Source organism: Tatumella sp. JGM130, from assembly GCF_018257525.1.
Taxonomy (GTDB): domain Bacteria; phylum Pseudomonadota; class Gammaproteobacteria; order Enterobacterales; family Enterobacteriaceae; genus Tatumella; species Tatumella punctata.
Window position 1 is genome coordinate 1 of sequence record NZ_JAERJS010000018.1, and the last position, 57,671, is coordinate 57,671.

The following is a 57,671-nucleotide window of genomic DNA, read 5'->3' on the forward strand; positions in this document are numbered from 1 at the left end:
TTAGTGTTTTGGCGAATACAAAACTAACCACTTTTACCGCCGTTTTCTATTAATTCACGCTAAGGTGCGATGAACCTAAAAAATAACCGCCATTATCAGCATATATCTTCGCCTGTGCCGGTAAAGCCCGTTTCAAAGCCTCAACGGCCAGCTTTTTACGCTGAGCAAGCTGCCGGCGTAAGCGTTTGAGGTGAAGATCATAATGCTGGCTTTGCAGAAAATCGGCTAATGCCAGCTGTATCGGTGTACTGACAGATAAAGTGCTCATCAGCTGTAACTGCTGAATGCGGATCCCATGACCACGACTGACTACCCAGCCGATACGGAATCCGGCGGCCAGATCTTTGGAAAAAGATCCACAATGCAGTACCGTCCCCTGCCGATCCCACGCCAGTGCCGGCAGAGGAGCCTGCTCTCCCTGCCATAAATTGGTGTACACATCATCTTCAATCAGGGCTACCTGGTTTTGTTCCAGTAATCTGACCAGTTGCTGTTTGCGCTCTGCAGTCAGAGTGTACCCCAGCGGATTCTGACAGTTTGTCATCAGCCAGCAGGCTTTTATCGGCCAGCGTTTTAATGCCTGCTGAAGTTTTTGTAAATCAATACCTTCACCGGGCAGCGCCGGAATTGCCAGCGCCTTTAGTCTGAGTCTCTCTATTGCCTGTAATGCACCATAAAAAGCCGGGCTTTCAATAATCACCCAGTCACCGGGTTCGGTCACCGCCTGCAGGCTGAGATTCAGCGCATCCATCGCGCCATTAGTGATCACAATATCATCAGGGGAGACAATAATGCCCTGGCGGGTATAACGTCTCGCCAGTACTTTCCGCAAATCGACATTACCCGGAGGCAGATTATCGACGGCATCCCCTGCCGATAAACGCCGGGAGACACTGGTCAGTGAACGCATCAGTTGCTGTAAGGGGAACAGGTCAGGGTCAGGGTCAGGAAAAGCGGAACCAAAAGGAACGACCTGCGGATCCCTGCTGGCCTGTAATACATCAAACACAAAACGGTTTGTCTCAGTCTGTTCACTCTGGACCACCGCCGCTGCCCCGTCAGACACCTGCGGAGCCACATAGTAACCGGACTGCGGACGGGAGATAATCCAGCCCTGACTTTCCAGCAACGCATAAGCATTCATCACTGTCATCAGGCTGACTTGTTGCTGTTCCGCCTGATGCCTTAATGACGGCAGTTTATCACCCGACTGCCAGATCCCTGCATTAATTTGCTGCTGTAATTGCTGTGCAATTTGCTGAAATTTACTCACATTACCCCGGGGATAATCGGTCTGACGTGTACCTGTATAACAGGTCTGCCGCCAGAGAAAACAGGTCAGGCACTGACTTTTTGTGAACCCGTTTACGGGCAGGCTGGCGACATCGCTGATGCATTACAATGCAGCGGAATATCAGCGAATGTCAGCTGTTCAGGTGGAACAGGACGACTGAAATAGAACCCCTGCAGAGTATCACATCCCAGCCGGGTTAACTGCTGCTGCTGCTGTTCGGTCTCCACACCTTCTGCCACAATATTCAGGTTCATACTTTTGGCTAATTCAATCATCATCGCCAGTAACCGGGTATCAGCCGCAGGCTTATTCATTTCCCGGACAAAAGTGCGGTCAATTTTAAGTTCACTGGCCGGCATACTTTGCAGGTATAACAGACTTGAGTAGCCGCTACCAAAGTCATCAATCGACACCTTAATCCCGTGCTCTTTCAGTGCTGCCAGGATACGAATAGTTTCTGCGGGCGAGCGCATCGCTGTGGTCTCACTAATTTCCAGGAGCAGTTTATCCGCAGGAATATTATTGACTGCCAGCGCATTCAGCACCACCGACAGCAGCGTTTGCTGTTCAAATTGTAAAGCTGAGAGATTCACCGACACAGAGAGTGCCGTTTTCCCCTGAGCATGCCAGCACCCGAGCTGGCGACAGGCTTCATTGATCACCCACTCTCCCAGCGGGATAATCAGCCCGCTGGTTTCGGCGACCGGCAGAAATTTCTCCGGAGGAAGTAACCCGCGGGCCGGATGCTGCCAGCGTATCAGCGCTTCATAACCGACAGTATGACCATGACGGGCATCGTTTTTTGGCTGGTAGAACAGGCGCAGCTCATTATGATGCAGCGCCCGCCATAGCTCGTTTTTCAGTTCCAGACGGGTTTTGCCGGGCGGCGTCATATTTGCCCGGTAGATACTGTAGCCATTACGGCCATTATTTTTGGTATGGTACATCGCAACATCTGCGTTAAAGATCATCTCCCGGCCTTGTGTTCCATGTTGCGGATACCGGGCAATACCAATACTGAGAGAAACCATCAGTTCATATTCACATATCAGAAACGGCTGGCCGATTGCCCTGACCATCAGGGCAGCAATATTCCCGTCATCACGGGTCGTCGTTGCCGGGGCCAGTAAAATAAACTCATCTCCCCCCACCCGCGCCAGTACATGCTCTGGCCCGATAATATTTTTCAGGCGTCCGGCGACCGCCTTTAACAAGCGGTCCCCCGTATGATGCCCGTAAGCATCATTCACCATTTTAAAACCATCCAGATCAAGGAACATCAGTGAAAATTCCGCCCCTCCGGCAGAGGTTTTCGCAATACACAGCTCCAGTTGCTCTTCAAGAAAAGCCCGGTTAGGTAATAAGGTCAGGGGATCATGCATCGCCAGTTTCTGCAACTCCTGGTTAGCAACACACAGTTTTCTCGCCAGCCGGGTAGTTTTGATTTGCGAGTCAACCATGCAGAGCAACAAACTGCTTCCCGGCACAATGAGTGCAGACAGGAATACCCACACGGCCAGAGCGGTCTGCTTAATCCCCCCGCCAGTAACGTAGCTTCCCTGCGGGAAACTGGCCGCCTGCATGCCAATACAGTGCACCACGGTAATTGCCGTACCCATGACCAGTGCAGCCTGCAACCGGCGGATCAACAGGCCATTTTCGATATTTTGCAGGCGAAATGCCAGCCACAGTGCCACACCAGACGCAATATAGGCCACCAGTACCGATACCATGACCAGCCCGTAATGCCATTCAATTCCCGGTTGTACCAGCAGGCTATACATGCCGATATAATGCATTCCCGCGATACCGCTCCCCAGCCAGACAGCCCCGCGGATGATATCCAGCCATCCCGGCTGACGGCGACCAATAACCCGGGATAGTCCGGCAATAGAAGCGGCAATCACAATAAAGAGTGACACCACGATGTAGCCGGGTCTGTAGTGCATAGACATGGGAAAAATCATCGCCAGCACCCCGGTAAAGTGCATTGACCAGACACCAACCCCCATCGCAATACCGGCTACCGCCAGCCATAATTTAGGTTTCCATCCGCGGGAACTGGTCACTCGCCCCGCCGCATCCAGGGCAGTAAACGAAGAGATCAGGGCAATAATCAGAGAAGTTAACAGCAGCCATTTATTCCAGGATACATCCAGCATAGTGACTCCCGTTGCCTTGGATGAATAAGTGAAGGTGAAAATAACAGGGACAAAAAGATGCTGTCATTTTCATTTACGGCATACCGGCCATCACGCGGATATAAGTAGCGTAATTTATTGATTAACCTGCTCAGGCACTGTCAGGTAATATTGTGATGGTGGAAATACACTTATGGCGTGCGATAACGAATGTTGCACATTGAAAACTGCCAGATAAATTTCTGTCGGCACATATATTACGACAGATAATCCTGCCCTAACAAACTTTAATCAATCTTATATGATAAATATCCATCAGGATAAGAACAGGCAGCTGACCGGCCGCCGTAACGCCTGCAACCCTGTATCAGTGAGAAATAGCCACTCATCCATGAATGGCCCGGCTCTACAGATGGCGCAGTACTCCGGTATTTTTTTTCTGCTGATAACGACGGAGCAGATAACCAATACATAAGGTGCCGGCTAATCCGCAACACCCGGCAAACGTCAGCCAGGCACCCGGCATCGATTTATCCCCGCTGATATGAATAAGATAACTGGAGACCGCCGGGGTAAAGCCACCGAATAACGCCGTTGCCAGGCTGTATGCCAGAGAAAAACCGGCGGCACGGACCTCTGCAGGCATAACCTCAGCCAGGTACACCACCATCGACCCGTTATAGCTGGCATATAAAAATGACAGCCACAGCTCAGCTGTCAGTAAATGGCTGAATGAAGGGGCTGCAACCATCCATTTCAGTACCGGCCAGGCAGTTAGCATCGTCAGTAGTGTAAAGATAATCAGTAACGGACGACGTCCGACACGATCCGATACCGTTCCCATGACCGGTAACCAGAACAGATTAGAAATACCGATCAGCAAGGTAACCACAAAACTCTGAGGGTCCGTCATCATCAAGGCGGTTTTACCAAAGGTCGGGGTAAATGCGGTGATCATATAAAACATCACGGTAGTGGTGACAACCATCAGCATACCCGCCACAACCAGGGCCCAGTTACTGGCCACCGAACGCATAATATCGATCATCCCCGGACGATGTTTACGCTGTTTAAAACTCTCCGTTTCTTCAAGCATACGGCGAATATAAAAAAGGAAGGGCACAATCAGGCATCCGACCACAAACGGTATACGCCACCCCCAGTCCGTCACTTGTCCCTTATCCAGCCATTGATTGAGCATCAGTCCCAGTAATGCTGCAAAAATCACTGATAACTGCTGACTCGCCGATTGCCAGCTGACATAAAATCCCTTACGGCCTGGCGGTGCAATTTCTGATAAATAGACCGAAACACCGCCCAGTTCCACCCCGGCGGAAAAGCCCTGCAATAAACGCCCGGCCAGAATAATCAGGGGAGCCGCGGCCCCCAGGGTCTGGTATCCGGGCGTCAGAGCGATAGTCAGTGTGCCCATAGCCATCAATATCAGCGTCAGTAACAGCCCTTTACGACGCCCGTGATGATCAATGTAAGCCCCGAGAATAATCGCGCCCAGCGGGCGCATTAAGAAACCGGCGCCGAAGGTCATCAGTGTCAGCATCAGCGAAGAATAAGGGTCAGAACCGGGGAAAAAGGTTTTGGCGATAGCCGTCGCGTAATAGCCAAATACCATAAAGTCATACATTTCCAGGAAGTTACCGCTGGTTACCCGGAAAATAGTTTTAGCCGCGTGTTTTTTTACTGCCGGAGAAGGGGTTACAGATAGATTCATTGCTGTTGCCTGCCTTTATTATTTTAATCGGTCACACCGGTTTACCCCGAATATCAGAGGAAAGATGTGATAGCAGTCATCTTTATACTTTACATAAGAATACAAATAAGTAACAAAATAAAAACAAAAAGTGTACTGCGGCAGTAAAGTCTTCTGCTGAAAGTGCAAAAAAAAGGGCATATCCTGATGGATACACCCTTATGTGCGCTGAATATATCAGTGATCAGTGTGTGGTACTCTCCAGCCCCATCAGGCCGATTTTCAGGTACCCGGCAGCGCGCAGTTCATCCATGACACTCATCAGAGTGGCATAATCCACATCTTTATCGGCCTGGAAAAAGATAGTGGTTTCTTTATTACTGCCTGTCAGTCCGTCAATAGCCGAAATCAGTTGCTCTTTAGTCACCTCATCATTACCAACGTATAACTGTTTGTCAGCTTTAATGCTCAGGTAAACCGGTTTATCGGGACGAGGCTGCGGTGCACTGGTTGATGCCGGCAGGTTCACTTTTACATCGACGGTCGCCAAAGGCGCGGCCACCATAAAAATGATCAGCAGTACTAACATAACGTCAATAAATGGCGTCACGTTAATTTCACTCATTTCACCATCGCTTTCTAAATCATCGTTCAGACGCATAGCCATAACAATTAACTCACCCGCAGTTTATGGGCAGATGTGTGCGGCAGATCCTGTGAACCATTTTGCCTGGCCAGATCCAGATCACGGCTTTGCAGCAGCAGTACCTGAGCAGCTGTATCACCTAATGATGCTTTATAGCCGGCAATCATCCGTGCGAATACGTTATAAATCACAACCGCAGGGATCGCAGCAACCAGCCCGATGGCTGTTGCCAGCAGGGCTTCAGCAATCCCCGGTGCAACCACCGCCAGGTTAGTCGTTTGTGTTTTCGCAATACCGATAAAACTGTTCATAATGCCCCAGACGGTACCGAACAGACCGATAAACGGGGCGACAGAACCAATCGTTGCCAGAAAACCGTTACCCCGTGAGGCATAACGTCCGATGGCTGCAACTTTTCGTTCCAGACGAAAACCGGTCCGATCTTTAATGCCGTCTCTGTCTTCTGCACCCGCCGAGAGTTGGCGTTCATCCAGCGCTTCGGCAATCAGGTGGCGACAATGGCTGCTGGCAGTAAATTTTTCAGATACAGTTACTGCCTGCTGTAAGGTGCTGACGTCTTTCAGGGCTTTTTGCTCTGCTTTAAGCCGGCGTCTTGCTGAGCTGAGTTCAGTAAACTTGCCGAAAAAAATGGCCCAGGTAACCACGGAAGCCAGCAATAAGCCAATCATGACAATTTTTACTACGATATCAGCATGCTGGTACATGCCTAAAACGGACAGATCCGTTTGCATAAAATCATTAGTTACCACGTACGCCACCCCATCTTAACGAGTAATATCTTGCAATCCCGCGATGATACCAAACCACAGCTTTATTGATAGTAGTTATCATTAGTATTTACAAAATATTCCATTGACAGCAGAGAGATACTGCCCGTCTGAGGGAAGATCATCCCGCCAGAGTACTGTCATTTATTATGAGTCAATTTGTCATTCTGTGAAGGGTTTTTCAGTTCATACTCTGGCCTGAATGATATTTCATGTTAACTTGTCATGCAGGACTCTTTTGGCAGAGCAGGAACCAATGACAGATAAAAAAACAGATAAAAAACTGGAAACCAGTCTGATCAGTGCTGGCAGAAAAAAACGTTATACGGCGGGCGCAGTAAATAGTGTCATTCAGCGTGCTTCTTCACTGGTCTTTGATACGGTTGCCGAAAAAAAACGGGCGACCGCAGGACGCACCCGCGGAGAGCTGTTTTATGGACGGCGTGGTACCCTGACCCACTTTTCGTTACAGGATGCTATGACCGAACTGGAAAATGGTGCCGGTTGTGCGTTATACCCTTGCGGGGCCGCGGCGGTAACCAATGCCATTCTGGCGTTTGTCGAAAGCGGTGATCACGTGCTGATGAGCGGTTCAGTTTATGAACCTACCCGCGATTTTTGCAATGTCATACTGCGCAAGCTCAATGTATCAACAACTTTTTTCCCCCACACTTGTGGCAGTGAAATAACCCAATGGGTCCGTCCGGATACCCGTATCGTATTTCTGGAATCCCCGGCGTCGATCACCATGGAAGTTCAGGATATCCCGGCAATAGTCGCCGCTATCCGGCAGCAGGCGCCCGATGCCATTATTATGATGGATAATACCTGGGCTGCCGGAGTGCTTTTCAATGCGCTCGATTTCGGTATTGATATTTCTATTCAGGCGGGCACGAAATACCTGATAGGCCACTCAGATGCGATGGTGGGGACCGCGGTCGCTAATGCCCGTTGCTGGGATACTCTGCGGGAAAACTCATATCTGATGGGGCAAATGGTGGATGCCGATACTGCCTATATGACATCGCGCGGCTTACGGACTCTGGCAGTGAGGCTCCGCCAGCATGAAGAAAGCAGTATTAAAGTTGCCGAATGGCTGGCAGGACGCGAAGAGGTCTGGCGGGTTAATCATCCGGCATTGCCCCAGTCACCGGGCCACCATTTCTGGAAACGTGATTTTTCCGGCAGCAGCGGCCTGTTTTCATTTATTTTGCGTCGCCAGCTGTCGCGTGAAGCTCTGGCTGATTTCCTGGATAACTTCCGGCATTTCAGTATGGCGTACTCCTGGGGCGGTTATGAATCGCTGATTCTGGCGAATCAGCCACAGGAAATTGCCGCAATCCGTCCGCAGGGAGAACCCCTGTTACCCGGTACGCTGGTACGTCTGCATATAGGTCTGGAAAATGTGGATGATTTAATCGGTGATTTAACTGATGGCTTTGACCGGCTGGCACGCCATCCGGAATAATACTGATAGGGTTATGCTGTCTTCCGGGACTGTATTGCATTACGGCCTGACCACAGTCAGGTAACAGGATAATAAATGAGTGTTCTACATGAGATAATCCGGGCGTTATGGCACCAGGATTTCGCTGTACTGGCGGATCCACAGGTGATCTGGGTTGTCTACGCGGTTATGTTCTGCATGCTATTTCTGGAAAATGGGTTATTACCGGCGGCATTTTTACCCGGCGACAGCCTGCTACTGCTGGCCGGGGCAATGATTGCCAAAGGCGTTATGAGTTTTATCCCTGCCCTGCTGATACTGACCTGTGCCGCCAGCCTCGGATTCTGGGCTGGCTATTTACAAGGGCGCTGGCTGGGGAACACCCGGCTGGTTCAGGGGTGGCTGAAACACCTTCCGGAAAAATACCATCAGCGGGCCTGGCAGATGTTTAACCGCCATGGGCTGGTCGCTCTGCTGGCCGGCAGGTTTCTGGCATTTATACGCACTATTCTGCCAACGATGGCCGGGATTTCCGGATTAGGCCACCTCCGCTTTCAGTTGTTTAACTGGTTAAGTGGCCTGCTGTGGGTTTTGTTGCTGGTCGCGCTGGGATATGGCATCAGCCATGTTCCTTTTATTAAACAGCATGAAGATCAGATGATGGCAGTATTAATGCTGCTGCCATTGCTGCTGCTGGCCGGTGGTTTATGCGGCAGCCTGATTTTCCTGTGGAAAAAAAAGCGCCACACCTCAGCCTGACCCCTGCACATCAGGCCGTTTTCGGCCTGATGTGCCCTCCCTCACTCCGGCCAGACGGCGGCTATCCTTTCCCGGTGCCCGCCACCAAGATCAGTACTACACTTACCCTTATTTAGCATAACCTGACGAATTTTTTGCTACGGAGGAAACTAATATGTCCGGACAACCTTTCATCAAATTACACGATGGCCGGCTGATGCCACAACTGGGACTGGGTGTATGGCAGGCAACGGTCGATCAAACCCGCCAGGCCGTGAGCTATGCACTGAAAACCGGCTATCGCTCTATTGATACTGCCGCTATTTATCAAAATGAAGCAGGGGTCGGCCAGGCCATTCAGGACTCTGATATTCCCCGTGAAGAACTGTTTATTACCACCAAACTCTGGAATACAGACCAACTCCATGCCGCGGAAGCCCTGCAAACCAGCCTGCAAAAACTACAGCTTGATTATATTGACCTGTATCTTCTTCACTGGCCCTGCCCGCAAAATAATCACTATATTGCCGCCTGGCAGCAGCTAATTGAATTACAGCAGCAGGGACTGATCAAAAGTATCGGGGTATGTAATTTTCAGCAGCAACATCTGCAGGCCATTATCCGTGAGACAGGCGTAACCCCTGTTATTAACCAGATTGAACTGCATCCGCTGTTTCAGCAACGCCCGCTGCATGCCTGGAACGGGTTGCACCATATTCAGACTGAGTCCTGGAGCCCGCTGGCACAAGGCGGAAAAGGGGTTTTCGACCAGCCGCAGATCCGCGCGCTGGCAGAAAAATATGCAAAGACTCCCGCACAAATCGTTATCCGCTGGCATATTGATAACGGCCTGGTAGTGATACCAAAATCTGTCACTGATACACGTATCGCAGAAAACTTTGCGGTATTTGATTTCAGACTGGAAAAAGAAGAGTTAACGGCTCTGGCAGCGCTTGATGCCGGCCAGCGTCTCGGCCCGGATCCGGATAATTTTAATAAAGTCTGATAAACGCAGGCCAGGGAACGGCCTGCCGTGTCCACTACCGTCCCTGCGCCAGTACAGACAAATCATCACCAAAGAGACGATGATAATTCATCCCTTCGATGACCTGCCCGCCAGCAGCCTGATAAAAAGCCTGCACTTTTTTATCCGTTGCCGAAGATAACCAGTCCAGTCGGTAGCACTCTTGCTCGCAGGCTTGCCGGGCAATAAACTGCATCAGCAGTTTGCCGATCCCCTGCCGCCGGTATGCCGCCGAAACAAATAATTCCTTAATAAACATTTGTCCGCTAAAACGCGGGGCCGGATACATGACAGAGACACAGGCAAAAGCAACAACGTTCCTCTGTAACGTCACTTTATATACTGCGGTGCCGGAGCGAGGAGCCAACACCCGGGTAATGCCAGCAATTCATTTCAATAAAAATATCGGCCAGTTCCTGATATTCATCCGCCTGGCATACGGTGACCTGCGGTCGCGCTTCCGGTTGTGAAGGGGCTAACTGAACAGTTGTCATCGCTACTCCATCCGTTAATCAGGGCTATGTCCTTCCATAGGCGGTGTATCAGCATATTACTTTTTTCAGGGCTGATCATTTTCTCTGTCCCCCCGCTCACTGAGCCCGAATGTTTATACAGTGCGGACAGCGACTGACTATCTGTAAAAACGCCCGTCGATGCCCCCGGAGGTACAGCATTATCCCTGAGACAATTTCATCTTCCCGATAAACAGAGGCAAAGTACCGCTAATTTATCGCCTGCTGTACCATCAGCTGACCTGCGCAACCACCATCCGCCAGCTCAAGATTCTGGCTGTAGTAAACAAACGGAAAATGTTCCGACGAGCTGCAGGGGAACGTCACCAGTAACTCGACGCTGCCATCCACCCAGACGGTATCCTTCCAGCCCCGATCTTCGGCCATTGGCAGTGCACCATTCACACTGCGTATCAGAAACATGGCCCCCTGAATATGAAATGCCTGTGGCTTGTCGGCCTGTACCGTCCAGCGTTCAGTACTGCCCTGGCGCACCACCGTATCAATTCGCAGGGTATCCCGGGCGACGCCATTGATCCCCGCCGGAGAGTTTTCTAAGGTTATCTGACGGCTGGCAGTCACATTACCTGCTTGTGACATCGCTGCCAGAACGGTCGGCAAACCATCGGTGACCAGCGGTAATAAGCCGGTAGGACGCAGGGTCAGCACCAGAGTCGAGGTGAGTACGGAGGATGGCTGGAAAATACCCTTAATACGTTCCATAAAGGTCGCAGGGGTACCGGCGGTGATAGAAACATCATTTCCCTGGGATAAGTCGACCAGTACTTCACGGCGCTCGCCGGGGGCCAGAGACAACTGGCGGACGGTCACAGGCGCGGGTAAAAAACCCTGATCACCGGCAATCACGGTGAATGGACGATCATCGCTGAGTTGTAGCTGGTAACGACGGGCATTGGAAGCGTTTAGCAACCGTAACCGCACCCAGCCACGGGACACATTCACGTACGGACTGCGGATACCGTTGGTCAGCAGAATATCGCCGTAAAATCCCTGCTCAGCCCCGCTGTCATACACCGGGGAGCCGAAGTTATCCAGTCGCTTATCCTGAATAATCAGCGGAAAGTCATCAACACCATAGTGCTTAGGCAGTGCCAGTGACTTGCTGTTATCGTCTTCAATCAGCCACATTCCGGCCAGACCGTTATAGACATGAGGTGCCATATGGCGGGGGGTATCTGCATGATACCAGCAGGTCGCAGCGGGCTGACGCACCGGCAGGACAGGCGCCCAGTCAACATTCGGTGAAATCTGCCGCGGTGCGCCACCATTTAATGCACCCTGTACCTGCAAGCCACTGACGGTCATTGATACCGGTTCCGGCAGACGGTTACTGTAAATCAGCTTAACATCATCACCGTTATGTACCCGCACGGTAGGGCCCAGGTAAATACCATTAAACCCCCATACGGGGGCTTTGGTTGTTCCGTTAAACGCCCAGTGACTGGCTTGCATAGTCAGAAACAGTGGCTGGCCACGACGTGACTCCAGCAGCGGTGGTACCGGCAGTGCATTTTCACCGGCATCAGCCGCCAGAGCTGCACGTGGCAGTACCGTGCTGCCGAGCGCTGCACCGGCAGATAACTGAAGAAACTGACGTCTGTTAAAAGACATATACTCCTGACCTTATACTGATAACACCACCGGTGTTAGTTCACGACAAACCATCAACGTTATCCGCCAGACCATACCGACTGCGGCGATACTGTTATTTTTCCTGCGTGCGGCGGGCCACTTCTTTATTCAGTTCATCAAGGCGCGCAGACATCAGTTCACGGCAGTGGGTCGCCAGCTTACGAGCCGACTGACCTTCAAACTGTTTGATATCTACCGGAGGTAACATTTCAACAATCACCAGCCCGTTGCGCCAGCGATTGAGTTTTATCTTATTATGGGTATCAGAGATCACAATTGGGATCACCGGAACACCGGCCGCCAGCGCAGCATGAAATGCACCGGTTTTAAACGGAAGCAGCCCGCGTCCGCGGCTGCGGGTACCTTCAGGAAACATCCAGAACGAGATCCGTTTCTTTTTAAACTGAGACACCACATCGTTGATCGTATCATGGGCCTTGGTCCGGTTATCGCGGTCGATCAGCAAATTCCCGGTCAGCCAGTATAACTGTCCGAAGAACGGGACCCAGGCCAGGCTTTTTTTCCCTACAGTGACCGTCGGTGGCTGCACCATATTTGCTGCCGTTACCATATCGTAATTGTTCTGATGGTTTGCGATATAAATGGCATTACCGAAGTTTTCCGCACCTTCGGGTTTACGCAGCTCAACACGGATACCAAATACTTTATTCAGGCGGCCAAAGGCATGCGCGAAAGTCGCGACATGGCGCGGGTTCCTTGGTGAGAAACAACACCATAAACAGCCAAACACACAGACAATAACCGAATAGATAATAACGATAAGAGCGCGCAAAATTAACAGCATAACAACCTCTTAATAGCAGCCTGCTTTACTTCTTTCGCTAAAAAGCAGACAGAACATTCACTGCCGGTGCTATCACACCGCAGTGATCATCAGAACAACAATAAACAGCCAGCAAGTATAACGGTTTTTTTAGCCGCCGCGTTACCTGCCGGCAGCGTTCTCAGTCCGTCGCTGCTGCGGTATTGTTATCCGCAGCAGGTGTTTCAATATCAACACGATCAATGCGCTGCAACCCGCGTGGTAACAAAGTACCGCGCCGTCCGCGCTCGGTTCTGAATTTTTGTAAATCATCTTCACGCAGTGTGAGTTTTCGCTTACCGACATGTAATGTCACCACACTCAGTGGCGGCAGTAATAACAGCCAGACGACTTTATCGGTGCCGGCAGCGGCTTCAGCGGCCGGAATGGAGATAATCTTGTTACCCTTACCTTTCGATAACTGAGGCAGGTCTTTCACCGGGAACATAAGCATTCGTCCGGCAGCCGTAATCACCATCAACCGATCTTCATCGTTATTAACCGCCAGTGGCGTCATGACTCTGGCATTTTTCGGTAACGAAAGCATAGCCTTACCGGCACGATTACGCGACTGTAAATCGTTAAAGGTACAGATAAAACCGTATCCGGCGTCAGAGGCCATCAGTAACCGTTGATCGTCCGCTTCCATCAGTACATGTTCGACGACTGCTCCCGGCGGCGGGGTCAGTTTCCCGGTCAGGGGTTCCCCCTGGCCACGGGCCGAAGGCAGACTGTTCGGATCTAAGGTATAACTGCGGCCGGCGGAGTCCAGAAACGACACCGGCAGATTGCTTTTGCCTTTGGCGGATGCAAGGTAGCTGTCACCGGCCTTATAACTGAGTCCGGCAGGATCAATATCATGCCCTTTGGCACTGCGTACCCAACCCATTTGTGATAACACCACGGTCACAGGTTCAGAAGGTACCAAATCTGTTTCGCTGATCGCTTTTGCTTCGCTACGTTCACGTAACGGTGAACGGCGATCATCACCATAGGTTTTACTGTCCGCCTGCAATTCTTTCTTCAGCAGAGTATCCATTTTCCGTCCGGAAGCCAGTAATGCCTGTAGCTCATCACGTTCTTTGGCCAGCGCATCCTGCTCGGTGCGGATTTTCATCTCTTCCAGTCTGGCAAGATGACGCAATTTCAGTTCAAGGATCGCTTCAGCCTGAGTATCGCTGATAGAAAAACGTGACATCAGCAATGCTTTTGGCTGGTCTTCGCTGCGAATAATTTCAATCACTTCATCTATATTCAGGAAAGCAGTCAGCAGCCCTTCAAGAATATGCAGACGGTTCAGCACCTTATCCAGCCGGAAGTTTAAACGTTTACGTACCGTATCACGACGATAGACCAGCCATTCACTGAGGATTTCCAGCAAATTTTTTACCGCAGGACGGTTATCCAGGCCGATCATATTCAGGTTAATACGATAACTTTTTTCCAGATCCGTGGTGGCAAACAGGTGATTCATCAGCGGTTCAGCGTCAACCCGGTTGGAACGCGGCACAATCACTAGCCGGGTCGGATTTTCGTGATCAGACTCATCACGCAGATCCTCTACCATAGGCAGTTTTTTATTACGCATCTGGGCGGCGATCTGTTCCATCACCCGCGCACCGGATACCTGATGAGGCAGCGCAGTGATAATCAGTTCACCGTCTTCTTTTTTCCATACGGCACGCTGCCGCACACTGCCACGCCCGCTGGCATAGATTTTTCGGATCTCACTGCGCGGGGTAATAATTTCCGCGTCTGTCGGGAAATCCGGGCCCTGAACAATATCCAGCAATTGATCCAGGGTGGTTGCTGGCTTATCAATCAGTGTTATGGCAGCATCGGCAACTTCACGTAAATTGTGTGGCGGAATATCCGTTGCCATCCCGACGGCAATTCCGGTCGTACCGTTTAACAGAATATTCGGTAAGCGGGCAGGCAGCATTTTCGGCTCCTGCAGCGTCCCGTCAAAGTTAGCGACATAATCGACAGTGCCCTGTCCCAGCTCACCAAGTAACAGCTCGGCATATTTTGATAAGCGGGATTCCGTATAACGCATGGCAGCAAAGGATTTCGGATCATCCGGCGCACCCCAGTTTCCCTGGCCATCCACCAGCGGATAACGGTAAGAGAAAGGCTGCGCCATTAATACCATCGCTTCATAGCAGGCACTGTCACCGTGCGGATGATATTTACCCAGAACATCACCGACCGTACGGGCCGATTTCTTAAATTTTGCGCTGGCATTTAATCCCAGCTCAGACATTGCATAAATAATACGCCGCTGAACCGGTTTTAAGCCGTCCCCGATATAGGGTAATGCCCTGTCCATGATCACGTACATGGAGTAGTTCAGATAGGCATTTTCGGTAAATTTGTGCAATGCAAGACGTTCTGCACCGTCCCGGGTCATGTCACTCATTGTTAATCAATCCTCACTTCGCGGCCAGCCAGACACTCGTCGGTGGCGGTTATCTGGCGGGGATAGTACCTTATTCGCCGTAGTTAGTCACAGGGGCGTTACGCGGCTACCAAGCCTTGTGCCGCGAATGAGGGTTAAAACATCAGTCGTACTCATCTCTGAATACCGGCCACAGGATCAGGCATTACTTTTTGTATTTTTTCCCGGCAGATCTTCAGGGGGTTACTGACCTGCGGATCTGTGACGGCATCCACCGATTATTGCAGTCTCTGCAAAAGTATTATGCTCAGCCAACCATTTTTTTTTATCTGCCGGCAGTTAACAATATACAGAGACCAGTTAAGAGGAAAAAACGATGAGTAACATCCTGATTATTGACGGAGGCACCACATTTGGTCATTCCGCCGGACGCCTGAACCACACGCTCAGTGAGCAGGGCGCCGCGGAACTACGTCGTCTGGGCCACGAGGTATCGGTTACCCGTGTCGATCAGCCGTACTATATTGAGGCCGAGATCGAGAAATTTGTCCGCAATGATGTGGTGATCCTGCAAATGCCCGGCTGGTGGATGGGAGAGCCCTGGACCGTGAAAAAATATATCGATGAAGTGTTCACCTATGGTCATGGCCGCTTATATGCCAGTGACGGCCGTACCCGTGCAGACAGTGAAAAGAAATATGGTTCCGGCGGATTACTGCAGGGGAAAAAATATATGCTGTCACTGACCTGGAATGCGCCGTTACAGGCCTTTACCGATCCACAGCAGTTCTTTGAGGGCAGTGGCGTGGACGGTGTCTATCTTCATACCCATAAAGCATTCCAGTTTCTGGGGATGAGTGGCCTGCCAACCTTTATCTGTAATGATGTAATTAAAGATCCTCAGGTGCCGCTGTATATTGAAAATTACCAACAGCACCTGCAGCAAATATTCGGTTAATGCTTACCGGGATATCCCGGTGCCAGTAACAGGCCGTGTTCTGTCACGGCCTGTTGCAGATAATCGAGGAAACAGCGAATACGAACCGCCAGTGCCGTGTTGCGGTAATACACCGCATGTACCGGCAATAACATACTCTGAATTTCCTGCCCGAGAATCGGTACCAGTTTGCCTTCGTTCACCGCTGCTGCCGATGCAAAGTCAGATAACCGGGCAATCCCCTGGCCGGCTATCGCCAGTTGTAAGATTGTCTCACCACTCGATGCCCGCAGCGTCGGGGTTATCTGCATAAATTCCTGGCGGGCATTAAACAGCGGCCAGTGGTTATGTACCAGAGGCTGAGTGAAACCCAGCGTACGATGGACGGAAAGCTGCTCACTGTGTTCAGGCGTTCCGTAACGCTGCAGATAGCCGGGGCTGGCAAACAAACGTAACGGACTGTAGCCCAGAATCCGGGCATGGATCCCGGAGTCGGGCAGGGTTCCCATGCGGATCGCAATATCTGTCTGTTGTTCCAGCAGATCAATCGGCAAATCATCGGTCGTCAGTTCCGGCTCAATCTGCGGATAGCGCCCGAGGAATTCTCCGAGTAAGGGGACGATAATATGCTGCATAAACGAAGGTGCCGTATTGATACGCAGCCGGCCTGAGGGCGTTTCCCGGCGTACAGCCAGCTCCTCTTCTGCTGAGGCCATTGCGGCCAGGATTTTCCTGGCTCGTTGTAAAAACAGGCTGCCCTCCGGGGTCAGGGCCATCCGCCGCGTGGTGCGCTGCATCAGTGTGGTATCCAGCTTATTTTCCAGCCGGCTGAGTGAACGACTGACCGAAGATACGGTCATCGTCAGTTGATCTGCCGCCGCGGTAATCGACCCGCTATCCACTACCGCTATCCAGATGCGCATATCTTCAAGTGTGACTTTCATTATTCTTTTCCGGCAACGCCTGAGCGTATCAGGTAATCACCGCCAGTGTGCCACCTGCCAGCAGCCTGATACCAGCAAGGCCGCACAAAATACCTGTTTATCATGGTCACTATAATAATTTGTAAAAAAACAGCGACAAAAAAGAAGCAAATTTTATTCTATCTTCTATACACTTCTGCTTTTCACTGAGTCTTATGCATCAGAATCCGCCGTTCCATTCTTAACACTCTTTAGGGGACTAATGAATACATCTCGTCAGGGAATTTATCTGGTATTACTCGCGGCAACCCTCTGGGGAAGCTCAGGTGTTGCTGCCCAATACTTATTCGAAAATTATCTGTTCAGTGCCGGTGGCATAACCATGATCCGCCTGATTGCCGCAGGGTTATTGCTCAGTATACTGGGTGTTCTGCAAGGGAATCACCCTTTAGCAATGTTCCGGCAACGCCAGGCCCTGTTGAAACTTATTATTTTCAGCCTGTTCGGAACCCTGATGGTACAGCTGTCTTTTCTGATGACTATCGAGAAAACTAACGCCGCAACTGCGACAGTTTTGCAATTTCTGGCACCGGTTGTGCTGGTGCTATACAACATGATAGCCAGAAAACGTTTACCCGGAGCCGTTATTTGTCTCGCAGTACTGACATCACTGGCCGGCACTCTGCTGATGGCAACCCACGGGCACCTGACGTCATTGCAACTTTCGGTCACAGGGCTGGTATGGGGGCTGATTTCTGCCTGTGCCGCGGCTTTTAACTCCTCCTACTCCTCGGGACTGATCCGCCAGTTTGGTACCCTGCCGGTGGTCGGGATAAGTATGTTAATTGCCGGATGTTCGTTAATGCCCTTTTATCTGCCGGGTCTGAATTTACACCAGCTGGATACTGCCGGCTGGTCGGCAATGGGTTTCCTGGTACTGATCGGCACCGCATTAACTTTTAGTTTATTTCTTAAAGGTGCCTTTCTGACCGGTAGCCAGAACGCCAGCGTACTGAGTTGCGCGGAACCTCTCAGCAGTGCCTTGCTGTCGGTATTACTGTTAGGAGTCTCTTTCGGGATAGCTGAATGGACAGGGTCGTTACTGATCATGCTGTCGGTGGTATTTATTACCCTGGCACCCGATCCTGAACGTTCCAAAAGGAAGTTAACTTCTTTGTAACTGTTATCACCGGCCAGTCGGTGCCGCTGAGCCGGCTGACCGGGTGCAACAAATATCCGGCAGGCTGTCTGCCGGAAAATAATCAGACCTCGATATCCACTTTATCGCCGCGTTCCTGCAGCCAGTTACGACGATCTTCAGCGCGTTTTTTTGCCAGCAGCATATCCATCACTTTCAGGGTTTCGTCAACATCGTCGTCATCGACTGTCAGTTGTACCAGACGGCGGGTATTGGGATCGAGAGTGGTTTCCCTTAACTGCATCGGGTTCATCTCACCCAGCCCTTTAAAGCGCTGCACATTAACTTTGCCGCGTTTACGTTGCAGTTGTTCTAAAACCCCGGCTTTTTCATCTTCATCCAGAGCGTAATAGACTTCTTTTCCGAGATCGATACGGTAAAGAGGCGGCATCGCGACATACACATGTCCCCCTTTCACCAGTGCACGGAAATGGCGGACAAACAGTGCACATAGCAGGGTCGCGATATGCAGTCCGTCGGAGTCTGCATCGGCCAGGATACAGATTTTACCGTAGCGCAACAGGCTAAGATCTTCACTGTCCGGATCGATACCAATAGCAACCGAAATATCATGTACTTCCTGAGAGGCAAGCACTTCATCAGAAGAGACTTCCCAGGTATTCAGTATCTTCCCTTTCAGCGGCATAATTGCCTGATACTCACGGTCACGGGCCTGTTTAGCCGAGCCACCCGCAGAGTCACCTTCCACCAGGAATAATTCGGTCCGGTTCAGATCCTGAGCGGTACAATCGGCCAGTTTTCCTGGCAGTGCCGGACCACTGGTAATTTTTTTACGTACTACTTTTTTTGCGGCTCGCATGCGCCGCTGAGCACTGGCGATGGCCATTTCAGCCAGCTGTTCAGCCAGCTGAACATTCTGGTTCAGCCACAGACTAAAAGCATCTTTTACCACGGCCGAGACAAAAGCCGCTGTCTGTCGCGAGGAGAGACGTTCTTTGGTCTGTCCGGCAAACTGAGGATCCTGCATTTTTACCGATAATACATAGGCACAACGATCCCAGATATCTTCTGCAGACAATTTGACGCCGCGGGGCAGAATATTGCGGTATTCACAGAAGGTGCGCATCGCATCCAGCAGGCCCTGACGCAGACCATTAACATGAGTCCCGCCCTGCATGGTCGGGATCAGGTTGACATAACTTTCAGTCAGTAACTCTCCCCCTTCCGGCAGCCACAACAGTGCCCAGTCTGCCGCTTCGGTCTCTCCGGAGAAGCTGCCGACGAATGGCTGTTCCGGTAAAGTTACCAGTCCGTCGACCGCTTCTTTCAGATAGTCGGTCAGTCCGTCCTGGTAGCACCAGCGCTGTTCAGTGTTGTTACTTTTATCACGGAAAATAATTTCCACGCCGGGACAGAGGACAGCTTTTGCTTTCAGCAGATGTGCCAGACGTGATACAGAAAAGCGCGGGCTGTCGAAAAATGAGGCATCGGGCCAGAAACGCACCCGGGTACCACTATTACGCCGGCCCACGGTACCGGTAACCCGTAAATCTTCTACTTTTTCACCGTTCTCAAAAGCCATTTCATAGACTTCACCACCACGGCGAACGGCAACATCCACCCGCGTTGACAGGGCGTTCACTACCGAAATCCCCACCCCGTGCAATCCGCCGGAGAACTGGTAGTTTTTGTTGGAAAACTTTCCTCCCGCATGCAGACGACAGAAAATCAGTTCGATAGCCGGAACCCCTTCTTCAGGGTGAATATCGACCGGCATTCCCCGTCCATCATCAATCACTTCCAGTGACTGATCGGCATGCAAAATTACTTCAACACGTTTGGCATGTCCGGCCAGTGCTTCATCGATACTGTTATCGATTACTTCCTGCCCAAGATGGTTAGGACGCGTGGTATCCGTATACATGCCGGGCCGCCGACGGACAGGCTCAAGCCCGGTCAGTACCTCAATAGCATCCGCGTTATAACTTGATTGAGTCATCGTTCTCTTTTCGTTTGTTCTTGAATTTGCTCAGACAGCAGTGAGACTAGTCGCCGGCGATAGCCAGGAAATCAATCAGCTGTTGAAAGTATCGGTTAAATCCGGTGAAGGCATGATCCCCGCCCGCTTCGACGGTTTGCCGGCAGGCGGCGTAGTATTGCAGGGCCTGACGATAGTCAAGAACCTCATCTCCGGTCTGTAATAACAACCAGATCAGGTCCGGTGATATCAGGGGATCAATATACATAGCCTTCAGATCATAGATATGGCGAGACTCTAACACATAATGCTGACCGGTGTACGGGTTCCGGTTTTCACCCAGAAAGTCTTCCAGTAGTTCAAAAGGCCGGGTCGCAGGATTTATCACAACGGCCGGCAGCGTAAAGCGTTGTGACAGCCAGGTGGCGTAATAGCCCCCGAGTGAAGAACCAACAATTCCCAACGGCTGGCCGGCATAATCTGTCACCAGCGTTTCCAGCATTGCTGCGGCCTGGTCCGGACAGTCAGGTAACTGCGGGATAATCATCGTTATATGTGGGTAATGCCGCTGCATCCACTGTAGCAACTGCGTGGCTTTTGCCGAGTGCGGAGAACTGTTAAAACCGTGCAAATAGAGCAGAGTGGACATTAATTAATACCCTTCAGATTCCAGATCAGGAAGAAACTCCGTGGTATCCAGCCGGCACACCGCTGTCTCAAGAGTGCCGTCCGGCATTAACGTCAGCCAGCGCCAGCCGGGCGCGAGTGCATCAATCGTAAACCCTGAGCAGTGCGGTTTAAACTGAACACAGGTGGAAGGCGTCGCCAGTACTCTGCGCCCCTGCCATAATTCATCCATTTCCTGATGAATATGACCACACAGCAAGGTCGCTGCCCGCGGGTACTTTTGCAGAATACTGTCCAGCTGATGAGAATTACGTAAGTTGTGTTGGTCGAGCCAGGCACAGCCAGAAGGCACAGGATGATGATGTAACAAGATAACCGTATCCCGTTCAGCAGCGGTTGCCAGCGCATTTTCCAGCCACTCCAGCTGAAACTCACTGAGCATACCGTGGGGGACACCATAAACCTGGCTGTCGAGTAACAATATCTGCCAGCGTTCCCCAAGCAGTACCCGTTTGGACTGACTGATACCGGCCTTTGCCAGAGTCTCATACATTGCCGGCTGGAAATCATGGTTTCCCGGCAGCCAGACACAGGGGGCCGGTAGACGCAGAATACCTTCGGCAAAGTGCTGATAGGCTTCTGCGGAGTGATCCTGCGACAAATCGCCGGTAGCAATAATCAGATCATATTGCTCCTGTCCTGCAATCACCGCATCCAGTACTGCCTGATAACCCGACCAGGTGTTCACACCAAGCAGTGATTCATCTTTTCCCTTAAACAAATGCGTATCGGTTATTTGCAGTACTTTAATCCGCGCGGTATCGGCAATCCCGGGTATTAACACACTATCCAAGGCAAATCCTTAGTGAGCACACCATTATTCTTTAATATACGGCTTCGGCCATTGCGCCATAAATAAGGCAATAACGCAGCCATTCGGCAAGAAACTGGTTTATCTGATGCTTTTCGTCACGCTGATGTAATTTTTTATTCGGATAATCATAGCGTGCTTTAAAACGATAGATCTGTTGCGTCGAACACACTTCCGCAACCATCGCATCATGATAAAGTCTGACAGACATCGCAGGCAGACTCCAGTAACTTACTGCAGGTGCTATCTGACTGATATTAACGACAGTGGTATAACGTGTTGATTCTTCTATTGTCAGACGATATCTGGCCCCCTTAATCTGGTAGGTGATAGTCTCGCCCTGTCGATCATTGCGGGGTAACAGACGCCGCAACTGAGCATAGTTAGTCTCATTAAGACGCATCATTTGCGGAAAATCGGGGGTATAACGTTGTTTCATGTGGTTTTCCATTGGTCTTTAAGTCGTTTGTGGTGCAGTTCAAGCCATTGCACAGCAATCACTGAAGCTGCATTATCAATAATCCCCTCTTCAACCCAGCGGTAAGCCTGCTCCCGGCTGACCACCCGGACAAGAATATCCTCATTCTCTTCCTCCAGCCCGTGACATCCTTTTGCCTGGCTGGCATCCACTTCCCCGACCATCACCGCAATACGTTCGCTGGTTCCCCCGGGACTCGACAGATAATTTAACACAGGTTCGATCCGGCCTACGGCTAATCCTGTTTCTTCCCGGGCTTCGCGCCGTGCAACCTCTTCATCTGACTCTCCCGGCTTGATCATACCCGCCACCATTTCCAGCAGCCATGGCGTTGCAGAGTTCTCATAGGCAGGGATACGTATCTGCTCGATCATAACCAGCTGGTCACGTGAAACATCATAGAGCATTAATACTACCGCATTGCCGCGTTCCAGCACTTCCCGTTCTACCACGCGGCTCATTTCACCGCTGAACAAACGATGGCGAAACCGGTACTTAATTAATGAAAAAAAACCTTTATAGACACTTTCCCTTGTAATAATTTCTACATCGCTGCGCCCGAAAATAACAGGTGATGATTTTTGACCCGGCATCGCTTCACTCCTGACAAGGTATAATGACAAGCTGACGTAAAGTTATATACTGCAATTGTGACATCAGATGGTGGAGAATTTCGGCTATTATTTCGCGTGTTCTGACGCAGATGGCACGTTCAGCCAACTTAACATGCCATCGTACTCTGATAGAATCGCTGATTATTTTTTGGCTCCCGACAGCACCATTTATGCAATTTCGCTGCAATACAAGGAATGCAAATGAAAAAATTGCTCCCAGTTATCATTAGCCTGAGTTTTGCCGGCTTTTCACAACTTAGCCAGGCCGAAGATTTGCTCCAGGTGTATCAACAGGCCCGTACTTCGAATCCGGACCTGCGCAGTGCTGCCGCCGATCGTGATGCCGCGTTTGAAAAAATCAATGAATCACGCAGCCCGCTGTTACCTCAGTTAGGTCTGGGCGGAGATTACGCTTTCAATAGCGGTTACCGGGATAACAGCGGTATTCATTCAAATACCACCAGCGCATCGTTACAGCTTACCCAGACAATCTTTGATATGTCTAAATGGCGCGCCCTGACATTACAGGAAAAAACAGCAGGTATTCAGGATGTTACCTATCAGGTAGCGCAACAGGAACTGATTCTGAATACTGCAACTGCCTATTTTAATGTACTGAATGCGATTGATACCCTGTCTTATACTGAAGCACAGAAACAGTCTATCTATCGTGAATTAGATCAGACCACCCAGCGTTTTAATGTCGGTCTGGTAGCGATTACTGACGTACAAAACGCCCGGGCGCAATACGATACGGTGCTGGCAAGTGAAGTCACAGCTCGTAATAATCTTGATAATATGGTCGAGAAATTACGTCAGGTGACAGGTAATGATTACAATGCACTGGCTTCCGTCAATACGGAACGCTTCAGAACCGAAAAACCGGAAAACGTTAATTCACTGCTGAAACAAGCCGACAATCATAACCTGTCATTGTTGTCTGCCCGTCTGTCGCAGGATTTAGCTCGCGAACAAATTAAATATGCTGAAACCGGACATATGCCAACCCTTGGTCTGACGGCATCGACCGGCTTATCCAACAGCAAATATGGCGGCAGCCGTGCTCATACTACCAGTTCTAACCAGGATTCCATTTCCGGGTCTAACCAGATTGGTCTGAGCTTGTCTATTCCGTTATATAGCGGTGGCTCTGTGACCTCTCAGGTCAAACAAGCGGAATTCAGCTTTGTCAGCGCCAGCGAGAAACTGGAAAGCGCACACCGTTCTGCGGTTCAGACTGTCCGGTCATCGTTTAACAACGTGAATGCATCAATCAGCAGCATCAATGCTTATAAACAGGCAGTGGTTTCGGCGAAAAGTTCCCTCGATGCCATGGAAGCCGGCTACCAGGTCGGCACCAGGACTATCGTTGATGTACTGGATGCAACCACCACCCTGTACAATGCACGCCAGCAATTGGCAGATGCACGTTATAGCTACCTGATTAATCAGCTGAATATTAAATATGCATTAGGTACCCTGAATGAGCAGGATCTCGGCGCCTTAAACGCTCAGCTCGGCCCGGAAGTACCAACCTCTCCGGATATTGTTGCTCCGGAAAATCCGCAGCAGGTTGCGGAAGCCGATGGCAATAACGCTCCGGTAACAGCAACACCGGCAGCAGAAAGGAAACCAGCCACCCCGCGTCACAGTGGTAACCCTTTCCGTCAGTAGTCTGTATTTGCCGGGGATCCTCGCCCCGGCAAACGTATAACAACGTAAAGATCCCCTCAGCATCAGCCTCCCAGCTTCATTTTTAACCGCCCTTCCCCTATCCTTAGGCCTGACCTTTGGGCTATGGAAAAATAAAATGAAACGGACAAAAAATATCCGCCATGCAGCATTCCGTAAAAGCTGGCAGGCGCGTCATCTGACGCCGGTCGCAGTCGCTATTTCGGCAGTTTTTATGCTTAGCGGCTGCGAACAAAAAGATGAAAATGTCTCTATGTATATGAATGCCGATCAATGCAGTAAAGCAAACCCCGGCCAGCAGGCACAGTGTGATTCGGCTTATAATAATGCGGTGAAAGAAGCAGCCCGCACAGCACCAAAGTATGCCAGCCGTGAAGACTGCGTGGCGGAGTTCGGCGAAAATCAGTGCCAGAAGGCACCGGCACAGGCATCAACCGCAGCAGAGCCTCAGCAAAGTGGCAGTTTCTGGATGCCACTGATGGCAGGTTATATGATGGGACGGATGATGGGCGGCGGTATGTCTCAGCCACTGTTTACACCGCGTAATGCCGCCAGCCCGGCCAACGGCCAATTTGTTGATGCCTCAGGAAAATCTTATGGGCCTGCCACCGGCGGCCGTACCGCGACAGTGCCAAAAAGTGCGATGGCCCCCAAACCGGCCACCACATCGACCATTACCCGTGGTGGTTTTGGTGAGTCGGTTGCCCGCCAGAATACAATGCAGCGTAATGCTGCCAGCCCGGCCAGCCGCAGCCCTGCCACAACGCGCAGTACCCGTTCTTTCGGAGGATAAACTGTATTATGCAACGCCTGCCCATAACTGAACGTCCGGACTGGCGCAGTAAAGCCGAAGAGTATGGTTTTAATTTTCACACCCTGTACGGAGAACCTTACTGGAGTGAAGATGCCTATTACCGCTTTACCCTGCCACAGGTCGAATATCTGGAAGACGTCACCGCTGAATTGCACCAGATGTGCTTACAGGCCGCAGAGCGCGTCATCGCCAGTGAACAGTTACTGGATAAGTTCCGGATCCCGAAACATGTCCGTGATTTTGTCCGCGAGTCCTGGCACAACCGGCAACCGTCACTTTACTCACGACTGGATCTCGCCTGGGGCGGCAGCGGTGATGCTAAGTTACTGGAAAATAACGCAGACACTCCCACTTCCTTATATGAAGCGGCTTTTTTTCAGTGGATCTGGCTGGAGGATCAAATGGCTGCCGGGCAGCTACCGGCAGGCAGTGATCAGTTTAACAGTCTTCAGGAAAAACTGATCGACCGATTCCGTCAGCTACAGCAACATTCTGGCTTCAATAGCCTGCATCTGAGTTGCTGCCAGCACAGCAGCGAAGATCGGGCCACAGTTCAGTATTTACAGGACTGTGCCAGTGAGGCCGGGCTGCCAAACGAATTTCTGTATATTGATGATATCGGCCTCGGTGAAAAAGGGCAGTTTACTGATCTTCAGGATCAGGTGATCAGTAATCTGTTCAAACTCTACCCCTGGGAATTTATGTTCAGGGAATCTTTCTCAATGAAACTGGCCGATGCCGGGGTTCGCTGGCTGGAACCGGCATGGAAAAGCATTATCTCAAATAAAGCCATCCTGCCATTACTCTGGGAAATGTTTCCCGGCCACCCTAATCTGTTGCCGGCATGGTTTTCCGAAGATAACCCGCCGTTGCCGGAGAAATATGTTATTAAACCGCTATTTTCCCGCGAAGGCTCGAATATCCGGATTATCGATCAGGGCCGTGAGATAGCCAGTGCCGACGGGCCTTACGGTGAAGAAGGCACCATTATCCAGCAATATCATCCGTTACCCGAGTTTGACGGTAATCATACGGTGATTGGCAGCTGGCTAATCGATGACCAGCCTGCCGGTATAGGACTGCGTGAAGATAAGCAACTGATTACCCAGGACCTGTCACGCTTCTATCCGCACTGTTTTACCGGCTGAAACAGCTATCAGGGGCGCGTTTGCTGCCCCTGGTTTTATCATTCATGAGTCAGCCAGCACCGACAACATACTCAGTGACCCCATTTCAATACCATCGACCGGTATTGAAATTTTATCGCCCGGTAATACCGCCCCCAGCACATACAACAAGGGCAGATAGTGTTCAGGGGAAGGATTAGACAACACCGCGCCCTCATGTTGCATAAAGTTAACTAACGGATGCTGTGCCCTGTCGCCCTGCCAGTGCAGATTTTCCCGCACAAAATTATTAAATGATTCAGCCCAGGGATAAGCCCCGGATCCGCCTTCCCAGCGTACTTTACGCAGGTTATGCACCATATTACCGCTGGCCACAATCATGACGCCCTGTTCACGCAGGGCGGCCAGTTTCTGACCGAGAGCAAAGTGATATTCGGCTGGCTGAGTCCCGTCAATACTGAGCTGCACAACCGGAATGGATGCGTCCGGATACATTTTTATCAGTACTCCCCATGACCCGTGGTCCAGTCCCCATTCCTGATCCAGCGTTACCGGCACCGGCGCTAATAATTCGGCAACCTGTGCCGCAAGGGCCGGTGAACCCGGCGCCGGGTAACGGGTATCAAATAATGCCTGAGGGAATCCACCGAAGTCATGGATCGTCCGTGGCTCCGCCATTGCAGTTACCGCCGTTCCACGGGTATACCAGTGAGCAGAAATGGCAACAATGGCGGTCGGTCGTGGTAATGCTTCCCCCAGCGCCTGCCAGCATTGAGTATAACGATTATCTTCCAGCACATTCATCGGGCTGCCATGGCCGAGGAATACAGCCGGCATACGTGAACCTGTCATAAATAAACTCCGCAAATCAGCTTTCTAATGCATACCAACATACGCTTTTTTATCAGGAACACACGCGGGGGATAATGATGATCATATTCAGAGAATTTGAATGAAATAATACGAAGAACAATCAATTGGTTATAATAAAAAAGCTGACACTCCGGTCAGCTTTTTTGATGGTATGCTACTGCAGTACAGGGTCTCAGACTGCCTGACGATTATCGTGTTGCTGCCGCCATGCAATCAGATCTTCGATAGTCACTACCGGCATATCATGCTGTTTCGCAAAAGCGATCGCTTCCGGTGCCCGCGCCATCGTACCGTCATCATTGGTCAGTTCACAAAGTACACCCATCGGTTTAAAACCGGCCAGACGCACCAGATCAATAGTTGCTTCTGTGTGTCCGCCACGGGTCAGTACACCGCCTTCACGGGCACGCAACGGGAAGACATGGCCGGGACGATTCAAATCGGAAGGCTGTGCATCGTCCGCAATGGCAGCACCTATAGTTGTGATACGATCCCTGGCCGATACACCGGTCGTTACGCCCTGAACCGCTTCAATGGTTACTGTAAAGCCGGTACCATAAGCACTGGTATTGTTTTCTACCATCATCGGCAGATCAAGCTGACGACGACGCTGTTCGGTCATGCACAGACATACAATGCCACTGCCATGACGGATGGTCAGCGCCATCTGCTCCACGGTCATGGTTTCGGCTGCGAAGATCATATCTGCTTCGTTTTCACGATCTTCATCGTCCAGCACCATCACCCCGCGTCGTTCACGCAGTGCGGAAAATGCACGTTCCACACGCTGTTCAGGCGTGCCAAATTCAGAAAGAAGTGTCTGATTCATGGTAAAAACCCTTTAGTTATAAATGTTACCAGAACCAGGGCAGCTTAGGAGGAATGTCAGCAAGACAAAAAATAACGGTAAGAACCGGTCAGGTCCGTCATATATCGTTACCCTCTCCCATCCGGACTATAACCGTCGGCCCCGGAATTACACCGGATCTGCTGACCTTCAGCCACAGGCTGAAGCGCTCGCGGGCTTTCAGTGAAAACTGATTTACCGCCGGTGGGGAGTTTCGCCCCGCCCTGAGAATAAGCAAATTCACTATATCCCCTATTGTAAAAAACGGCAATCACCGGACGGCTAAAAGTTATTAACCATTACTGCGGTTTAATTTATAGGTTTCCCGTTGACGGCTGAGGGATTACACTTGTCTTATTCAGGAGGCGGCCAGCGGCGGCGCCTCATTCGCTTCAGGGCGACCACCACAGGAATCTGTCATGATTGATGCTAAGAAAATTGAACAACTCGCCCGCCAGGTACAGGATGCGATGCCACAAGGGATCCGCAATTTAGGCGGTGACGTCGAGAAGAAAATCCGTCAGGTACTACAGGCCCAGCTTGGCCGTATGGATTTGGTTAACCGCGAAGAGTTTGATGTGCAGACTCAGGTATTGCTGCGCACCCGTGAAAAACTGGCAGCGCTGGAGCTCCGGCTGAATGCCCTGGAAGCAGCAGCTTCGGTACCGGCCACAGAACAAAAACCGTCAGAGACTGACGCCTAGTACAGAGATACGGGGACCTGTGGTCCCCGTATCTTGTTGCTGAACGATCAGGACTGACGGCTGGTAATGGTCCTGATGATATTGGTTGTCGAGATACCGTCTTCAAAATTAAGAATACGCACCTCTCCGCCGTTCGCCACAACCTCTTTTCCCCCGGCAACATCTTCCGGCTTATAGTCACCGCCTTTGACCAGCAAATCCGGTAAAATTTCGCCGATCAGACGCTGCGGAGTATCTTCTTCAAAGGAAACCACCCAGTCTACAGCTTCCAGTGCCCCCAGAACCGTCATGCGGTTAATCAGCGGATTCACCGGACGACTGCTTCCTTTCAGACGGCGGGTCGAAGCATCACTGTTCACCGCAACAATCAGCCGGTCGCCGAGGTTACGGGCATTTGCCAGATAAGAAACATGACCGGCATGCAGAATGTCGAATACGCCGTTCGTCATGACGACTTTTTCACCACGGGCACGGGCCTGTTCGACCACAGACTTCAGTTGCTGCTCATTCATCACACCAAAGCCGCTGTCCGGACGGGCATGAATTGCATTTTCCAGCTCAACAGGACTGACTGTCGAAGTACCCAGTTTTCCGACGACCACGCCGGCACCGGCATTCGCCAGGAAACAGGCATCTTCCAGAGAGCAACCGGCTGCCAGCGATGCTGCCAGCACCCCTATCACCGTATCTCCGGCTCCGGTAACATCATAAACTTCCTGTGCCAGGGTCGGTAAATGCACAGGATCTTTCCCTGGTTGTAATAAGGTCATACCATGTTCTGAACGGGTGACCAGTAAAGCGGATAATTCATAATCCGCCACCAGCGCCATCCCCCGCTCAATGATATCATCGACATTACGGCATTTACCGGCCACAGCTTCGAATTCGGACAGATTAGGTGTCAGCAGTGTGGCGCCGCGATAGCGCTCAAAATCAGTGCCTTTCGGGTCAATCAATACAGGAACCCCGGCATCGCGGGCAAGACGGATCAGCGTCTGTACATCAGATAAGGCACCTTTGGCATAATCGGAAAGCACCACTGCTCCGACTTTACCGACGGTTTCCCGCATCCGCTGATTAATCGGCTCAGGGTCAATATTTTCAAACCCTTCTTCAAAATCGAGACGAATTAACTGCTGATTACGCGACAGAATACGTAATTTAGTGATCGTCGGATGCGTGCTTACCGGGACAAAATTACACCCGACATGCACTTTTTCCAGGGTGCGGGACAGGGTGGCTGCAGCGTCATCGGCACCGGTTAACCCGATAATTTGTGAAGCCGTTCCGAGCGCGGCAATGTTCATTGCGACGTTGGCCGCACCGCCAGGCCGCTCTTCTATCGTTTCTACTTTAACCACAGGTACCGGGGCTTCAGGAGATATTCGTTGTGTCGGTCCATACCAGTAACGATCTAACATAACGTCACCAATCACCAATACACCCGCACGGCCAAAATCAGGCAGCGTTACTTTCATTCCAGAGACTCCAGAGCGTGTAAACCAGACTAAAAAATTTTGCCGATAATAACATAAACACCCGCAGGTAGCTGTTATCTGCAAACCAAATCGGCGGGCCGGGTTACCTGCCCTGAAAATAAATCTTAACTATGGCAACAGACAGACGGAAAAGTTGCGCTGCTTTATACGGGTGACTGTGCCAGCCAGTGATGCCAGCTCTGGCTGACTGTCTGCCGTTGTACTGAGTATAAATCCGCAGCAACCGCAGCAGGCAGAGATTGCAATGCCAGCTGGTGCAAGGCATCCCGTAAAGTGACATAGGTGGCCGTCAATTGTGCCGCTTCTTCTTCCTGCATAATACCGGCAGCGGCCATCGCCTCAAAGATCCGCACATTATCCGGCCAGCGGGCCAGTTCAGGCTGACGGGATGCATGACTGAGCACCAGATACTGGGCGATAAATTCAATATCAGTGATACCGCCACTGTCAGCCTTAATGTCCCAGCGCCCCTTATGTTTATTCCCCAGATGCTGACGCATTTTTTCGCGCATTTCCCGGACTTCTTTTTGCAGTGTTTGTGCCTGTCTTGGCAGACAGAGAATATCACGACGGATAGCGTTAAAACGCTCCGCCAGGGCCGGTTCACCAAAGACAATCCGTGCCCGCACCAGGGCCTGATGTTCCCAGGTCCAGGCCTCTTCACGCTGATACTGGTGGAATGCACTGAAAGTACTGACCAGCATCCCAGCCGCACCTGACGGACGAAGTCTGGCATCCACTTCATATAAAATACCGGAGGCAGTACGGGTGCTGAACAGATGCATAATGCGCTGTGTCAGACGCAGATAAAACTGGCGACTGTCGATGCTACGTGGCCCGTCAGTCGAAGAATCTTCGGGGCAATCATGCAAAAAAACCAGGTCAAGATCTGAGCTGTACCCCAGTTCCAGCCCACCCAGTTTGCCATACCCCACGACTGCAAAACCGTACTGCTGCGGATCACTCAGATGGCAGGGCCGCCCGTAACGGGCAACCATCATATTCCATGCCTGGCGGACCACCATTTCCAGAATAGCTTCCGCCAGCCAGGTCAGATGATCACTGACTTTCATCACCGGCAGCGTTCTGGCTATATCAGCTGCAGCAATATGTAACTGCTGAGTTTGCTTAAACTGACGTAATGCTTCCAGTTGTTGTTCTTCATCATCTGCCGGAATACGCATCAGGTACTGGCGTAACTCATCACGGTAAGCATCGATAGCCGGCGGATGATACAGGGTGGCAGGATCCAGCAACTCATCCAGCAACAACGGGTAACGAGCCAGCTGATCCGCGACCATTGGTGAAGCAGCACACAGCCGGATTAGATGCGACAATGCACCGGGATACTCTGTCAGCAGTTCCAGATAAGTGCTGCGGGTAAGCACGCCGCTCAGTAGCGGAATCAAACGGTGCAGCGTTTCATCGGCCTGCGGGCCGCCACAGAGCTCAGCCAGCAAACGGGGCATCAGCTGATCGAGAGCCTGCCGGCCACGCGGCCCGATAGTCCGGCGCGCGACGTCCTGCCGGAAATCATGCAACTGTTTCAGCAGCCGCTGCCGCTGTTGATCATCAAGTCCGGGTGTCAGGGGCTGTAATTCCCCGGCATGATAATCCCCGAGCCACAATTCACTGTAATCACTCAGTTCACTCTGTTCTGCGGCCCCCGGGACATCCTCCCCGATTAATTCATCGAAAATAGTACGCACATTTTCCATATGCTGAGCCAGGGTAGTACACAGGCCAGACCAGTCCTGTTCACCCATCGCCCATGACAGCCGTTGCCGGTACAGAGTATCGGAAGGCAGGGTCTGGGTTTGCTGATCATTAATACTTTGCAACAGGTTTTCCAGCCGCCGCAGCCAGAGATAGGCATCGCTTAACCGGGTCACTTGCTGGCCGGGCAGCAAGCCCAGACTGGCGACAGAATCAAGCGCTGCCAGCCAGGAACGTTGCTGAAGTGAACGCTCACGTCCGCCACGGATTAGCTGAAATACCTGAACGATAAATTCACATTCGCGGATCCCTCCGGCACCGAGTTTAATATTATCGGTCAGGCCACGACGACGTACTTCGCGGGCAATCATCCCTTTCATGGTACGTAATGACTGGATCACACTAAAATCAATATAACGCCGGTAGACAAAAGGCCGCAGCATCTGCTGCAGTTCCTGATATCCCTCATTATCCGACTGTCCCAGGATACGAGCCTTTACCATGGCGTAACGTTCCCAGTCACGCCCCTGCTCCTGGTAATAATCCTCCAGTGCAGCAAAACTCATCACCAGCGGCCCGCTGTCGCCAAAAGGCCGAAGGCGCATATCCACCCGATAGACAAAACCTTCCGGCGTTTGCTGATCCAGCAGTTTAATCAGCCGCTGTCCCATACGGGTAAAAAACAGGGTGTTATCCAGTTGCCGCCTTCCGCCGCGGGTGGTTCCCGCGGCAGGCCAGGCGAAGATTAAATCAATATCCGAAGAGAAGTTCAGTTCACGGCCACCCAGCTTCCCCATACCCAGAATATATAATGGCTGTTCGACACCTTCATGGCTGCAGGGGGTTCCCCATTCGAGACAGCATTGCCGGTAAACCCAGTCACGTGCGGCAATAATTAATACTTCCGCCAGTTCACTCAGCTGTAACAGGCTTTGCCGGGTCGTCGCCACCGACAGCGATTGCATCCAGGCGATTCTGACCATCATATAACGTCGGAAATGACGTAAGGCCTGCATAACTGCAGCCTCACTGTCGGCACCTTCCAGCCACTCAGCCAGCCATAACCGATACTGTTGCCATTCATCAGGTGCGGGCGGATATTGTTGCAGTCGCCGCCACCAGTCCGGATGCTGCAGCAGGCTTTCTGCTACAAAATCACTGAATGCCAGAACGGCGCACGCATCTTCGCCCGGAGGCAACAATGGAAAACCGGGCATTTCTGCCACTTTCCTGTATTGCTCCTGCATCAGTAAAGGTAACGGCAACATACTATATTCCCTGTGATATCTGATGAAATGGTCTGATGTTATTCGCTGACTTTGCCCGGTTCATTACCGTTAAGCCAGAACGCTGCCTGGCGATGCAATGAACGCAGCGTCCACGGCAGGTCATGATAACGTTCCTGATGAATTTGCTGTAATACCTGCCACCATGGCGCCAGCCACTCATCGACGGCTGTCAGCGGATAGGCTCCGCATAACAGGCAAACCGCCAGTATCTGCCGGTGAATACGCTGAGCTTTATCCTGATACCCTGCAGGCTGACTAACTTCAGCCGTGGTGCCTTTTAGTTCCGCCACCACCCGGCCCAGCATCACGTCACAAAAACGTTTAAAAGAGCCCTGCAGTTTTTTACGGTGTTTCTCTTCCAGTACGGCTTTCCACGGTTGCTCGGTCAGCCAGTGAGTCAGTGCTAACTGGGTTTCTGCCGAGGCAGCAGAGAAACAGAGCTCCTCAGCAGGGCTGTCAACCGCTGACTGCGCCAGGGTCAGCAATAATTCACGTAACCGGCCAGTGGCTTTACGGGGGATCATGCTGCCAAACAGGGTAAACACTTCCCGGATACCTAACAGTATCTCCCGCACCCGCACGCCGGCCTCTTTGTTACCTTCCAGCCATAACTCTTCATGGTATTGCCATTCATTCAGCAATACAGACAACATCGTTTGCAGGCCCTGTTCACAGGTCAGTTTTTTCTCTGCCTGCACCCGCGGGAACGGACGGACATTTTTCGGCGGATTTCCCTGAGCCAGATGATAGCCCCTGGCCGCTTTACTCAGACTGCCGGGCCGCAGTCCGCCGCCGGCAATTAACTCAAAGGCAAATGCCATCAGTGCCTGACGTGTACCTTTTTTCAGCTCCAGCTCCACTTCAAACAGCGGAGTCTGCAACTCTCCGGCAATGACAGCGCCCTGGTCAAAAGCCACTTCAATTTCACTGTCACCACAACTCACCAGCCATTTCTCACGGACAAAATCCGTACGGAACAAGGGCTGCAGTCGCTGTTGGAGTTCCGTAACATCAATACCTTCCGGCCAGACACTTTCCGGCAATAAGCGAATATCCAGAGTGTCGTCAGCTAAGCTGACATTAAATTCCGGACGCTGATGTAATCCGCCAATCGTCTGGCCGCTGGTTTTCAGCGTCATTTCATAGTGCTGATTGATACCGCGGATCCGTAACCCCATATCCCAGCGGCGTAACTGATTATCAGGCGTTTCAAAATAGATATTTGCCAAAGCCTGAGGCGCAGAGTGCTGGTGAGGCCAGCCATTAAGACGGTCTGCCAGTTGTGAGGCAGCCAGCGGACTGGCAATGAACTTTAGTTCTGTTTCGATGGTCATAGAATCTCTGAATGTCACAATTACTATCAATAAACCGTTAAATTACTCCGCTTCCAGAGTAATCCAGTAAAGACGCACTGTCTTTGATTTGTTAGGCTTTAGCATCGCCGAGAACAGGAAAGTTCTCATTTATCTCTATACAGCCCCTCTCCAGACTGTGGCATTAAATTTACCCATATACTATGCAAAAACGACGTCTAATGAATAAACTTACACGCACTGGCCTTTTTTTCCTGGCTTTCAGTAGTATAGCCCCTGCGGTTCATGCTGATACTACCCGTTACATTTCCGATGAACTGTCAACCTGGGTACGCAGTGGTCCCGGTGACCAGTATCGCCTGGTCGGTAAACTGAATGCCGGTGAACAAGTAACACTGCTGCAGTCCAGCCCGGACACTAAGTATGCTGAAATCCGCGACTCCCAGGGCCGTACTAACTGGATCCCCCTGTCTCAGCTGAGTGAAACCCCCAGTCTGCGTACTCAGGTACCGCAGTTGCAACAACAGGTAAAAGATCTCACTGATAAGCTGGCGAATATTGATACCAGCTGGAATCAGCGTACTGCCGATATGCAGAAAAAGGTAGCGGGCAGTGACGGAGCAATTAACACACTGAAACAGGAAAATCAGAACCTGAAGAATGCACTGATTGTGGCACAGAAAAAAGTCGATGCCGCTAATGTTCAGTTGGATGACAAGCAACGTGCGATTATCATGCAATGGTTTATGTATGGCGGTGGTGTAATGGGACTGGGGCTATTAATCGGTCTGTTACTGCCACGTATGATGCCACGCCGTAAAAGTAACGATCGCTGGATGCGCTGACTGCTGGCCGGGACGTCCCGGAATTTACTGTTCTGTACAGCCGCTTCCGCCAGCTAATCTCAGCCGTATGCGGGAACGACGGAGAAACACAGGAGTGATACAGTGAAAACATATCTGGTCGGTGGTGCCGTCCGCGATGCCATGCTTAATCTGCCGGTCAAAGATCGGGACTGGGTGGTGGTCGGTGCCACGCCGCAGGCGCTGCTGTCTGAAGGCTATCAGCAGGCTGGCCGGGATTTCCCGGTTTTTTTACATCCCGACAGTCATGAAGAGTATGCCCTTGCCCGCACCGAGAAAAAAGCCGGCCACGGCTATACGGGATTTACGACCTGTTTCTCCCCGGATGTCACCCTGAAAGAAGATTTGCAGCGGCGCGACCTGACGATTAACGCCATGGCTCAGGACAGCCACGGGGAAATCATTGACCCCTGGCACGGCCAGCGGGATCTGCAGCAGCGTCTGTTGCGCCATGTTTCTCCTGCCTTTGTTGATGACCCGCTGCGGGTATTGCGGGTCGCCCGATTCGCCGCCCGTTTTGCCGACCTGGGATTTACGATTGCAGAAGAGACCATGGCGCTGATGACACAACTCTCCGGCAGCGGAGAATTGCAACATCTGACCGCCGAGCGGGTCTGGAAAGAAACAGAAAAAGCCCTGACTGTCCGGCAACCGGAAGTGTATTTCCGGGTGTTACGCCAGTGCGGTGCTCTGAAAGTATTATTTCCGGAGCTGGATAATCTGTTCGGGGTCCCTGCGCCGGTCAAATGGCATCCGGAAATCGATACCGGTATCCATAGTCTGATGACACTGGCTATGGCTGCCAGACTGACAGAAGACCCGGCCATCCGTTTTTCTGCCCTGTTTCATGATGCCGGTAAAGCACTGACGCCGGAAGCACTGCTGCCGTCTCATCCCGGCCACGGCATTGCCGGTTTACCGCTAGTAACCGCCCTGTGCCTGCGTCTGAAAGTGCCTAATCACTTCCGCGATCTGGCATTAGTCATCACCGAGTTTCATGATGTGATTCATACCGTCCAGCGTCAGCCGGCAGAGAACATTATCCGTCTGTTTGACCGGATTGATGTATGGCGGAAACCGGAGCGGCTTGAACAACTGACGATTGCCAGCGAAGCAGATGCCCGCGGACGTAAAGGGCTGACGGAGCAGCAATATCCACAGGCGATGTTTATCAGAGAGTTATATAATCTGGCTGCCGCAGTTCCCGTCACCGACATCGTCAGAGCGGGTTTTAAAGGCCCCGATATTCGTCATGAGCTGACCCGGCGACGTATTCAGGCCATTCGCCCTTCCTGTCCATAAATATCAGCTCAGTGGTGCAACGCAGCCATACACGCCGTACGGGGACGGTAATCGGTCCCCGTACGGCTGCGCTGTCAGGTAAAAATAAAATAGACTACTGCTGCAAGAATAAAGCGATAGATAGCAAACGGCACAAACGAAATGCGTTTTATCAGTTCAAGGAAAACTTTAATTGCCACCAATGCCACCAGAAAAGCGACGATAAACCCGGTAGCAAACATAGGTATATCACTCAGGGTCAGGAAACCCAGGCTCTTGTAGAGATCCAGCGCTGTTGCTCCCATCATCATCGGCACCGCCAGCAGAAACGAAAATGCGGACGCCGCAAAGCGGCTGATCCCCATCAGCATCCCTCCGGAAATGGTCGCTCCTGAGCGTGAAAACCCCGGCCATAAGGCCAGACACTGGAAACAGCCAATCATAAACGCCTGCCGGTAAGTGATATCATCCAGGCCAACGGACTTCGGTTGTTTTGGTTTAAAGTACTCGGCCAGTAACAGCAGAATGCCACCGGCGATTAAGGCATACATCACATTCAGCGGTGTAAACAGGGACTTTATCCGGTCATGTAATATCAATCCCAGCACTACCGCGGGGATCATCCCCAGCAGAATATGGATCAGTGTCAGGTGTCCGTTTCCCCTGCCCTGGTGGGGGACTTTACCGAAATGAATCCCTATCAGGCCAAATAACCGGCGCCAGAACATAACCACCACCGCCAGAATAGACCCCAACTGAATAACCACTTCAAAAGTATCCGCAGTTTTACCCTCGAATCCCAGTAAGTAGCCGACAATAATCATATGACCGGTCGAAGAAACTGGTAAAAACTCAGTCAGCCCCTCAACCATCCCCAGAATAGCCGCGATCAACAGGTGATGCATATCCGCCATCAAAATACCCTCTCCAAATCCACCCGATAAAAACACCACAATTGCTCATCCGGACACGGACGATATCCGTCAGTCGTTATATCGTCTGCGGGGCTGTGGCCGGTCTGTTGCGTACAACAGATAATCCCGGTCAGCAAGCGCCCGGACGTAAAGACAATTAATACTCTGGTCGGGTTTCATTTTGATGGCAATTATTTAATACCAGTTACTGGTTATTTAGGAATAACGCCACGTTCGATACGTACACCGACCTGACTCGCCTGAGCCACTGCCCCCGGCTTACTCACCTTTATTCTGACGCCTTCCAGAGCAAAACGACGGATCAGTAACTCAGCAACTTCTTCTGCCACCCGTTCTACCAGCGCAAAACGCTGTCCCTGTAAGTGCTGTAATACCGCATCAGAGACATCTGCATAACTCAGACAATCTGCCACATCGTCACTCTTTGCCGCCTGCCGGTTATCCCAGGCCATCTCAATATCCAGTAACAATTTCTGCCGGATTGTCTGTTCCCAGTCATAGGCGCCGATGGTGGTAAATACTGTCAGTTGTTCAATAAAGACTATATCCATGATGCTACTCTCTGTGTTTTTACGGTTATCAGATACCACTTCCGCTGCTTTATGCGTATTATCCAGTCAGCAACCCAAACAACGGACAGGTATGGACGGTATTATGACAGTAATCGCGGCGGGTATGATCCTTTTTGCGTATCTTTGCGGCTCCGTTTCCGGCGCAATATTGCTGTGCAAAATCTGCGGTTATCCGGATCCACGTACCCGGGGTTCCGGTAATCCGGGGGCGACCAATATTTTGCGCGTCGGCGGAAAACTGGCTGCCGTTGCTGTATTACTGTTTGATGTATTTAAAGGGATGTTACCGGTGTGGCTGGCGTACACACTGCATGTTTCGCCCTTTTATCTCGGCCTGACGGCGATCGCTGCCTGCCTCGGTCATATTTATCCGTTGTTTTTCAATTTTCAGGGCGGGAAAGGCGTGGCAACCGCTCTCGGCGCCATAGCACCGATCGGCTGGGACTTGACAGGACTGATGATGGGGACATGGATATTGACGGTATTACTCAGTGGTTATTCATCGCTGGGGGCAATTATCAGTGCCCTGATAGCCCCGTTTTATGTGTGGTGGTTCAAGCCGCAATTCACGTTTCCGGTCTCAATGCTTTCCTGTCTGATCCTGCTGCGACATCATGACAATATCCAGCGGTTATGGCGCGGACGGGAGCATCGCTTGTGGAAACGTCGCTCCCGGCATCGCTCCTCAGACCAGCAGTAAACCAGCCATTATCTGCGGCTGGTCTGACACTGTCACTGAGCCAGCGGAGGTAATTCCGATAACGGCCAGCGCGGACGTACAGTAATCCCTAAATCGCTGTCAAAGCCGCCTTTAAAACGCACCATACCTGCATAGGCAATCATTGCCCCGTTGTCCGTACAAAATGCCGGGCGCGCATAGAACACTTCGCCTCCCCGCTGCTGCATCATCTCTGCCATCCGCGCACGTAACGTCTTATTGGCGCTGACGCCGCCGGCAATCACCAGTTTGCTGAATCCGGTCTGCTGCAACGCGCGTTTACATTTGATCATTAACGTATCCACTACCGCATCTTCAAAAGCCCGCGCGATATCTGCTCTGGTCTGTGCATCGTCATCATGTTTACGGATAGTATTAGCCGCAAAGGTTTTCAGGCCGGAAAAACTGAAATCCAGCCCCGGACGATCGGTCATCGGTCGAGGGAAAGTAAAACGCCCGGCTTCGCCTTCAGCTGCCATTCGGGATAATAAAGGACCGCCCGGGTAATCCAGCCCCAGTAATTTTGCAGTCTTATCAAATGCCTCACCGGCCGCGTCATCAATTGACTCCCCCAGCAGCTGGTACTCTCCGATACCAGTGACACTGATTAACTGGGTATGTCCCCCGGAAACCAGCAATGCCACAAACGGAAATTCCGGTGGGTTATCTTCCAGCATCGGTGCCAGTAAGTGCCCTTCCATATGGTGGACAGGAATTGCCGGCACCTGCCATGCAAGTGCCAGGGAACGCCCGATGGTTGCTCCGACCATCAAAGCACCGACCAGTCCCGGGCCAGCGGTATAGGCGACAGCATCAATATCTTTACCGCTTAATCCGGCCTCAGCCAGTGCTGCACGGATTAAAGGCACCGTTTTACGGACATGATCGCGCGATGCCAGCTCCGGCACAACACCACCGTAATCGGCATGTAAGCTGACCTGGCTATACAACTGGTTAGCCAGCAGACCGGATTCATCGTCATAAATTGCAATTCCGGTTTCATCGCAAGACGTTTCAATACCCAAAACTCGCATCACACTCACCTCTGATTTCGCCGCGGGAGTGTACCACAGCTAATAATTCTGGCCTACGCCGCAGGATTTCATTAAAAAGATTTTTTACCGGCCAAAGAATAGGCTATACTCCGCGGTCTGAAAAAAACCGGCAACCACAGCGCCGTTAAGCGCTTTGTTGGTTTGAAATTGTTCATGGTGCTTTACAAGCCAGCTACCGCTGGAGTAAAATACTGCACCATTTTGAAATAAGCTGGCGCTGCAGCCAGCTGCACAAATCGAATTTATCGAGGTGAGAGTTACATGCCGGTAATTAAAGTACGTGAAAACGAGCCTTTCGACGTAGCACTGCGTCGCTTCAAGCGTTCCTGTGAAAAAGCAGGCGTTCTGGCTGAAGTTCGTCGTCGTGAGTTTTATGAAAAACCAACGACCGAACGTAAGCGCGCTAAAGCGTCTGCTGTTAAGCGTCACGCCAAGAAACTGGCTCGCGAAAACGCACGCCGCACTCGTCTGTACTAATTTGTCCGGGAGCCCGCTCCCCCGCGTGTTAAACGCAGACTGAGTAAAGTGAAAGGCCGTGCTTTCCGAAAGGAAGCGCGGCTTGTTGTCGTTTATAAGCTAAAGATCCGGAGTCTATGGCTGGGAAAATACCGCGTATATTTATCAATGACTTGCTTGCACGCACGGACATCGTGGACCTTATTGATGCCCGCGTTAAGCTGAAAAAGCAAGGCAAGAATTATCACGCCTGTTGCCCTTTCCATAACGAAAAAACGCCGTCTTTTACTGTGAACGGTGACAAACAGTTTTACCACTGCTTCGGCTGTGGTGCCCATGGTAACGCTATCGATTTTCTGATGAACTTTGACCGTCTGGAGTTTGTCGAAACTATCGAAGAGCTGGCAACCATGAACGGGCTGGAAGTTCCCTACGAAAGCGGTAGCGGCGACACCCCGATGGAACGACATCAGCGCCAGAGCCTGTATCAGCTGATGGACGGACTGAACCAGTTTTATCAGACATCGTTAACACAACCACAGGCTGAACCGGCCCGGCAATATATTCACAGCCGCGGACTGAGTCAGCAGGTGACAGAAAACTTTGCCATTGGTTATGCCCCTCCCGGCTGGGACAACGTCCTCAAACGTTTTGGCAAAAATCAGGATGACAAACAGTCCCTGATTGATGCCGGTATGCTGGTAACCAATGACAACGGCCGGAGTTACGACCGTTTTCGCGACCGGGTCATGTTTCCTATCCGCGATAAACGCGGCAGAGTGATCGGGTTTGGTGGCCGGGTATTGGGTAACGATACCCCAAAATACCTGAACTCTCCTGAAACATCGATTTTTCATAAAGGACGTCAGTTATACGGACTTTATGAGGTGACCAGGGCCCACAACCAGCCAGCGAAACTGTTGGTGGTTGAAGGTTATATGGACGTTGTGGCACTGGCACAGTTTGGTATCGATTATGCGGTTGCCTCACTAGGCACCTCAACAACCAGTGAACATATCCAGCTGCTGTTCAGAAACACCGACACGGTTATTTGTTGTTATGACGGTGACAGAGCAGGACGCGATGCGGCATGGCGGGCACTGGAAACGGCCCTGCCCTATATTACCGATGGCCGTCAGTTACGTTTTATGTTCCTGCCGGACGGTGAAGACCCGGACACGCTGGTACGCAAAGAGGGCAAGCAAGCCTTTGAACAGCGGATGGAACAGGCCGTTCCCCTGTCAGACTTTATGTTTGATAACCTGCTGCCGCAGGTCGACCTGAGTACCCGTGACGGGAAAGCCCGTCTGAGTACTCTGGCACTGCCACTGATTAGCCAGATCCCGGGCGAAACACTGCGTATTTATTTACGCCAAGCTCTGGGCAACAAACTGGGGATCCTTGATGACCGCCAGCTGGAAAAATTACTGCCGGCGCGTGCTGACACCAGACCGGCTGTCGCATCACCGGTCATGAAAAAAACCACCATGCGTATTCTGGTGGCGTTATTACTGCAAAATCCGGCCCTGGCAGAAAAAGTGCCTTCTCTTGAAGGATTACAGGAAACAGGGATCGCCGGACTGCCGTTGTTTGCTGAACTGGTACAGTACTGTAAAGCGCACCCTGGTCTGACCACTGCCCAGTTACTGGAAAACTATCGCGATACAAAAATGGCTCAGTCCCTTGAAAGTCTGGCGATCTGGAACCACATGATAGTTGATGACGAAGCTGACGCGGTGTTCAGTGATTCGTTAGCCAGTATTTACGATTCTGCCCTGGAACAACGGCTTGAACAGCTGATTGCCAGGGATCGAACTCAGGGATTGAACAGTGAACAGCGGCGTGAGTTACAGTCACTACTGACCGCGCTGGCGAAAAAATAAGATTAAGGTGACCGGCGGCAGTACGGCCCGGTGACCCCAGGTTACAAATGTAAATCCTGACGAAAAATGCGCCAGTTTCTACAGAGAGTGCCGGGTTCCGGTATAATGAACCCCGAATGATGACAAAAAGATTACCCGCGGCTTAATTGCCGATTACTGAGGGCAGATGCCCATTGCTGCGATGAAGGCCGCAGCCACTGAAACGCCTTTACTGTTATTTGCCGGCTACCCCCGGCAAACACCAATCTCATTAACAGAAGTGTGGATACCGTCTTATGGAGCAAAACCCGCAGTCACAGCTGAAGCTACTTGTCACCCGTGGTAAGGAGCAAGGCTATCTGACCTATGCTGAGGTCAATGACCATCTGCCGGAAGATATTGTCGACTCCGATCAGATTGAAGACATCATTCAGATGATCAACGACATGGGTATTCAGGTCGTTGAAGAAGCGCCTGATGCCGATGATCTGATGCTGAATGAAAACAGTTCCGATACTGATGAAGATGCAGCAGAAGCCGCCGCGCAGGTGCTGTCCAGCGTGGAATCTGAAATTGGCCGGACCACTGATCCTGTCCGCATGTATATGCGTGAAATGGGGACGGTAGAACTGCTGACCCGTGAAGGCGAAATTGATATTGCCAAGCGCATTGAAGATGGTATCAACCAGGTTCAGTGCTCGGTCGCAGAATACCCCGAAGCCATCACTTATCTGCTGGAACAGTACGACAGAGTCGAAGCCGGAGAAGCACGTCTCTCCGATATCATTACCGGTTTTGTCGATCCGAATGCCGAAGAAGATATGGCACCGACAGCAACCCACGTCGGGTCTGAATTGTCTGAAGAAGATCGTGATGATGACGACGAAGATGACGACGAAGATGACGACAGTTCAGATGACGATAACTCTATCGATCCTGAACTGGCCCGTGAAAAATTTGCTGAATTACGCACCCAGTACGAAATCACCCGTACGGTGATTAAAAGTAAAAGTCGCAGTCATGCTGATGCGATTGCAGAAATCCAGAATCTTTCTGAAGTGTTTAAGCAATTCCGCTTAGTACCGAAACAGTTTGATTATCTGGTTAACAACATGCGCCAGATGATGGATCGTGTCCGTGGTCAGGAACGTGCCATTATGAGGCTGTGTGTTGAAATCTGCAAAATGCCGAAGAAAAACTTCATCACCCTGTTCACCGGCAACGAAACGAATAACAGCTGGTTTAAAGCAGCCCTGGCACTGAAAAAACCATGGTCTGAAAAACTGCAGGACGTCGAAGAAGATGTCGAACGCGGTCTGCATAAGCTGTCCATGGTGGAAGAAGAAACCGGACTGACCATCGAGCAGGTTAAAGATATCAACCGCCGTATGTCTATCGGTGAAGCAAAAGCCCGCCGTGCGAAGAAAGAGATGGTGGAAGCTAACCTTCGTCTGGTTATTTCGATTGCGAAAAAATACACCAACCGTGGTCTGCAGTTCCTGGATCTGATTCAGGAAGGTAACATCGGTCTGATGAAAGCCGTTGATAAGTTTGAATATCGTCGCGGTTACAAGTTCTCGACCTATGCAACCTGGTGGATCCGTCAGGCAATCACCCGTTCAATTGCAGACCAGGCCAGAACTATCCGTATTCCGGTGCATATGATCGAAACCATCAACAAACTGAACCGTATTTCGCGTCAGATGTTGCAGGAAATGGGGCGTGAGCCGTCACCGGAAGAACTGGCAGAGCGGATGCTGATGCCGGAAGATAAAATCCGTAAGGTGCTGAAAATCGCTAAAGAGCCGATCTCGATGGAAACACCGATCGGTGATGATGAAGATTCACATCTCGGCGACTTTATCGAAGATACCACTCTGGAACTGCCGCTGGATTCTGCGACTTCAGAAAGCCTGCGCTCAGCGACCCACGATGTCCTGGCCGGACTGACTGCCCGTGAAGCGAAAGTACTGCGGATGCGTTTTGGTATCGATATGAATACCGACCATACACTGGAAGAAGTCGGTAAACAGTTTGACGTGACCCGTGAACGTATCCGTCAGATTGAAGCCAAAGCCCTGCGTAAATTACGTCACCCGAGCCGCTCAGAAGTACTGCGCAGTTTCCTGGATGACTGACAAACGTCTGCGGTACGCTAAATAACAGAAGCCTCATCTTACGGATGAGGCTTTTTTTGGCTGTGTCCCGGAGCCCTTCGCTGCCATGCCCGTGGCTAAATCATCAGACCAGCTTTACCTCAACGCCGGCCGAGCGGAGCTGCCCGATCACTGCCGGGTCAGCCTGCTTCCCGGTAATAACAATATCAATATCTGCTGCGCGGCTGAACAGCATCCCTGCCCGCTGGCCGATTTTACTGCTGTCCACCAGCACGACCAGCTTGCCAACATAGTGTCGTACTTTCTGCTCACTCATCGCACTGAGCATATCCGTTTTATATAATCCGTCGCTGGTCAGGCCGACACCACTGGTAAACATCCAGTGACCGGCATACAGGTCAGCTTCGCTGCTCTGCGGAGCCAGAGTTATCGACTGCTGCTTATTATACTGGCCGCCAATAATTACCACCCGTTCATGTTCATGTTCTATCAGGTAATTGGCCAGTGGCAGATAGTTGGTGATCACCTGAATATCTTTACCGCACAGTTCACGGCCCAGCAAAAAGGCGGTCGAGCCGCAGTTAATCACCACGCTCTCTCCGGGCTGACACAGGGCCGCCGCCGCGGCAGTAATCCGTATTTTTTCGTCCAGATGACTGACCTGTTGAATATTCAGCGGGCTCCATAACTGACGAGATACATTCAGCACCTCGGCACCGTTACGCACTTTACGTAATTGCCCGTTATCATTCAGTTTATTGATATCACGCCGCGCAGTTGCCGGCGAAATATCAAAGGCAGCGATCAAATCGGCGACAGAAATTTGCCGCTGAGTATGTAACAACTCAAGGATGGCATGGTGCCGCTGGGACTCAGTCATGGACATTCCGTTACAAGATAAAACATCAGCAGTGGATTATAGGCGCACAGTCTGATTATTAATATCATTTTACTGCAGAAGTGCGCACCATAAATCGCCCTGTGGTTTTACAGGAAGGCTTTAAAAGGCAGGTCAGGCTCAAGGGTAAAACAGTCATCGAAACCACGGGGATAGTGATACTCAAGGTTATCCTTATCTGTCGGCCAGGTAAACTTACCACCGACCTGCCAGATAAAAGGTTTAAAATGGTACTGAAGCCGGTGTCGTCTCATTTCCCACAGGCTGAGTATTTCCTTAGGGTCCGCCTGGAAATTTGACCAGATATCATGGTGTACCGGAATCACAACCTGTGCCTTAAGGGACTCCGCCATACGTAATATATCGACACTGGTCATTTTATCCGTCACACCACGCGGATTTTCACCGAAGGAGCCCAGCGCAACATCAATCGGGAAGCGGTTACCGTGACTGGCATAATAATTTGAATAGTGAGAATCGCCACTGTGGTACAGCGTCCCCGCCGGCGTTTCAAACAGATAATTAACCGCCCGCTGATCCATCCCTGCCGGTAATACCCCGGCAGCTGCCTGTCCTTCCGGTAGGGTAATCAGTGCGGTACGATCGAAAGCATCCAGCACAATAATCCGTGTATCTCTGAGGGTAATAATATCGCCCGGCACCACTGCATGGCATCGTTCACGCGGCACCCCCCAGCCAGTCCAGATATCAACGCAGGACTGCGGTCCGATAAAGGGCACATCCTCTGCACAATTCTGCATTACCGCTGCCGCAACATTAACGTCAATATGATCGTTATGGTCATGGGTGGCTAATACGGCATCCAGCTGCCGGATAGCAAAGGGATCCATAACAAAAGGCGTCGTCCGCAGGTTAGGTTGCAGGGCTAACCCGCCGCCCATCCGCTGCATCTGATGACCGGCTTTCATCAGAGGATTACTGTGTGTCTGTTTACCGGTCCCGCACCAGAAATCAACACACAGATTAGTACCTGCGTCTGATTTCAGCCATATCCCGGTACACCCCAGCCACCAGATGGCAAAAGTGCCGCTGACAACCTCTGTCTGTTCTATTTCCTCATTCAGCCAGCATCCCCACTCCGGGAAGGTGCTAAGTAGCCAGGATTCACGGCTGATTGATGTTATTTTACTCATCGTATTCTCTCCATCCTTTGACGACAACAATCAAAATAATCATAAACAATCACAGGGAGTTCAAATTACCACCGTTCACCTGTCTTCTCAATATGAAAAAATCGCTTTTTATACTCTCCGTCACGCTGAAATTAACTGCATATATAACAATAACTTTTAAATAAATGCAGACGAAAAAACAACAATATACAGTGCATTCATATAATTAAATAATATCCAGTGAAGAGGATCACAAATAATCAAAATCAATCTTTTTGTGACGTTTTATGATTGTTATGGTGAAGGCTCCCTGAGTAAGCCGTTCGGGATAATAAAACTCAGGCAACCGTATCGGCACGGTTTGCCCGTCAGTATTCGCGCTCTGTAAGCAATGCTTTGGAGATCCGTATGGAAACGCTTTATACCCTGTTCACTATTTTTTTTAACCAGGTGATGACCAATCCGCCACTACTGCTGGGCCTGGTCACCTTACTGGGCTATTTACTGCTGCGTAAAAGCGCCACGGTAATCATTAAAGGTACACTGAAAACAATTATCGGTTTTATGTTATTGCAGGCGGGCTCAGGCATTCTGACCAGTACCTTTAAGCCGGTTGTCAGTAAACTGTCAGAGGTCTATCAGATTAACGGTGCAATATCAGACACCTATGCATCAATGATGACAGTAATAGACCGAATGGATACCGCCTACAGCTGGGTCGGTTATGCGGTTTTACTGGCGCTGGCGCTCAATATTTTATATGTACTACTGAAACGGCTGACGGGTATCAGAACTATCATGCTGTCAGGACATATTATGTTCCAGCAGGTCGGATTGATTGCCGTATTCTTTTATCTTTCCGGTTACAGCATGTGGACCACCGTTATCTGTAGTGCGGTACTGACTTCCCTCTACTGGGGGATCACCGCCAATATGATGTACCTCCCGACCCAGTCTGTGACCGACAATAGCGGATTTTCCATTGGCCACCAGCAGCAGTTTGCCTCATGGATTGCCTGCAAACTGGCCCCCTATTTGGGTAAAAAACAGGACAGTGTCGAGAAGCTTTCTCTGCCCGGCTGGCTGAATATTTTCCATGACAACATCGTGTCAACCGCCATTGTGATGACACTGTTTTTTGGCGCGATCCTGCTCTCTTTCGGCTTAACCACCCTGCAGGCTATGGCGGGCAGCACCCACTGGACCCTTTATATCCTGCAGACCGGACTCATGTTTGCCGTCGCGATCTTTATCATTGTGCAGGGCGTGCGCATGTTTGTCGCCGAGCTCACCGAAGCCTTTAACGGTATCTCACAGCGCCTGATTCCGGGGGCGGTGTTAGCCATCGATTGTGCTGCTATCTACAGCTTTGCGCCTAACGCAGTGGTGTGGGGTTTTATGTGGGGCACCATCGGCCAGCTGATTGCCGTCGGTATTCTGGTGCTGCTGCAGTCTCCTATCATGATTATCCCCGGGTTTATTCCGATGTTCTTTTCAAATGCCACTATTGGCGTATTTGCTAACCACTATGGGGGCTGGCGGGCGGCACTTAAAATTTGCCTGGTGATGGGAATGATAGAAATCTTTGGTTGTGTCTGGGCGATAAAACTGACCGGGCTGGATGCCTGGATGGGTATGGCTGACTGGTCAATTCTGGCGCCACCGTTAATGCAGGGATTGAGTTCCGGGCTCTGGTTTATGGGCGTGGTACTGATTATCGCTGCCTTATATATGTACTTTTCCGGCCGAAGCCTGCGTGCTGAAGAACGTGCCGCAGGCCGATAGCCATCAAAACCCTCACCACAGGAGAACACTTATATGACAGTAAGAATTCTGGCAGTGTGCGGTTGCGGACAGGGAAGCTCAATGATCATGAAGATGAAAGTTGATCAGTTTCTCACGCTTCAGCAGGTAGACCATAGCGTAAACAGCTGTGCTGTCGGTGAATATAAATCAGAGCTCAGTCAGGCAGATATTATTCTTGCCTCTACGCATATTGCCGGTGAAATCAGTGTCAGCGGTAATAAACATGTTATCGGGGTACGCAATATGCTGTCTGCCGAAGATTTCGGCCCCAAACTGATGGCTGTTATTCGTCAGTACTTTCCTGACGACCTCTCAGGAGCAACTGCTGATGAAGCTAAGTGATTCCCTGCGGGATAATAACAGTATCCGCCTGCAGGCCGAGGCCGAAGACTGGCAACAGGCCATCAGGATTGGCACCGATCTGCTGGTGGATGCAGGGGTGGTCGGATCAGAATATTTCCCGGCGATCCTCGCGGCAGTCAGCAAGTACGGCCCCTATTTCCTGCTTGCTCCCGGCCTGGCAATGCCCCATGCCCGTCCCGAGGAGGGCGTATTGCGGACCGGGTTTGCCTTAGTCACCCTGAAAAACCCGGTCTGCTTTGGCGACGAGGATAACGATCCGATCGATATCCTGATCACCCTGGCGGCCGTTGATGCCCACACTCATCAGCAGGTCGGAATACTTCAGGTCGTACAGCTATTCGACGATCCTGATAATTTTCAGCGTTTACGTGACTGCCGCCATCCGCAGCAGGTACTTGACCTGATTCATCAAACTTCAGTTACCCGCGAGCCATAAGGAGTACCGGCCATGGAATGTCAACGACCTCTGCTGCAAATCGCACTGGATAATTTAACCCTCGATCAGGCATTTGCCACCACCCGGCTGATTGCCAGTGAAGTCGATATTATCGAAATTGGTACCATTTTGTGTGTCAGTGAAGGTATACGTGCAGTACGGGAAATAAAAGCACTCTATCCCGGCCATATCGTGCTGGCCGATGCCAAAATTGCCGATGCCGGAAAAATACTCGCAGAAATGTGTTTTCAGGCCAGTGCAGACTGGATCACTGTCATTTGCTGCGCTGATATCAATACGGTGAAAGGTGCTCTGCAGGTGGCACAACAGTATAACGGTGATGTCCAGATAGAACTCACCGGCAGCTGGCAAATATCTCAGGCCTCTGGCTGGTACGATGCCGGTATCCGCCAGCTGGTATACCACCGCAGTCGTGATGCTCAGGCAGCAGGCGTAAACTGGAGCGATCAGGACCTGGCTATCCTGCAACAACTCTGTGATATGGGCTTTAAACTCACCATCACAGGCGGACTGGAGGCTGACGACCTGCCCCTGTTCAGGCATCTGCCGATCCATGCATTTATTGCCGGACGCAGTATCCGTGATGCCAGTGATCCTGTCGCCGCTGCCCGGCGGTTCCGGCAGCAAATTCATCAGCTCTGGGGCTAAGGAGCCAGTATGTCACCGTCAGAAAAAGTGCTGCTCGGTATTTACGAAAAAGCCCTGCCGCCCGATGAAAACTGGCCGCAACGCCTCGGACTTGCCGCAGAACTGGGATTTGATTTTGTCGAAATGTCGATAGATGAAACTGACCAGCGACTGGCCCGCCTCTACTGGAGTGATAAGCAGCGTCTGGCACTGACAGAGGCGGTACTGACCAGCGGTATCCGTGTCTCTTCCCTCTGTCTCAGTGCCCACCGGCGTTTTCCTCTGGGCAGCGAAGACGACAGCATCCGGCGTCAGGCACTACAGATTATGCAGCAAGCCATCCGGCTGGCACAGGATACCGGAATACGGGTTATCCAGCTGGCCGGCTACGATGAGTACTACCAGCAAAGTAATGCCTGTACCCGTCAGCGATTCCGTGACGGTCTGTCACTGGCGATGGAAATGGCCAGCAGAGCACAGGTTACCCTGGCGATGGAAATTATGGATACCGGTCTGATGAATTCGGTCAGCAAAGCCCTCGGTTATAGCCATTATTTGAATAACCCCTGGTTCCAGCTATACCCTGATATCGGCAATTTATCGGCCTGGGATAATGATGTCGAGCTGGAGCTGACGGCTGCGACTGGCCACATTGTGGGTGTACATGTGAAAGACACCCGCCGCGGGGAATTTAAAAACGTTCCGTTCGGCCAGGGTATCGTGGATTTCGAACAATGCTTTCGCACCCTGCACACTAATGGTTATCGCGGCCCCTATCTGATCGAAATGTGGAGCGGCAGCGGAGAAAACCCGTGCCAGCAGGTGTCTGCCGCCCGCTGCCAGGTACTGGAAAAAATGCGCCTGGCGGGCTTGCCGACCGGAGGATAAACCGATGCTGACACAATTAAAGCAACAAGTCTGTGAAGCCAATCTGCAACTGCCGGCCCATCAACTGGTGACCTTCAGTTGGGGCAATGTCAGTGCCATCGACCGGCAAAGTGGTCTGATGGTGATAAAACCCAGCGGAGTTGCCTATGAAAAACTGCGTCCGGAAGATATGGTGGTGGTTGAGCCCGACGGCTATTATCATGGTCCTTTGCGCCCGTCTTCAGACACAGCAACTCATCTGGTGCTCTACCGGCAATACCCGGAACTGGGGGGGATTGTCCATACCCATTCAACCTACGCCACTGCATGGGCACAGGCGATGCGTCCGGTGCCGGTATTAGGTACCACCCACGCAGATTATTTTTATGGTGAAATTCCCTGTACCCGTCAGTTGAAAGCAGAAGAAGTCAGCCATGACTATGAACGTAATACGGGTGAAGTGATCATCCATACCCTGCAGGATCGTCCGCCGATGCAGGTACCGGCAGTTATCGTTGCCCAGCATGGTCCTTTTTGCTGGGGATCGGATGCTGCAGAAGCGGTACATAATGCAGTCGTCCTTGAAGAAGTTGCCAGACTGGCATGGCTCAGTTGTCAGCTGAAGCCACAACCTGAAGTTATCCCCCCCTATCTGCAGGATAAACACTTCAAGCGTAAACATGGTAAACATGCTTACTACGGACAGGGGTGAGTTTCTGACCTGCGGGGCCCTGTCCGGCGTCCGGGACAGGGCCTCTTCCGCCCTGACGGCTATATAACCCGTTCTGCTTCACCTGCCCGCCAGTAAAAATTTCACAATATTATGTGAAAAATAAAATCCATCATAAAAATAAAAAATACATTTATATTCATAATATTATATTTAAATTGTCGTCATAACCTGTTTTTCATTTTTGTGATTCAGCAACTTTTATTGTGAAATTGTTATCCGTAAACTATTTCCATGACATAAACAATAACCAGAGAGTAGCGAATCATGGCGATGGGATTAACTGCGAATGAACGCCGGGATTTTATCTATCGTTATGCCCATGAAAATCAGATCGCACTCTATGAGGAGCTGGCATCACTGCTGAATGTCTCCCATATGACTATCCGCCGTGATGTACAACTGATGGAACAGGAAGGGAAAGTCCGGCGGGTTAACGGGGGAATTCGCCTCAGTGTCTTACTGCATCAGGAACTGCCTTATCAGGACAAGTCCTGTCTGAATCACCGGCTCAAAAAAGAGCTGGGTAAATGTTCAGTCACTCGGATTTCTGAGGGAAGTATTATTTACCTCGATGCAGGGACGACCACTTTCGAAATTGCCTGCTGTATTCCGCCTGATTTTCGTCTGACTGTCGTCACTAATGACTTTTCGATCAGCCAGCTGCTGATGTCGAATCCGGCCACAGACCTCTACCATGTCGGCGGCAGAGTCGATAAACGTAACCTTTCCTGTGTCGGTTTCAGCGCTGCCAGCTTTATTAAAACACTGAATATTGACCTGGCCTTTCTCAGCGCCAGTTCATGGGATCTGACCCACGGTATATCGACGCCCTATGAAGAGAAAGCCGTAGCAAAACAGACCGTTATTTCTGTCTCAAATAAAAATATCCTCGTCTCTGACAGCAGTAAATATGGAAAGTACGGTTTTTACACTGTCTGTCCCCTAACGGCTCTGGATGAAATTATTACGGATTCGGTTTCCGGTGAATGTAAACAAAGTCTGCTGGATATCCGCTCACCGAAAATCACCTTTATCGATATATTCCGGGATAAAAGAAGTTATGAAAGACGAAAATAAACTACGCGAAGAAATATGTCTCACCGGTGAACGATTATTTAGCCGGGGTTATACGGTCGGCTCTTCCGGTAATATCAGTGCATGCCTTGATGATGGCTGGTTAATTACACCGACCGATGCCTGTCTGGGCACTCTGGACCCGGCCGATATTGCCAAAGTCAGCTCCGACGGAGAATGGCTGACGGGTAACAAACCTTCCAAGACCCTGTTATTACATAAAGGTGTATATCAGCATAATCCTGCTAGCCGCAGCGTACTGCATACCCACTCAAACGCACTGGTATTACTGACACTGCAGGGCGTCTGGTCTGCGGAAGCGATCCTGCCGCCCATCACCCCCTATCAGGTGATGAAAGTCGGAAAAATACCGTTGATTGACTACCGGTATCCCGGCTCACCGGAAGTGGCGACAATCGTGGCCGGGCTGGCTGCAACAGTGAAAGGGGTTATGCTGGCAAGACTCGGCCCGGTGATCTGGGGGAACAGTGTTTCTCAGGCCTGCGATATCCTGGAAGAATTAGAGGAAACCGCCCGGCTATGGGTCGCCACCCGACGCCAGGCCGATCCTCTGCCACCGCAGGCAATTCAGGAACTGACCGAAAAATTTGCATGTCACTGGTAATTCACCGCTTATTGCCGGAATACACAGGCGCAGGTAAATAAAATGACAAGGTTATCTCCTTTGACACTGTACAGTGCACTGGTTGTTCGCTCTCCGTTTGACGACGGATTACTGGAAGGTTATCGCCGCCGGTTTGGCGACCTCTGCATCCACTGGAACCCGACCAGCGTATTAATGGAAAATATCGCAAACGGCCAGCGCTGTGACCTGGTGATCGTGACCGATCCGGCCATGGAGCAGCTGATTGCTCAGGGAATTGCTGATCCGGCAACCCGCAGACCATTAGTGGTTTCCCGCATCGGGTTTGCCGTCAGAAAAGGCGCGCCTCACGTTGATGTCTCTGACCGTGAACAACTGATAAAAACACTTCGTGCCGCGCGCTCACTCTGCTATTCCACCGGCGGAGCCAGCGGTATACATTTTAAAACCGTACTACAGATGCTGGGGATCGAACAGGAAATTGACGCTAAAGCCTGCCCGATCGCGGAGGGTTTTACCGCAGAAAAACTTCTCAGCGGTGATGCGGATCTTGCTATCCAGCAAGTCAGCGAACTGCTGGCGGTGCCGGGCGTAGAGATCACCGGCGACCTGCCCGCTGATCTGCAAAAAAGTACCTCGTTTTCCATTGCCCGGTGCTTTCACTCTGAACATCAGCAACAGGCCGCAGCACTGACAGAGATAGTCACTTCACCAGACGCCGCCGCCAGATATGAAAAGTTCGGTCTGCAAAGCCAGAATTAATCACTATATCGCAGACAGATCTGCAGGCTGAAACGACCACCGGCTGCCAGCCTGTCCGGGGGCTACTTCCGCGAAAACGGTAACCGGCCTGCCGGGTTTTAGCCATCAGATAGCCTCCTGCGCCAGTTTCGGTGGCAACAGCCGCCACGTTAACCACAGAGTCCGGCTCACGCGGGACAAACGGAGCGCCTTATGTTGATTGGAGTAATAGCAGATGATTTCACCGGCGCCAGCGACATTGGCGTCACCCTGACAACAGGGCTGCCGGAAGAAGGTGGCCTGCGCACAGCATTATATATCGGGGTGCCTGAGCAGGCGGCAGATCCACAGATCGGTGCCGGGGTTATTGCGTTGAAAAGCCGTTCACTGCCTGCCAGCGAAGCTATCGCCCTGTCATTACAGGCCTGCGACTGGCTGCTGGCCAGCGGATGCCGGCAAATTGTATTTAAATATTGTTCCACCTTTGATTCCACCCCTCAGGGCAATATTGGCCCGGTGGCCGAGGCCCTGGCCCGTAAACTCGGTACCGGCGGCGTGGTGGTATGTCCTTCATTTCCGGCAATGAAACGTACGCTCTATCAGGGACACTTGTTTGTCAATGATCAGTTGCTGAATGAATCAGGGATGGAAAACCACCCCCTGACCCCGATGACCGATGCGGATATTCGTCGTGTACTGGCGAAACAGTCGCAGCATCCACAGGGATATATCAGCTGGCAACAGGTACAACAAGGCAGCGATGAAATCAGCCGCCAATTAAAGCGACTGGCTGAGCAGCAGATCGGTCTGGTGGTGGTGGATGCGATCACTGATCAGGACTTACTGCAGATTGCCGGGGCCTGTGCCGATGCACCGCTGCTGACCGGAGCATCGGCTATTGCCCGCGGCCTGCCGCATAATTTTATTCGTCGTGGTGAAACGGCAGGCGAAATTGCTCCGCAGTTCAGTGTGAGCGGTAAAGGTGTGATTCTGGCAGGCAGTTGTTCACGCACCACATTACGCCAGATTGACTACCACCGGCAGCAATATGCCGTACTGCCTCTGGATGTTGAGCAAATTATCCGCGGCGACACCGACACCGCAGAACTGCTGAAATTCGTCGATGATAATCAGCAAAAATATCCCCTGATTTATACTTCAGGAGATCCGGCGCAGGTTACGGCGTTACAGCAGTATTATGGCCGCGAAAAAGTGTCTCAGGCGATTGAACAATTTTTCGCGGCTCTGGCGGTACAGCTGGTCGGGGCCGGTGTACGGCGTCTGGTAGTCGGCGGCGGAGAAACATCCGGGGCGATTGTCAGTGGCCTGGGCATTGAAAGTCTGGTTATCGGTGCCGAACTCAGTACCGGCGTCCCGGCATTACGGGTAAAACAGGGACAAATAACCCTCGGACTGGCCTTAAAATCAGGTAATTTTGGTGATGAGGCCTTTTTCTCCCGTGCACTGGCCAGACTGACAGCATAAACACACCGCAAATAGCGGTTCCGTATCCCCGCGGTGCGGAGCCGCACCAGCCCCTCCTCTCAGTCACTGTGTTATCCTGCCCGCTGTTTCCGGATATCAGCTTCAGGATAATCACCAATGATGTTCAGCACCTTCCGGCAGGCAATAATGGACTTTACCCCGTCGCCTGCACGCCAGTTACCTGATAACTTTTTACTCAGCCGTGAAGGCAGGCTGACCGAATACTATATTCCGTTCGACTACCTTAACCCTGCTGCACGTCTCGTGCTGGTGGGCATTACCCCCGGCTATCAGCAGTGGCTGCATGCGGTAACAGCCGCACACCAGGCGCTGAAAAACGGAGCGACTGATCAGCAGGCATTATATCTTGCCAAACAGCAAGGAGCCTTCAGTGGTGCGATCCGTAATAATCTGACGCAGTTACTGGACGCGATTGGCTTATCTGGCTGGCTGGGTATCACGTCCTGCAGCTCATTATTCAGCGATCACCTATCTTTAGTGCACTTCACTTCCCTGTTTAATCAGCCGGTATTTATCGATGGTAAAAATTACAATAACACGCCCTCTTTCCGTCACTCCCCTTTACTGCAGCACAGTATCGAACGCGGGTTTGCAGCCGAAGCCCGCCAGTTGCCTGATGCGGTTTTTGTCCCTTTAGGCCCGGTGGCTAGCGCCGGGGTTGAATGGCTGGTTCAGCAGCAACAGATTGATCCGGCGAAAATCCTGACCGGCTTACCCCATCCTTCCGGGGCCAACAGCGAAAGGATCCATTATTTTCCGGGTAAAAAAACACGTGACACACTATCACGGCACACCAACCCGCAAGCTCTGGATCTGGCAAGGGAAAAACTGATAACAAAAGTGGCAAAACTGCGCTGAAATATCGTGCCGGCTGCCACCGGCACACCGGCACACCGGCAAGTAAGCAGTTATCCGCCAACAGGTCCGGCATCCAGCGCCAGCGCCTGCTGCAGGGAAGGTAACGCCGATAATGTCTGCAGATAAGTATCAATCGCCGGATACAGGCCGTCGATCATTCCCCGTTTGTGCAGTAACAGCAGCACCCAGCCAATCATAAAATCAGCGCCCGTCAGCTGCTCACCGGTAATATAACGGCGGCCACTCAGTTGCTGATTTACATAACTGAACACTTTATTAAATTCATTATTCGCGTAATTCTCTGTCCAGCGCAGTTCGGTTCCGGCAGCCGTTTCGAAACTATTAAACAGACGTAACAGTACCGGGACCATTGCCGAGCTTTCCGCAAAATGGATCCACTCATAGTATTCGGCATACTGCGGGCTGCCGGCCGGCGGACGCAGGCCAGGGGCAAAACGTTCGATCAGTAACTCGATAATCGCGCCTGACTCGCTGATAATCTGCCCGTCAAGCTCAATCACCGGGGATTTGCCCAGCGGGTGTACTTTCTTAAGAGATTCCGGGGCCAGCTGCGTCACAGCATCACGCTGATAATAAATAACCTGATGGGGGATCTTTGCTTCCAGCAATAACCAGTGGACGCGGAAAGAACGGGAATCATTCAGATGGTGTAAGGTAATCATACTGTTTCCATTCACTCACTCTGGCTGCCGCAGAATGCAGCAGCGACAGACCTTATACTAGCATAAAGGTCTGTGGTGCAATTCGTTAGCCGGATGCGGATACCGCCAGTACCTGCCGCCGCTCCCCTTAGCCAGAGTATTCAATAATCGATAATCCGGCATTGTAGTCAGTGCTGTAAATGATCCCCTGAGCATCAACAAACACATCACAGGACTGGATGACTTTCGGCCTTCCCGGCCGGGTATCCATCATTTTTTGCGGTGCGGCCGGAACCAGGGCTGCGGTCTCTTCCGGACGGTAAGGATCACTGATGTCATAGGCCCGGACGCCGGCATTCTGATAGGTGGCAAAAATCAGCGTTGAACTGATAAAACTGCCCGGCCGGTTTTCATGCAAATTATGCGGGCCAAAATGTGCCCCTTTAGCAATATAATCGGCTTCGCCGGGCTGCGGAAAGGTAGAAATACTCACCGGATTGGACGGGTCACGGATATCGAACAACCAGATAAACTTTTCACCATCCTGCTGTTTATCCAGCACGGCTTCATCCAGAACCACCAGCAAATTCCGCTCCGGCAGGGGTAACGCCGTATGGGTACCGCCGCCAAACGGCGGGCTCCAGTTACGGTGGCTGAGCAGCTTCGGAGCACTGCGATCCTTAATATCAAGGATGGTCAGGCCTCCGTCACGCCAGCTACCATAGGCCGTATCCCCGCTGATAATCGCATGGTGAAGGGCATAGCGTTTACCTTCCGGCCAGTCAGGCACTTCCCCGGCCTGCTGATTCATACCCGGCAACCACCATTTTCCGGCGACTACCGGCTTGCG

At 51.4% G+C, this 57,671-nt stretch carries 54 protein-coding genes and 1 riboswitch (1 of these 55 running past the window's edge); of the genes, 26 read left to right on the forward strand and 28 right to left on the reverse strand.

What is annotated here, in order from left to right; all coding sequences use genetic code 11:
- Positions 1-49 precede the first annotated feature (49 nt).
- The 5 genes from JK211_RS09930 to exbB all read right to left on the reverse strand — a co-directional run bounded on the left by JK211_RS09930 (position 50) and on the right by exbB (position 6,541).
- Positions 50-1,273 carry a PLP-dependent aminotransferase family protein gene (locus tag JK211_RS09930; RefSeq protein WP_212708519.1) on the reverse strand — a complete coding sequence of 408 codons (1,224 nt, stop codon included), beginning with the start codon at positions 1,271-1,273 and terminating at the stop codon, positions 50-52.
- 92 nt (positions 1,274-1,365) lie between these two features.
- On the reverse strand, positions 1,366-3,456 hold the full coding sequence (locus JK211_RS09935) for a bifunctional diguanylate cyclase/phosphodiesterase (RefSeq protein ID WP_212708520.1): 2,091 nt from the start codon (positions 3,454-3,456) through the stop codon (positions 1,366-1,368).
- Between the two features lie 385 nt (positions 3,457-3,841).
- The gene (locus tag JK211_RS09940) at positions 3,842-5,164 is read right to left on the reverse strand and encodes an MFS transporter (protein WP_212708521.1); all 1,323 of its coding nucleotides are present in this window, start codon (positions 5,162-5,164) and stop codon (positions 3,842-3,844) included.
- Between the two features lie 223 nt (positions 5,165-5,387).
- Positions 5,388-5,810: a TonB system transport protein ExbD gene (gene exbD / locus JK211_RS09945; RefSeq protein ID WP_212708522.1), complete on the reverse strand. Its 423-nt coding sequence runs from the start codon at positions 5,808-5,810 to the stop codon at positions 5,388-5,390.
- Positions 5,811-5,815: 5 nt separating this feature from the next.
- The gene (gene exbB / locus JK211_RS09950) at positions 5,816-6,541 is read right to left on the reverse strand and encodes a tol-pal system-associated acyl-CoA thioesterase (RefSeq protein WP_212708582.1); all 726 of its coding nucleotides are present in this window, start codon (positions 6,539-6,541) and stop codon (positions 5,816-5,818) included.
- A 292-nt stretch (positions 6,542-6,833) separates the two neighbouring features.
- Here exbB and metC point away from each other — a divergent pair, with 292 nt between their 5' ends.
- The 3 genes from metC (at position 6,834) to dkgA (ending at position 9,768) form a co-directional block, all read left to right on the forward strand.
- On the forward strand, positions 6,834-8,045 hold the full coding sequence (metC, locus tag JK211_RS09955) for a cystathionine beta-lyase (RefSeq protein ID WP_249213118.1): 1,212 nt from the start codon (positions 6,834-6,836) through the stop codon (positions 8,043-8,045).
- Positions 8,046-8,120: 75 nt separating this feature from the next.
- On the forward strand, positions 8,121-8,783 hold the full coding sequence (locus JK211_RS09960) for a DedA family protein (protein ID WP_212708524.1): 663 nt from the start codon (positions 8,121-8,123) through the stop codon (positions 8,781-8,783).
- 154 nt (positions 8,784-8,937) lie between these two features.
- Positions 8,938-9,768, forward strand: a complete 831-nt coding sequence (dkgA, locus tag JK211_RS09965) for a 2,5-didehydrogluconate reductase DkgA (protein WP_212708525.1) — start codon at positions 8,938-8,940, stop codon at positions 9,766-9,768.
- Between the two features lie 34 nt (positions 9,769-9,802).
- On the opposite strand, the gene JK211_RS09970 is transcribed toward dkgA, so the two are convergent.
- The 5 genes from JK211_RS09970 to parC form a co-directional block, all read right to left on the reverse strand.
- Positions 9,803-10,120: a GNAT family N-acetyltransferase gene (locus tag JK211_RS09970; protein WP_212708526.1), complete on the reverse strand. Its 318-nt coding sequence runs from the start codon at positions 10,118-10,120 to the stop codon at positions 9,803-9,805.
- A 1-nt stretch (position 10,121) separates the two neighbouring features.
- On the reverse strand, positions 10,122-10,280 hold the full coding sequence (locus JK211_RS09975) for a hypothetical protein (RefSeq protein ID WP_212708527.1): 159 nt from the start codon (positions 10,278-10,280) through the stop codon (positions 10,122-10,124).
- A 228-nt stretch (positions 10,281-10,508) separates the two neighbouring features.
- The gene (gene ftsP, locus JK211_RS09980) at positions 10,509-11,930 is read right to left on the reverse strand and encodes a cell division protein FtsP (RefSeq protein WP_212708528.1); all 1,422 of its coding nucleotides are present in this window, start codon (positions 11,928-11,930) and stop codon (positions 10,509-10,511) included.
- A gap of 94 nt (positions 11,931-12,024) precedes the next feature.
- A complete protein-coding gene (locus tag JK211_RS09985) occupies positions 12,025-12,756 on the reverse strand; it encodes a 1-acylglycerol-3-phosphate O-acyltransferase (protein ID WP_212708529.1) in 732 nt (243 codons plus the stop codon).
- Between the two features lie 160 nt (positions 12,757-12,916).
- Complete coding sequence (gene parC, locus JK211_RS09990; protein WP_212708530.1) at positions 12,917-15,193, reverse strand: DNA topoisomerase IV subunit A; 2,277 nt, start codon at positions 15,191-15,193, stop codon at positions 12,917-12,919.
- Positions 15,194-15,548: 355 nt separating this feature from the next.
- Here parC and JK211_RS09995 point away from each other — a divergent pair, with 355 nt between their 5' ends.
- Positions 15,549-16,130, forward strand: coding sequence for an NAD(P)H-dependent oxidoreductase (locus JK211_RS09995; RefSeq protein ID WP_212708531.1), 582 nt, complete (start codon positions 15,549-15,551; stop codon positions 16,128-16,130).
- On the opposite strand, the gene JK211_RS10000 is transcribed toward JK211_RS09995, so the two are convergent.
- Positions 16,127-17,053: a LysR substrate-binding domain-containing protein gene (locus JK211_RS10000; RefSeq protein WP_212708532.1), complete on the reverse strand. Its 927-nt coding sequence runs from the start codon at positions 17,051-17,053 to the stop codon at positions 16,127-16,129. The two genes, JK211_RS09995 and JK211_RS10000, sit on opposite strands and share 4 nt — an antisense overlap.
- Before the next feature lie 241 nt (positions 17,054-17,294).
- Here JK211_RS10000 and JK211_RS10005 point away from each other — a divergent pair, with 241 nt between their 5' ends.
- On the forward strand, positions 17,295-18,212 hold the full coding sequence (locus tag JK211_RS10005) for a DMT family transporter (protein ID WP_212708533.1): 918 nt from the start codon (positions 17,295-17,297) through the stop codon (positions 18,210-18,212).
- 82 nt (positions 18,213-18,294) lie between these two features.
- On the opposite strand, the gene parE is transcribed toward JK211_RS10005, so the two are convergent.
- From parE to nudF, 5 genes are read right to left on the reverse strand one after another with little or no spacing between them, the layout of a single operon-like run.
- The gene (parE, locus tag JK211_RS10010) at positions 18,295-20,190 is read right to left on the reverse strand and encodes a DNA topoisomerase IV subunit B (protein ID WP_212708534.1); all 1,896 of its coding nucleotides are present in this window, start codon (positions 20,188-20,190) and stop codon (positions 18,295-18,297) included.
- Positions 20,191-20,236: 46 nt separating this feature from the next.
- Positions 20,237-20,818 carry an esterase YqiA gene (gene yqiA / locus JK211_RS10015; protein ID WP_212708535.1) on the reverse strand — a complete coding sequence of 194 codons (582 nt, stop codon included), beginning with the start codon at positions 20,816-20,818 and terminating at the stop codon, positions 20,237-20,239.
- A 3-nt stretch (positions 20,819-20,821) separates the two neighbouring features.
- The gene (cpdA, locus tag JK211_RS10020; RefSeq protein ID WP_212708536.1) at positions 20,822-21,649 is read right to left on the reverse strand and encodes a 3',5'-cyclic-AMP phosphodiesterase; all 828 of its coding nucleotides are present in this window, start codon (positions 21,647-21,649) and stop codon (positions 20,822-20,824) included.
- A gap of 31 nt (positions 21,650-21,680) precedes the next feature.
- Complete coding sequence (locus tag JK211_RS10025; protein WP_212708537.1) at positions 21,681-22,106, reverse strand: DUF1249 family protein; 426 nt, start codon at positions 22,104-22,106, stop codon at positions 21,681-21,683.
- Positions 22,103-22,738, reverse strand: a complete 636-nt coding sequence (gene nudF / locus JK211_RS10030; protein ID WP_212708538.1) for an ADP-ribose diphosphatase — start codon at positions 22,736-22,738, stop codon at positions 22,103-22,105. The genes JK211_RS10025 and nudF overlap by 4 nt, the downstream gene beginning before the upstream one ends.
- A 222-nt stretch (positions 22,739-22,960) precedes the next feature.
- On the opposite strand from nudF, the gene tolC reads away from it, so the two are divergent.
- The 3 genes from tolC to JK211_RS10045 all read left to right on the forward strand — a co-directional run bounded on the left by tolC (position 22,961) and on the right by JK211_RS10045 (position 26,413).
- Complete coding sequence (gene tolC / locus JK211_RS10035) at positions 22,961-24,433, forward strand: outer membrane channel protein TolC (protein WP_212708539.1); 1,473 nt, start codon at positions 22,961-22,963, stop codon at positions 24,431-24,433.
- Positions 24,434-24,569: 136 nt separating this feature from the next.
- Entirely contained in the window at positions 24,570-25,244 is a 675-nt protein-coding gene (locus JK211_RS10040) for a DUF1190 family protein (protein ID WP_212708540.1), read from the forward strand.
- Between the two features lie 8 nt (positions 25,245-25,252).
- A complete protein-coding gene (locus JK211_RS10045; protein ID WP_212708541.1) occupies positions 25,253-26,413 on the forward strand; it encodes a glutathionylspermidine synthase family protein in 1,161 nt (386 codons plus the stop codon).
- A 42-nt stretch (positions 26,414-26,455) separates the two neighbouring features.
- Here JK211_RS10045 and ygiD read toward each other — a convergent pair whose 3' ends face one another.
- Both ygiD and ribB read right to left on the reverse strand, forming a co-directional pair.
- Positions 26,456-27,244 carry a 4,5-DOPA dioxygenase extradiol gene (ygiD, locus tag JK211_RS10050; protein WP_212708542.1) on the reverse strand — a complete coding sequence of 263 codons (789 nt, stop codon included), beginning with the start codon at positions 27,242-27,244 and terminating at the stop codon, positions 26,456-26,458.
- Between the two features lie 193 nt (positions 27,245-27,437).
- Complete coding sequence (gene ribB / locus JK211_RS10055) at positions 27,438-28,094, reverse strand: 3,4-dihydroxy-2-butanone-4-phosphate synthase (RefSeq protein ID WP_212708543.1); 657 nt, start codon at positions 28,092-28,094, stop codon at positions 27,438-27,440.
- Positions 28,095-28,199: 105 nt separating this feature from the next.
- Positions 28,200-28,348: riboswitch (FMN riboswitch) on the reverse strand.
- A gap of 183 nt (positions 28,349-28,531) precedes the next feature.
- Here ribB and JK211_RS10060 point away from each other — a divergent pair.
- Complete coding sequence (locus tag JK211_RS10060) at positions 28,532-28,816, forward strand: accessory factor UbiK family protein (RefSeq protein ID WP_212708544.1); 285 nt, start codon at positions 28,532-28,534, stop codon at positions 28,814-28,816.
- Between the two features lie 47 nt (positions 28,817-28,863).
- On the opposite strand, the gene hldE is transcribed toward JK211_RS10060, so the two are convergent.
- The 3 genes from hldE to JK211_RS10075 all read right to left on the reverse strand — a co-directional run bounded on the left by hldE (position 28,864) and on the right by JK211_RS10075 (position 34,654).
- On the reverse strand, positions 28,864-30,294 hold the full coding sequence (gene hldE / locus JK211_RS10065; protein WP_212708545.1) for a bifunctional D-glycero-beta-D-manno-heptose-7-phosphate kinase/D-glycero-beta-D-manno-heptose 1-phosphate adenylyltransferase HldE: 1,431 nt from the start codon (positions 30,292-30,294) through the stop codon (positions 28,864-28,866).
- 164 nt (positions 30,295-30,458) lie between these two features.
- A complete protein-coding gene (gene glnE / locus JK211_RS10070) occupies positions 30,459-33,248 on the reverse strand; it encodes a bifunctional [glutamate--ammonia ligase]-adenylyl-L-tyrosine phosphorylase/[glutamate--ammonia-ligase] adenylyltransferase (RefSeq protein ID WP_249213284.1) in 2,790 nt (929 codons plus the stop codon).
- An 89-nt stretch (positions 33,249-33,337) separates the two neighbouring features.
- Positions 33,338-34,654: an inorganic triphosphatase gene (locus JK211_RS10075; RefSeq protein WP_212708547.1), complete on the reverse strand. Its 1,317-nt coding sequence runs from the start codon at positions 34,652-34,654 to the stop codon at positions 33,338-33,340.
- Positions 34,655-34,854: 200 nt separating this feature from the next.
- On the opposite strand from JK211_RS10075, the gene JK211_RS10080 reads away from it, so the two are divergent.
- Entirely contained in the window at positions 34,855-35,478 is a 624-nt protein-coding gene (locus tag JK211_RS10080) for a TIGR04211 family SH3 domain-containing protein (protein WP_212708548.1), read from the forward strand.
- Between the two features lie 102 nt (positions 35,479-35,580).
- Positions 35,581-36,798 (forward strand): multifunctional CCA addition/repair protein, encoded by a 1,218-nt coding sequence (locus JK211_RS10085; RefSeq protein WP_212708549.1) that lies wholly within the window; start codon positions 35,581-35,583, stop codon positions 36,796-36,798.
- A gap of 74 nt (positions 36,799-36,872) precedes the next feature.
- Here the strand turns inward: JK211_RS10085 and bacA are convergent, their stop codons facing one another.
- Positions 36,873-37,691, reverse strand: coding sequence for an undecaprenyl-diphosphate phosphatase (gene bacA / locus JK211_RS10090; protein ID WP_212708550.1), 819 nt, complete (start codon positions 37,689-37,691; stop codon positions 36,873-36,875).
- 212 nt (positions 37,692-37,903) lie between these two features.
- Positions 37,904-38,263: a bifunctional dihydroneopterin aldolase/7,8-dihydroneopterin epimerase gene (gene folB / locus JK211_RS10095; RefSeq protein WP_212708551.1), complete on the reverse strand. Its 360-nt coding sequence runs from the start codon at positions 38,261-38,263 to the stop codon at positions 37,904-37,906.
- Positions 38,264-38,366: 103 nt separating this feature from the next.
- Between folB and plsY the strand changes: the two genes are divergently transcribed.
- Positions 38,367-38,984 carry a glycerol-3-phosphate 1-O-acyltransferase PlsY gene (plsY, locus tag JK211_RS10100; RefSeq protein ID WP_212708583.1) on the forward strand — a complete coding sequence of 206 codons (618 nt, stop codon included), beginning with the start codon at positions 38,367-38,369 and terminating at the stop codon, positions 38,982-38,984.
- Between the two features lie 32 nt (positions 38,985-39,016).
- Here plsY and tsaD read toward each other — a convergent pair whose 3' ends face one another.
- Entirely contained in the window at positions 39,017-40,036 is a 1,020-nt protein-coding gene (gene tsaD, locus JK211_RS10105; protein WP_212708552.1) for a tRNA (adenosine(37)-N6)-threonylcarbamoyltransferase complex transferase subunit TsaD, read from the reverse strand.
- 282 nt (positions 40,037-40,318) lie between these two features.
- On the opposite strand from tsaD, the gene rpsU reads away from it, so the two are divergent.
- From rpsU to rpoD, 3 genes are all read left to right on the forward strand, one after another.
- The gene (rpsU, locus tag JK211_RS10110) at positions 40,319-40,534 is read left to right on the forward strand and encodes a 30S ribosomal protein S21 (RefSeq protein ID WP_001144069.1); all 216 of its coding nucleotides are present in this window, start codon (positions 40,319-40,321) and stop codon (positions 40,532-40,534) included.
- A gap of 116 nt (positions 40,535-40,650) precedes the next feature.
- Positions 40,651-42,396 carry a DNA primase gene (gene dnaG / locus JK211_RS10115; protein WP_212708553.1) on the forward strand — a complete coding sequence of 582 codons (1,746 nt, stop codon included), beginning with the start codon at positions 40,651-40,653 and terminating at the stop codon, positions 42,394-42,396.
- Between the two features lie 275 nt (positions 42,397-42,671).
- Positions 42,672-44,513 (forward strand): RNA polymerase sigma factor RpoD, encoded by a 1,842-nt coding sequence (gene rpoD / locus JK211_RS10120; protein WP_212708554.1) that lies wholly within the window; start codon positions 42,672-42,674, stop codon positions 44,511-44,513.
- Between the two features lie 103 nt (positions 44,514-44,616).
- Here rpoD and ulaR read toward each other — a convergent pair whose 3' ends face one another.
- Both ulaR and ulaG read right to left on the reverse strand, forming a co-directional pair.
- The gene (ulaR, locus tag JK211_RS10125) at positions 44,617-45,372 is read right to left on the reverse strand and encodes an HTH-type transcriptional regulator UlaR (RefSeq protein WP_212708555.1); all 756 of its coding nucleotides are present in this window, start codon (positions 45,370-45,372) and stop codon (positions 44,617-44,619) included.
- 107 nt (positions 45,373-45,479) lie between these two features.
- The gene (gene ulaG / locus JK211_RS10130) at positions 45,480-46,544 is read right to left on the reverse strand and encodes an L-ascorbate 6-phosphate lactonase (RefSeq protein ID WP_212708556.1); all 1,065 of its coding nucleotides are present in this window, start codon (positions 46,542-46,544) and stop codon (positions 45,480-45,482) included.
- A 387-nt stretch (positions 46,545-46,931) separates the two neighbouring features.
- Between ulaG and ulaA the strand changes: the two genes are divergently transcribed.
- The 11 genes from ulaA to JK211_RS10185 all read left to right on the forward strand — a co-directional run bounded on the left by ulaA (position 46,932) and on the right by JK211_RS10185 (position 56,159).
- Positions 46,932-48,308, forward strand: coding sequence for a PTS ascorbate transporter subunit IIC (gene ulaA / locus JK211_RS10135; RefSeq protein WP_212708557.1), 1,377 nt, complete (start codon positions 46,932-46,934; stop codon positions 48,306-48,308).
- 33 nt (positions 48,309-48,341) lie between these two features.
- Complete coding sequence (ulaB, locus tag JK211_RS10140; protein ID WP_212708558.1) at positions 48,342-48,671, forward strand: PTS ascorbate transporter subunit IIB; 330 nt, start codon at positions 48,342-48,344, stop codon at positions 48,669-48,671.
- The gene (ulaC, locus tag JK211_RS10145) at positions 48,658-49,128 is read left to right on the forward strand and encodes a PTS ascorbate transporter subunit IIA (protein ID WP_212708559.1); all 471 of its coding nucleotides are present in this window, start codon (positions 48,658-48,660) and stop codon (positions 49,126-49,128) included. The genes ulaB and ulaC overlap by 14 nt, the downstream gene beginning before the upstream one ends.
- Before the next feature lie 12 nt (positions 49,129-49,140).
- Positions 49,141-49,797: a 3-keto-L-gulonate-6-phosphate decarboxylase UlaD gene (locus tag JK211_RS10150; protein WP_212708560.1), complete on the forward strand. Its 657-nt coding sequence runs from the start codon at positions 49,141-49,143 to the stop codon at positions 49,795-49,797.
- Between the two features lie 9 nt (positions 49,798-49,806).
- On the forward strand, positions 49,807-50,664 hold the full coding sequence (locus JK211_RS10155; protein WP_212708561.1) for an L-ribulose-5-phosphate 3-epimerase: 858 nt from the start codon (positions 49,807-49,809) through the stop codon (positions 50,662-50,664).
- Between the two features lie 7 nt (positions 50,665-50,671).
- Complete coding sequence (locus tag JK211_RS10160) at positions 50,672-51,355, forward strand: L-ribulose-5-phosphate 4-epimerase (protein WP_212708584.1); 684 nt, start codon at positions 50,672-50,674, stop codon at positions 51,353-51,355.
- A 285-nt stretch (positions 51,356-51,640) separates the two neighbouring features.
- On the forward strand, positions 51,641-52,453 hold the full coding sequence (locus tag JK211_RS10165; RefSeq protein WP_249213778.1) for a DeoR/GlpR family DNA-binding transcription regulator: 813 nt from the start codon (positions 51,641-51,643) through the stop codon (positions 52,451-52,453).
- The gene (locus tag JK211_RS10170; RefSeq protein ID WP_212708562.1) at positions 52,437-53,075 is read left to right on the forward strand and encodes an aldolase; all 639 of its coding nucleotides are present in this window, start codon (positions 52,437-52,439) and stop codon (positions 53,073-53,075) included. Before JK211_RS10165 ends, JK211_RS10170 begins: the two co-directional genes overlap by 17 nt.
- A 42-nt stretch (positions 53,076-53,117) precedes the next feature.
- The gene (locus JK211_RS10175; RefSeq protein WP_212708563.1) at positions 53,118-53,816 is read left to right on the forward strand and encodes a substrate-binding domain-containing protein; all 699 of its coding nucleotides are present in this window, start codon (positions 53,118-53,120) and stop codon (positions 53,814-53,816) included.
- Positions 53,817-54,008: 192 nt separating this feature from the next.
- Positions 54,009-55,280, forward strand: a complete 1,272-nt coding sequence (gene otnK, locus JK211_RS10180; RefSeq protein ID WP_212708564.1) for a 3-oxo-tetronate kinase — start codon at positions 54,009-54,011, stop codon at positions 55,278-55,280.
- A gap of 117 nt (positions 55,281-55,397) precedes the next feature.
- Positions 55,398-56,159, forward strand: a complete 762-nt coding sequence (locus tag JK211_RS10185; RefSeq protein ID WP_212708565.1) for a hypothetical protein — start codon at positions 55,398-55,400, stop codon at positions 56,157-56,159.
- Positions 56,160-56,209: 50 nt separating this feature from the next.
- On the opposite strand, the gene JK211_RS10190 is transcribed toward JK211_RS10185, so the two are convergent.
- Both JK211_RS10190 and JK211_RS10195 read right to left on the reverse strand, forming a co-directional pair.
- Positions 56,210-56,842, reverse strand: coding sequence for a glutathione S-transferase family protein (locus tag JK211_RS10190; RefSeq protein ID WP_212708566.1), 633 nt, complete (start codon positions 56,840-56,842; stop codon positions 56,210-56,212).
- A 127-nt stretch (positions 56,843-56,969) separates the two neighbouring features.
- A protein-coding gene (locus tag JK211_RS10195) for an LVIVD repeat-containing protein (protein WP_212708567.1) crosses the window boundary here: on the reverse strand, positions 56,970-57,671 show its 3' portion. 540 nt of this gene lie beyond the right edge of the window; 702 of the gene's 1,242 nt are visible here — the last part of the coding sequence; its start codon lies beyond the right edge, outside the window — the gene reads right to left on this strand; the stop codon is at positions 56,970-56,972.

Excerpts from the sequence above, each read along its gene's own strand:
- ulaA (WP_212708557.1), top strand. The coding sequence starts at position 46,932 with ATGGAAACGCTTTATACCCTGTTCACTATTTTTTTTAACCAGGTGATG.
- otnK (WP_212708564.1), top strand. The coding sequence starts at position 54,009 with ATGTTGATTGGAGTAATAGCAGATGATTTCACCGGCGCCAGCGACATT.
- ulaB (WP_212708558.1), top strand. The coding sequence starts at position 48,342 with ATGACAGTAAGAATTCTGGCAGTGTGCGGTTGCGGACAGGGAAGCTCA.
- JK211_RS09935 (WP_212708520.1), bottom strand. The coding sequence starts at position 3,456 with ATGCTGGATGTATCCTGGAATAAATGGCTGCTGTTAACTTCTCTGATT.
- ribB (WP_212708543.1), bottom strand. The coding sequence starts at position 28,094 with ATGAATCAGACACTTCTTTCTGAATTTGGCACGCCTGAACAGCGTGTG.
- JK211_RS09960 (WP_212708524.1), top strand. The coding sequence starts at position 8,121 with ATGAGTGTTCTACATGAGATAATCCGGGCGTTATGGCACCAGGATTTC.
- JK211_RS10170 (WP_212708562.1), top strand. The coding sequence starts at position 52,437 with ATGAAAGACGAAAATAAACTACGCGAAGAAATATGTCTCACCGGTGAA.
- ftsP (WP_212708528.1), bottom strand. The coding sequence starts at position 11,930 with ATGTCTTTTAACAGACGTCAGTTTCTTCAGTTATCTGCCGGTGCAGCG.
- JK211_RS09985 (WP_212708529.1), bottom strand. The coding sequence starts at position 12,756 with ATGCTGTTAATTTTGCGCGCTCTTATCGTTATTATCTATTCGGTTATT.
- ulaR (WP_212708555.1), bottom strand. The coding sequence starts at position 45,372 with ATGACTGAGTCCCAGCGGCACCATGCCATCCTTGAGTTGTTACATACT.
- tolC (WP_212708539.1), top strand. The coding sequence starts at position 22,961 with ATGAAAAAATTGCTCCCAGTTATCATTAGCCTGAGTTTTGCCGGCTTT.
- rpsU (WP_001144069.1), top strand. The coding sequence starts at position 40,319 with ATGCCGGTAATTAAAGTACGTGAAAACGAGCCTTTCGACGTAGCACTG.
- JK211_RS10150 (WP_212708560.1), top strand. The coding sequence starts at position 49,141 with ATGGAATGTCAACGACCTCTGCTGCAAATCGCACTGGATAATTTAACC.
- JK211_RS10040 (WP_212708540.1), top strand. The coding sequence starts at position 24,570 with ATGAAACGGACAAAAAATATCCGCCATGCAGCATTCCGTAAAAGCTGG.
- rpoD (WP_212708554.1), top strand. The coding sequence starts at position 42,672 with ATGGAGCAAAACCCGCAGTCACAGCTGAAGCTACTTGTCACCCGTGGT.
- JK211_RS09995 (WP_212708531.1), top strand. The coding sequence starts at position 15,549 with ATGAGTAACATCCTGATTATTGACGGAGGCACCACATTTGGTCATTCC.
- exbB (WP_212708582.1), bottom strand. The coding sequence starts at position 6,541 with ATGCAAACGGATCTGTCCGTTTTAGGCATGTACCAGCATGCTGATATC.
- JK211_RS10045 (WP_212708541.1), top strand. The coding sequence starts at position 25,253 with ATGCAACGCCTGCCCATAACTGAACGTCCGGACTGGCGCAGTAAAGCC.
- bacA (WP_212708550.1), bottom strand. The coding sequence starts at position 37,691 with ATGGCGGATATGCATCACCTGTTGATCGCGGCTATTCTGGGGATGGTT.
- ulaG (WP_212708556.1), bottom strand. The coding sequence starts at position 46,544 with ATGAGTAAAATAACATCAATCAGCCGTGAATCCTGGCTACTTAGCACC.
- JK211_RS10075 (WP_212708547.1), bottom strand. The coding sequence starts at position 34,654 with ATGACCATCGAAACAGAACTAAAGTTCATTGCCAGTCCGCTGGCTGCC.
- JK211_RS10080 (WP_212708548.1), top strand. The coding sequence starts at position 34,855 with ATGAATAAACTTACACGCACTGGCCTTTTTTTCCTGGCTTTCAGTAGT.
- hldE (WP_212708545.1), bottom strand. The coding sequence starts at position 30,294 with ATGAAAGTAACGCTGCCTGATTTTGGCCGTGCGGGTGTATTGGTGATT.
- JK211_RS10165 (WP_249213778.1), top strand. The coding sequence starts at position 51,641 with ATGGCGATGGGATTAACTGCGAATGAACGCCGGGATTTTATCTATCGT.
- folB (WP_212708551.1), bottom strand. The coding sequence starts at position 38,263 with ATGGATATAGTCTTTATTGAACAACTGACAGTATTTACCACCATCGGC.
- JK211_RS10005 (WP_212708533.1), top strand. The coding sequence starts at position 17,295 with ATGAATACATCTCGTCAGGGAATTTATCTGGTATTACTCGCGGCAACC.
- JK211_RS10175 (WP_212708563.1), top strand. The coding sequence starts at position 53,118 with ATGACAAGGTTATCTCCTTTGACACTGTACAGTGCACTGGTTGTTCGC.
- plsY (WP_212708583.1), top strand. The coding sequence starts at position 38,367 with ATGACAGTAATCGCGGCGGGTATGATCCTTTTTGCGTATCTTTGCGGC.
- dnaG (WP_212708553.1), top strand. The coding sequence starts at position 40,651 with ATGGCTGGGAAAATACCGCGTATATTTATCAATGACTTGCTTGCACGC.
- yqiA (WP_212708535.1), bottom strand. The coding sequence starts at position 20,818 with ATGTCCACTCTGCTCTATTTGCACGGTTTTAACAGTTCTCCGCACTCG.
- nudF (WP_212708538.1), bottom strand. The coding sequence starts at position 22,738 with ATGCCGGGTCAAAAATCATCACCTGTTATTTTCGGGCGCAGCGATGTA.
- glnE (WP_249213284.1), bottom strand. The coding sequence starts at position 33,248 with ATGCCCGGTTTTCCATTGTTGCCTCCGGGCGAAGATGCGTGCGCCGTT.
- ulaC (WP_212708559.1), top strand. The coding sequence starts at position 48,658 with ATGAAGCTAAGTGATTCCCTGCGGGATAATAACAGTATCCGCCTGCAG.
- parC (WP_212708530.1), bottom strand. The coding sequence starts at position 15,193 with ATGAGTGACATGACCCGGGACGGTGCAGAACGTCTTGCATTGCACAAA.
- JK211_RS10155 (WP_212708561.1), top strand. The coding sequence starts at position 49,807 with ATGTCACCGTCAGAAAAAGTGCTGCTCGGTATTTACGAAAAAGCCCTG.
- JK211_RS10000 (WP_212708532.1), bottom strand. The coding sequence starts at position 17,053 with ATGAAAGTCACACTTGAAGATATGCGCATCTGGATAGCGGTAGTGGAT.
- JK211_RS10190 (WP_212708566.1), bottom strand. The coding sequence starts at position 56,842 with ATGATTACCTTACACCATCTGAATGATTCCCGTTCTTTCCGCGTCCAC.
- JK211_RS10060 (WP_212708544.1), top strand. The coding sequence starts at position 28,532 with ATGATTGATGCTAAGAAAATTGAACAACTCGCCCGCCAGGTACAGGAT.
- tsaD (WP_212708552.1), bottom strand. The coding sequence starts at position 40,036 with ATGCGAGTTTTGGGTATTGAAACGTCTTGCGATGAAACCGGAATTGCA.
- JK211_RS09940 (WP_212708521.1), bottom strand. The coding sequence starts at position 5,164 with ATGAATCTATCTGTAACCCCTTCTCCGGCAGTAAAAAAACACGCGGCT.
- JK211_RS10185 (WP_212708565.1), top strand. The coding sequence starts at position 55,398 with ATGATGTTCAGCACCTTCCGGCAGGCAATAATGGACTTTACCCCGTCG.
- JK211_RS09975 (WP_212708527.1), bottom strand. The coding sequence starts at position 10,280 with ATGACAACTGTTCAGTTAGCCCCTTCACAACCGGAAGCGCGACCGCAG.
- metC (WP_249213118.1), top strand. The coding sequence starts at position 6,834 with ATGACAGATAAAAAAACAGATAAAAAACTGGAAACCAGTCTGATCAGT.
- parE (WP_212708534.1), bottom strand. The coding sequence starts at position 20,190 with ATGACTCAATCAAGTTATAACGCGGATGCTATTGAGGTACTGACCGGG.
- exbD (WP_212708522.1), bottom strand. The coding sequence starts at position 5,810 with ATGGCTATGCGTCTGAACGATGATTTAGAAAGCGATGGTGAAATGAGT.
- ygiD (WP_212708542.1), bottom strand. The coding sequence starts at position 27,244 with ATGACAGGTTCACGTATGCCGGCTGTATTCCTCGGCCATGGCAGCCCG.
- dkgA (WP_212708525.1), top strand. The coding sequence starts at position 8,938 with ATGTCCGGACAACCTTTCATCAAATTACACGATGGCCGGCTGATGCCA.
- JK211_RS10025 (WP_212708537.1), bottom strand. The coding sequence starts at position 22,106 with ATGAAACAACGTTATACCCCCGATTTTCCGCAAATGATGCGTCTTAAT.